At 65.1% G+C, this 56854-nt stretch carries 53 protein-coding genes; 21 read left to right on the plus strand and 32 right to left on the minus strand.

Going from position 1 to position 56854, the window contains the following annotated elements; translation table 11 throughout:
- Both HTS88_RS17550 and HTS88_RS17555 read left to right on the plus strand, forming a co-directional pair.
- On the plus strand, window positions 1–816 hold an 816-nt coding region (locus tag HTS88_RS17550; protein ID WP_281359087.1), incomplete at its 5' end, for a glycoside hydrolase family 26 protein.
- 137 nt (window positions 817–953) lie between these two features.
- Window positions 954–1700: an ANTAR domain-containing protein gene (locus HTS88_RS17555; RefSeq protein WP_343045006.1), complete on the plus strand. Its 747-nt coding sequence runs from the start codon at window positions 954–956 to the stop codon at window positions 1698–1700.
- 1 nt (window position 1701) lies between these two features.
- Here HTS88_RS17555 and HTS88_RS17560 read toward each other — a convergent pair whose 3' ends face one another.
- Entirely contained in the window at window positions 1702–3396 is a 1695-nt protein-coding gene (locus HTS88_RS17560; RefSeq protein WP_174180622.1) for a S8 family peptidase, read from the minus strand.
- A gap of 321 nt (window positions 3397–3717) precedes the next feature.
- Here HTS88_RS17560 and HTS88_RS17565 point away from each other — a divergent pair, with 321 nt between their 5' ends.
- The 3 genes from HTS88_RS17565 (at window position 3718) to HTS88_RS17575 (ending at window position 6942) form a co-directional block, all read left to right on the plus strand.
- Window positions 3718–3894, plus strand: coding sequence for a hypothetical protein (locus HTS88_RS17565; RefSeq protein ID WP_174180624.1), 177 nt, complete (start codon window positions 3718–3720; stop codon window positions 3892–3894).
- Entirely contained in the window at window positions 3894–4784 is an 891-nt protein-coding gene (locus HTS88_RS17570; RefSeq protein ID WP_174180626.1) for a F510_1955 family glycosylhydrolase, read from the plus strand. Before HTS88_RS17565 ends, HTS88_RS17570 begins: the two co-directional genes overlap by 1 nt.
- A 382-nt stretch (window positions 4785–5166) precedes the next feature.
- Complete coding sequence (locus HTS88_RS17575) at window positions 5167–6942, plus strand: EAL domain-containing protein (protein WP_174180628.1); 1776 nt, start codon at window positions 5167–5169, stop codon at window positions 6940–6942.
- On the opposite strand, the gene HTS88_RS17580 is transcribed toward HTS88_RS17575, so the two are convergent.
- The 3 genes from HTS88_RS17580 to HTS88_RS17590 all read right to left on the minus strand — a co-directional run bounded on the left by HTS88_RS17580 (window position 6920) and on the right by HTS88_RS17590 (window position 9462).
- The gene (locus HTS88_RS17580) at window positions 6920–7771 is read right to left on the minus strand and encodes an alpha/beta fold hydrolase (RefSeq protein ID WP_343045007.1); all 852 of its coding nucleotides are present in this window, start codon (window positions 7769–7771) and stop codon (window positions 6920–6922) included. The genes HTS88_RS17575 and HTS88_RS17580 overlap by 23 nt on opposite strands.
- Window positions 7772–7808: 37 nt before the next feature.
- Complete coding sequence (locus HTS88_RS17585; protein WP_246256412.1) at window positions 7809–8999, minus strand: diacylglycerol/lipid kinase family protein; 1191 nt, start codon at window positions 8997–8999, stop codon at window positions 7809–7811.
- Window positions 9000–9186: 187 nt separating this feature from the next.
- Window positions 9187–9462 carry a hypothetical protein gene (locus HTS88_RS17590; protein WP_174180630.1) on the minus strand — a complete coding sequence of 92 codons (276 nt, stop codon included), beginning with the start codon at window positions 9460–9462 and terminating at the stop codon, window positions 9187–9189.
- 175 nt (window positions 9463–9637) lie between these two features.
- Here HTS88_RS17590 and HTS88_RS17595 point away from each other — a divergent pair, with 175 nt between their 5' ends.
- Window positions 9638–10342, plus strand: coding sequence for a TetR/AcrR family transcriptional regulator C-terminal domain-containing protein (locus tag HTS88_RS17595; protein WP_174180632.1), 705 nt, complete (start codon window positions 9638–9640; stop codon window positions 10340–10342).
- Between the two features lie 181 nt (window positions 10343–10523).
- On the opposite strand, the gene HTS88_RS17600 is transcribed toward HTS88_RS17595, so the two are convergent.
- The 3 genes from HTS88_RS17600 to HTS88_RS22360 form a co-directional block, all read right to left on the minus strand.
- Window positions 10524–11756: an acyltransferase family protein gene (locus tag HTS88_RS17600; protein ID WP_174180634.1), complete on the minus strand. Its 1233-nt coding sequence runs from the start codon at window positions 11754–11756 to the stop codon at window positions 10524–10526.
- 428 nt (window positions 11757–12184) lie between these two features.
- Window positions 12185–12784 carry an ANTAR domain-containing protein gene (locus HTS88_RS17605; protein WP_174180636.1) on the minus strand — a complete coding sequence of 200 codons (600 nt, stop codon included), beginning with the start codon at window positions 12782–12784 and terminating at the stop codon, window positions 12185–12187.
- 140 nt (window positions 12785–12924) lie between these two features.
- Entirely contained in the window at window positions 12925–13059 is a 135-nt protein-coding gene (locus tag HTS88_RS22360; RefSeq protein WP_281359088.1) for a hypothetical protein, read from the minus strand.
- Window positions 13060–13286: 227 nt separating this feature from the next.
- On the opposite strand from HTS88_RS22360, the gene HTS88_RS17610 reads away from it, so the two are divergent.
- Window positions 13287–13526: a three-helix bundle dimerization domain-containing protein gene (locus HTS88_RS17610; protein WP_246256414.1), complete on the plus strand. Its 240-nt coding sequence runs from the start codon at window positions 13287–13289 to the stop codon at window positions 13524–13526.
- Window positions 13527–13584: 58 nt separating this feature from the next.
- Window positions 13585–15573: a PLL family lectin gene (locus HTS88_RS17615; protein WP_174180638.1), complete on the plus strand. Its 1989-nt coding sequence runs from the start codon at window positions 13585–13587 to the stop codon at window positions 15571–15573.
- A gap of 85 nt (window positions 15574–15658) precedes the next feature.
- Here the strand turns inward: HTS88_RS17615 and HTS88_RS17620 are convergent, their stop codons facing one another.
- The gene (locus HTS88_RS17620) at window positions 15659–16141 is read right to left on the minus strand and encodes a hypothetical protein (RefSeq protein WP_174180640.1); all 483 of its coding nucleotides are present in this window, start codon (window positions 16139–16141) and stop codon (window positions 15659–15661) included.
- A gap of 388 nt (window positions 16142–16529) precedes the next feature.
- Between HTS88_RS17620 and HTS88_RS17625 the strand changes: the two genes are divergently transcribed.
- Together HTS88_RS17625 and HTS88_RS17630 are read left to right on the plus strand one after the other, a co-directional pair.
- Window positions 16530–16913: a hypothetical protein gene (locus HTS88_RS17625; RefSeq protein WP_174180642.1), complete on the plus strand. Its 384-nt coding sequence runs from the start codon at window positions 16530–16532 to the stop codon at window positions 16911–16913.
- On the plus strand, window positions 16906–18954 hold the full coding sequence (locus HTS88_RS17630) for a DUF8189 domain-containing protein (protein ID WP_174180644.1): 2049 nt from the start codon (window positions 16906–16908) through the stop codon (window positions 18952–18954). The genes HTS88_RS17625 and HTS88_RS17630 overlap by 8 nt, the downstream gene beginning before the upstream one ends.
- Window positions 18955–19017: 63 nt before the next feature.
- Here HTS88_RS17630 and HTS88_RS17635 read toward each other — a convergent pair whose 3' ends face one another.
- The 3 genes from HTS88_RS17635 to HTS88_RS17645 all read right to left on the minus strand — a co-directional run bounded on the left by HTS88_RS17635 (window position 19018) and on the right by HTS88_RS17645 (window position 21453).
- Window positions 19018–19959, minus strand: coding sequence for a lipid kinase (locus HTS88_RS17635; RefSeq protein ID WP_425515567.1), 942 nt, complete (start codon window positions 19957–19959; stop codon window positions 19018–19020).
- 153 nt (window positions 19960–20112) lie between these two features.
- The gene (locus HTS88_RS17640; RefSeq protein WP_343045008.1) at window positions 20113–21057 is read right to left on the minus strand and encodes an alkaline phosphatase family protein; all 945 of its coding nucleotides are present in this window, start codon (window positions 21055–21057) and stop codon (window positions 20113–20115) included.
- Window positions 21058–21315: 258 nt separating this feature from the next.
- A complete protein-coding gene (locus tag HTS88_RS17645) occupies window positions 21316–21453 on the minus strand; it encodes a hypothetical protein (protein ID WP_174180650.1) in 138 nt (45 codons plus the stop codon).
- Between the two features lie 147 nt (window positions 21454–21600).
- Between HTS88_RS17645 and HTS88_RS17650 the strand changes: the two genes are divergently transcribed.
- Window positions 21601–22338, plus strand: a complete 738-nt coding sequence (locus tag HTS88_RS17650; RefSeq protein WP_174180653.1) for an ANTAR domain-containing protein — start codon at window positions 21601–21603, stop codon at window positions 22336–22338.
- A 14-nt stretch (window positions 22339–22352) separates the two neighbouring features.
- Here HTS88_RS17650 and HTS88_RS17655 read toward each other — a convergent pair whose 3' ends face one another.
- From HTS88_RS17655 to HTS88_RS17695, 9 genes are all read right to left on the minus strand, one after another.
- Window positions 22353–23168, minus strand: a complete 816-nt coding sequence (locus tag HTS88_RS17655; RefSeq protein ID WP_174180655.1) for an MBL fold metallo-hydrolase — start codon at window positions 23166–23168, stop codon at window positions 22353–22355.
- A gap of 150 nt (window positions 23169–23318) precedes the next feature.
- A complete protein-coding gene (locus tag HTS88_RS17660; RefSeq protein ID WP_174180657.1) occupies window positions 23319–24362 on the minus strand; it encodes a LacI family DNA-binding transcriptional regulator in 1044 nt (347 codons plus the stop codon).
- Window positions 24363–24428: 66 nt separating this feature from the next.
- Window positions 24429–25769, minus strand: a complete 1341-nt coding sequence (locus HTS88_RS17665; protein WP_174180659.1) for a NosD domain-containing protein — start codon at window positions 25767–25769, stop codon at window positions 24429–24431.
- Between the two features lie 45 nt (window positions 25770–25814).
- Complete coding sequence (locus HTS88_RS17670) at window positions 25815–26765, minus strand: carbohydrate kinase family protein (protein ID WP_174180661.1); 951 nt, start codon at window positions 26763–26765, stop codon at window positions 25815–25817.
- A gap of 27 nt (window positions 26766–26792) precedes the next feature.
- Complete coding sequence (locus HTS88_RS17675; protein ID WP_174180663.1) at window positions 26793–28376, minus strand: glycoside hydrolase family 32 protein; 1584 nt, start codon at window positions 28374–28376, stop codon at window positions 26793–26795.
- A gap of 38 nt (window positions 28377–28414) precedes the next feature.
- Entirely contained in the window at window positions 28415–29467 is a 1053-nt protein-coding gene (locus tag HTS88_RS17680) for a LacI family DNA-binding transcriptional regulator (protein WP_174180665.1), read from the minus strand.
- Between the two features lie 24 nt (window positions 29468–29491).
- Window positions 29492–30442 (minus strand): carbohydrate ABC transporter permease, encoded by a 951-nt coding sequence (locus HTS88_RS17685; protein ID WP_174180667.1) that lies wholly within the window; start codon window positions 30440–30442, stop codon window positions 29492–29494.
- On the minus strand, window positions 30442–31329 hold the full coding sequence (locus tag HTS88_RS17690; protein WP_174180669.1) for an ABC transporter permease subunit: 888 nt from the start codon (window positions 31327–31329) through the stop codon (window positions 30442–30444). The genes HTS88_RS17685 and HTS88_RS17690 overlap by 1 nt, the downstream gene beginning before the upstream one ends.
- A 66-nt stretch (window positions 31330–31395) precedes the next feature.
- Window positions 31396–32679, minus strand: a complete 1284-nt coding sequence (locus HTS88_RS17695) for an ABC transporter substrate-binding protein (protein ID WP_174180671.1) — start codon at window positions 32677–32679, stop codon at window positions 31396–31398.
- 447 nt (window positions 32680–33126) lie between these two features.
- On the opposite strand from HTS88_RS17695, the gene HTS88_RS17700 reads away from it, so the two are divergent.
- Window positions 33127–33396, plus strand: a complete 270-nt coding sequence (locus tag HTS88_RS17700) for a ribbon-helix-helix domain-containing protein (protein WP_174180673.1) — start codon at window positions 33127–33129, stop codon at window positions 33394–33396.
- Window positions 33393–33713 (plus strand): type II toxin-antitoxin system RelE/ParE family toxin, encoded by a 321-nt coding sequence (locus HTS88_RS17705; RefSeq protein ID WP_174180676.1) that lies wholly within the window; start codon window positions 33393–33395, stop codon window positions 33711–33713. The genes HTS88_RS17700 and HTS88_RS17705 overlap by 4 nt, the downstream gene beginning before the upstream one ends.
- Before the next feature lie 399 nt (window positions 33714–34112).
- Here the strand turns inward: HTS88_RS17705 and HTS88_RS17710 are convergent, their stop codons facing one another.
- The 5 genes from HTS88_RS17710 to galU all read right to left on the minus strand — a co-directional run bounded on the left by HTS88_RS17710 (window position 34113) and on the right by galU (window position 40030).
- The gene (locus HTS88_RS17710; protein WP_174180678.1) at window positions 34113–35645 is read right to left on the minus strand and encodes a dihydrolipoamide acetyltransferase family protein; all 1533 of its coding nucleotides are present in this window, start codon (window positions 35643–35645) and stop codon (window positions 34113–34115) included.
- A 2-nt stretch (window positions 35646–35647) separates the two neighbouring features.
- Entirely contained in the window at window positions 35648–36760 is a 1113-nt protein-coding gene (locus HTS88_RS17715; RefSeq protein WP_174180680.1) for a transketolase C-terminal domain-containing protein, read from the minus strand.
- A complete protein-coding gene (pdhA, locus tag HTS88_RS17720; protein WP_174180682.1) occupies window positions 36757–37995 on the minus strand; it encodes a pyruvate dehydrogenase (acetyl-transferring) E1 component subunit alpha in 1239 nt (412 codons plus the stop codon). Before pdhA ends, HTS88_RS17715 begins: the two co-directional genes overlap by 4 nt.
- A gap of 204 nt (window positions 37996–38199) precedes the next feature.
- A complete protein-coding gene (locus tag HTS88_RS17725) occupies window positions 38200–38973 on the minus strand; it encodes a response regulator transcription factor (protein WP_174180684.1) in 774 nt (257 codons plus the stop codon).
- A gap of 169 nt (window positions 38974–39142) precedes the next feature.
- Window positions 39143–40030 (minus strand): UTP--glucose-1-phosphate uridylyltransferase GalU, encoded by an 888-nt coding sequence (gene galU, locus HTS88_RS17730; protein ID WP_174180686.1) that lies wholly within the window; start codon window positions 40028–40030, stop codon window positions 39143–39145.
- Window positions 40031–40800: 770 nt separating this feature from the next.
- Here galU and HTS88_RS17735 point away from each other — a divergent pair.
- The 4 genes from HTS88_RS17735 (at window position 40801) to galE (ending at window position 46095) form a co-directional block, all read left to right on the plus strand.
- Entirely contained in the window at window positions 40801–42216 is a 1416-nt protein-coding gene (locus tag HTS88_RS17735; RefSeq protein ID WP_174180688.1) for a hypothetical protein, read from the plus strand.
- A gap of 66 nt (window positions 42217–42282) precedes the next feature.
- Window positions 42283–43992: a GT4 family glycosyltransferase PelF gene (pelF, locus tag HTS88_RS17740; RefSeq protein ID WP_217432700.1), complete on the plus strand. Its 1710-nt coding sequence runs from the start codon at window positions 42283–42285 to the stop codon at window positions 43990–43992.
- Window positions 43989–45071 carry a putative glycoside hydrolase gene (locus tag HTS88_RS17745; protein ID WP_174180690.1) on the plus strand — a complete coding sequence of 361 codons (1083 nt, stop codon included), beginning with the start codon at window positions 43989–43991 and terminating at the stop codon, window positions 45069–45071. The genes pelF and HTS88_RS17745 overlap by 4 nt, the downstream gene beginning before the upstream one ends.
- Window positions 45067–46095: a UDP-glucose 4-epimerase GalE gene (gene galE / locus HTS88_RS17750; RefSeq protein ID WP_174180716.1), complete on the plus strand. Its 1029-nt coding sequence runs from the start codon at window positions 45067–45069 to the stop codon at window positions 46093–46095. The genes HTS88_RS17745 and galE overlap by 5 nt, the downstream gene beginning before the upstream one ends.
- Before the next feature lie 40 nt (window positions 46096–46135).
- Here the strand turns inward: galE and HTS88_RS17755 are convergent, their stop codons facing one another.
- Window positions 46136–47506 carry a DUF4832 domain-containing protein gene (locus HTS88_RS17755; protein ID WP_343045009.1) on the minus strand — a complete coding sequence of 457 codons (1371 nt, stop codon included), beginning with the start codon at window positions 47504–47506 and terminating at the stop codon, window positions 46136–46138.
- A 303-nt stretch (window positions 47507–47809) separates the two neighbouring features.
- Here HTS88_RS17755 and HTS88_RS17760 point away from each other — a divergent pair, with 303 nt between their 5' ends.
- Both HTS88_RS17760 and HTS88_RS17765 read left to right on the plus strand, forming a co-directional pair.
- On the plus strand, window positions 47810–48280 hold the full coding sequence (locus HTS88_RS17760; protein ID WP_343045010.1) for an Hpt domain-containing protein: 471 nt from the start codon (window positions 47810–47812) through the stop codon (window positions 48278–48280).
- A 175-nt stretch (window positions 48281–48455) separates the two neighbouring features.
- The gene (locus HTS88_RS17765; RefSeq protein WP_174180692.1) at window positions 48456–48686 is read left to right on the plus strand and encodes a hypothetical protein; all 231 of its coding nucleotides are present in this window, start codon (window positions 48456–48458) and stop codon (window positions 48684–48686) included.
- Between the two features lie 83 nt (window positions 48687–48769).
- Here the strand turns inward: HTS88_RS17765 and HTS88_RS17770 are convergent, their stop codons facing one another.
- On the minus strand, window positions 48770–49096 hold the full coding sequence (locus HTS88_RS17770) for a hypothetical protein (RefSeq protein WP_217432706.1): 327 nt from the start codon (window positions 49094–49096) through the stop codon (window positions 48770–48772).
- A 287-nt stretch (window positions 49097–49383) separates the two neighbouring features.
- On the opposite strand from HTS88_RS17770, the gene HTS88_RS17775 reads away from it, so the two are divergent.
- Together HTS88_RS17775 and HTS88_RS17780 are read left to right on the plus strand one after the other, a co-directional pair.
- On the plus strand, window positions 49384–49557 hold the full coding sequence (locus HTS88_RS17775; protein ID WP_246256418.1) for a hypothetical protein: 174 nt from the start codon (window positions 49384–49386) through the stop codon (window positions 49555–49557).
- 132 nt (window positions 49558–49689) lie between these two features.
- The gene (locus tag HTS88_RS17780; protein ID WP_174180722.1) at window positions 49690–50154 is read left to right on the plus strand and encodes an Lrp/AsnC ligand binding domain-containing protein; all 465 of its coding nucleotides are present in this window, start codon (window positions 49690–49692) and stop codon (window positions 50152–50154) included.
- A gap of 444 nt (window positions 50155–50598) precedes the next feature.
- Here the strand turns inward: HTS88_RS17780 and HTS88_RS22505 are convergent, their stop codons facing one another.
- From HTS88_RS22505 to HTS88_RS22510, 5 genes are all read right to left on the minus strand, one after another.
- A complete protein-coding gene (locus tag HTS88_RS22505; RefSeq protein WP_174180696.1) occupies window positions 50599–51912 on the minus strand; it encodes a MinD/ParA family ATP-binding protein in 1314 nt (437 codons plus the stop codon).
- A 115-nt stretch (window positions 51913–52027) separates the two neighbouring features.
- Entirely contained in the window at window positions 52028–54163 is a 2136-nt protein-coding gene (locus HTS88_RS17790) for an acyltransferase family protein (protein ID WP_174180698.1), read from the minus strand.
- A gap of 243 nt (window positions 54164–54406) precedes the next feature.
- Window positions 54407–55591 (minus strand): O-antigen ligase family protein, encoded by a 1185-nt coding sequence (locus tag HTS88_RS17795; RefSeq protein ID WP_343045012.1) that lies wholly within the window; start codon window positions 55589–55591, stop codon window positions 54407–54409.
- Window positions 55592–55802: 211 nt separating this feature from the next.
- Window positions 55803–56435: an acyltransferase family protein gene (locus tag HTS88_RS17800; RefSeq protein WP_174180702.1), complete on the minus strand. Its 633-nt coding sequence runs from the start codon at window positions 56433–56435 to the stop codon at window positions 55803–55805.
- Window positions 56436–56479: 44 nt separating this feature from the next.
- Window positions 56480–56830 (minus strand): acyltransferase family protein, encoded by a 351-nt coding sequence (locus HTS88_RS22510; protein ID WP_425515568.1) that lies wholly within the window; start codon window positions 56828–56830, stop codon window positions 56480–56482.
- Window positions 56831–56854: the final 24 nt, after the last annotated feature.

The raw sequence follows: 56854 nt of genomic DNA on the forward strand, positions 1-56854 counted from the left end.
CCGCTCGCAGCGGCCGAACTGAACGAGGTCACCGCCCTGGCAGGCGAGGCGCCGTCCATCATCCTGTCCTACAAGGACTTCAACCAGGCTCCCCCCATCACCGAACTGGAGGCGGTCCGCACCCGCGGCGCCCTCACCCTGCTGACCTGGGAGCCCTGGGCGTGGGGCGGCGGAACAGCGCAGCCTGCGTACGCCCTGGACCGGATCACCGCCGGGGACTTCGATCCCTACCTGCGCCAGTGGGGCCAGGCGCTGGCCGGCTGGGGCCACCCGGTGATGCTGCGGTTCGGGCACGAAATGAACGGCAACTGGTACCCGTGGTCGGAGCAGGTCAACGGCAACGGTTCCGGGGACTACGTGGCCGCGTGGCAGCACGTGCACGGCGTGGTGACGGCGGCGGGTGCCACCAACATCACCTGGGTATGGAACCCCAACGTGCCGTACTGGGGGTCGGTGCCGCTGGCCGGCCTGTACCCCGGCGCAGGGTACGTGGACGCGGTGGCGCTGGACGGCTACAACTGGGGCACCTCCGCCTCATGGAGCTCGTGGGTGTCCCCGTCCCAGCTCTTCGGCGACGGCCTCTCCCAGCTCCGGGCCCTGGCCCCCGGCAAGCAGATCCTGATCGCCGAAACATCCTCGGCCGAGCAGGGCGGCTCCAAAGCAGACTGGATCACCGCCCTGGTCAGCTACCTTTCCGCCCAGCCGGACATCACCGCCCTGACCTGGTTCCATTACAACAAGGAGACCGACTGGCGGATCAACAGCAGCACGCCGTCCGCCGACGCCTTCAAACAGGCACTGGCTGCCCGCCGGTAACACAAAAGCAAGTGGTCCCCCCGCCGTGCCGGAAAAGTAGAGTACCGGCTACTCGTGCCCTCCGCGGGCTGTACTCGTAGATTCGGGGAAAGCCCGCGCGGGTGCGGGACGGGACCGAAGCTTACGGGGGACGAAGCGTGGCAGTACAACCGGCGGACGGAACCATGCGGACAGAACGCCCGGGGTTCCTGCTGGACCTCATCACGGGTGCGGACACTGACCTGGGTTCGGTGCAGCGGCTGGCGGAGGCCGGCGCACTGGCCCTCGCAGGGTCCGCGGACTGCGCTGCCCTGCTGATCCGGCCCGGCGGCCCGCCCGTCATTGCCGGCAACAGCACTGCCGCCGAGGCCCTGGCCACCTCCGAGGACCGGAACGGCGACGGGCCCCTGACCCACGCCGTCAGCACATCCGAGCTGGTGAAGGTGGACCGCACCACCTCAACCAGGTGGCAGGCATACCGACGGCGGCTCTCGGCTTCCGGATTCGGCGCGGCGCTGGCTCTTCCGCTGGACCTGGAGGACCGCACGTCCTGCGCGCTGCTGTTCCTTGTCCGCGGCACCACCGGGCTGACACCGGACCTGGTGGCCGAGGCCCGGTGGTTCGCGGAAGTGGCGGCCCAGAGCATGAAGCTGGCGCTCGAGGTGCGCAGCGTCCGGTCCGCCGGGGACAACCTGAAGACCGTCCTGGAGAGCCGCACCTCCATCGATGTGGCGTGCGGCGTGATCATGGCCCAGAACAGCTGCACGTATGCCGAGGCGTTCAGCAGGCTGGCGGGCGCCTCACGCCAGCGGAACCTGAAAGTACGCAGCGTTGCCGAGAATGTGGTGAAGTCACTGGCCGCCGGGTCACCGGCAGCCCGGCCCGATCCGCCGGCTCCGGCGTAGCCTACCCCGTAGGCGCGCTGTCCGGTGAGAACGTGTGGGCCCACTGGGTGGTGGCCCCGGCCGCCAGCGAGTACTTGGGCAGGGCACGCGCGGAAACAGTGACGGTGCCGGAGCCCGGATACTCGCCGGCTTTCACGACTGCCCCGTCCCGCACGTATTCCACGCCCTTGGAGGCCGGAACGGTGAAGGTGTCCTTCCTGGTGCCGTCCTTGTCCGTGAACGTCACCGCTTTGGGCAGCACAACGCCGGCCGGCAAATCTTCAGTGGAGAGGTCCAGGGCCTCGGCGGCGTCCACCAGTCCATGGCCGCAGCCTTCGGGGCAGCCACCGGCCAGGGGCCGGGCCGTGGCTTCGAGCCGCTTTTCCACCATCTCGGGCGTGTAGCTGCTGCCCACCTCGGACATCAGCAGGGCGGCGATCCCGGAAACGTGGGGGGCGGCCATGGACGTGCCCTGCATAAAGGCGTAGGCCTCGGGCCCGGGGGTGGTGGCGCCAAAGTTGGAGGTGGAGAGGATGCCTTCAGTGAACTGGCTGGTGATGTCACCGCCCGGAGCCGTCACGTCGACGTCGTCCCCGTAGTTGGAGTAGGACGCGCGGGCGCCGGTGCGTCCGGAGGCAGCCACTGTAATGACCTTCTTGCAGTTCGCCGGACTCATGCCGGAGGCCGGGCGGTTCGAGTTACCGGCGGCCACCACCACGGCTGCGCCGGCCTCATGGGCGAGGTTGATGGCGTTCTGCAGCATGGGTGAGCAGGGGCCGTCGCCGCCCACGCTGAGGTTGATCACGCGGGCGGGGTTGGGGTTGACCGGCAGGCCGGGCACCTGGCCGCCGGCGGCCCAGATGATGGAATCGGCCACGTCCGACTCGTAGCCGCCGCAGGCCCCGAGGGCGCGGACGGGAAGCAGCCGGGCTTCGGGCGCAACCCCTGCGACGCCGTCGTTGTTGTTGGCCACCGCGGCGATCGTCCCCGCCACGTGGGTCCCGTGCCAGGAGGACATGCCGCTCTCCCCGCCAACGCCGCACAGCTCCCCGGCGAACCAGTCGCCCTCGTCCTGCGGGTTGGCGTCACGCCCGTCACCGTCCCGCGCGTTGGGGGCGTCAACGATCATGTCGTAGCCGGGCAGCACCCGGGAATTCAGTTCGGAGTGGCTGGTGATTCCGGTGTCCACGACTGCCACCACCGTCCCCTCGCCGCGGTTCACGTCCCAGGCACCGGGGAGCCGGATGCCGGCGGCCTCGTCCCAGAGGTTCCACTGCACCGGGTACCCGGGATCGTTGGGGGCCTCGGCAGTGGGGTACATGATGATGTCCGGCTCGGCATAGGCCACCCCCGGGGACGACCGCAGTGCCGCCAGGAAGGCCTCGGCCTCAGCGCCAGGGAGGGGGCGGCTGGTTTTCACCACCTGCGCACCGGCGGACATGCCCTTGACGTTTTGGGCGGCGATGCCCATCCGGCCCGCGGCCATCCGCGCGGCCTCTGAGGTTGCCGCGGCCTCGGACCCGATGCCGGGACCGCCCTGGATCCCCACAATGAACTGGTCCGTAGCGGGGGACGCAGCGGGCGCCGCCCGAGTCGGGGTTGGCCGGATGCTGTCCAGTTCGCCGTCGGCCTGGGCAGGGAGTGCCAGGGCGGTGTTGGCCAGGACAGCAGCCACAGCGATGGCGACGGCGGTGCGGGGGCTTGAGCGGTGGGTCATTGGCGGGCATCCTTCAAGGACAGGCGCCTAGCGCTGGGTGCCGGCGCGCGGACAGACTCACCCCCGCCCCGATTCTAGCCACAAGCACGGGACGGAAGAAGGGGCAGCTGCAAATATTCAGGACGCCTGCAGTCGGGCTGTTGATGACCCGGCGGGATGTCCTCCGGCGACGCCGGCGGCGCCCGCCATTTCCACGGGTCCGCACGGGTGCCGTAACCTTGAAGGGATTCCTGCTTCGCTGGCGGACACACACCTGGGAGGGTTCTGTCCGGGCACCAGGGCAGGCATCCGTTTCCCATCGGTCTCACATAAGGCGCAGTCGTGAACACTACTTCTCCCCAGGGGAGCACCCTTGGCCCGCTCGAGGACCTGGGCTGGACCGCTCTTTCCATCAGCGTGGCCCTGGTCCTGCTGCCCGCGATCGGCCTGAAGGCACTGGGCCAGTCCTTCTTCCCGAAGACTCCCAAAGCTGAAGAACGCCACTACCTGATCCAGTAATGCCCCGCCAGCACGCCAGCAGCACCAGACATTTTGCGGCGCTCTCCGCCGCGGCGGCCGCGCTGCTTGCCCTTGCAGGCTGCGCTCCCGCCTCGAGTCCGGCACCGGAGACCGACGGCACTGGCACTGGCAGCGCCCACAGTACGCTGCCCGGTTCCCACGTGCACGGCATCGCCGTCAGCGGCGAAACCAGCCAGGTGCTCCTGGCCACGCACGACGGCCTTTTCGACGTCACCACCGCCCCGGCCGCCAAAATCGGCGGAACCAACGACCTGATGGGCTTCACCCCCGGCCCCTCCGACGGCGTCTTCTACGCCTCCGGCCACCCCGGCCCGGGGTCGGACCTGCCCAACCCGCTGGGCCTGCTGAGATCGTCCGACGGCGGCAGGACCTGGGAGCAGCTCTCACGGCAGGGCGAATCCGACTTCCACGCGCTGACCGCCACCCAGGCGGGAATCGTGGCCTTCGACGGCGCCTTGAGGACCAGCCCGGACGGCAAGGCCTGGAGTACGGTCGCCGCAGATTTCGCCCCGGCCGTCCTCGCCGGCCACCCGGACAGCACCACCGTCCTGGCCACCACCCAGGACGGGATCCAGCGCTCAACGGACTCAGGCAGCACCTGGACGCCGCTGGAGAACGGCCCGGCGATCCAGTTCGCGGCGTTCGCCCACCCCGCGGAAGCCGTGGGTGTAGAACCGGACGGCACTGTCCACTACTCCCCCGACGCCGGCCAAACGTGGACTGAACAGGGCCGCATCGACGCCGAAGTCATGGCAATCGCCGCCCTCAAGGGCGAGGACGGCCGCCCCTGGATCTGGGCCGCCACGGCGGACGGGGTCATGGTGTCCACGGACGGTGGCATGACTTTCCGGCCCGCTGACGCGGACTGAGCAGAGGCGGACTGAGCAGACGCCTGCGGCCTTCCGCTTAGTGGCGCGCCCTGAACCGGATCAGTCCCGCCGCCAGGAGGCCCACTCCGCCAAGAGAGGCCAGCATCCCGCCAAGGGCTGCAACGTATTCGGTGATGGTCATTGTCTCCACTCCCCTTCCCTACTGCCTGGGTGCCAAAACTACGCCCGGAGGCTCAGGATTGGGCGAAGGATCGCCCGCGTGTTTGGTCAAGATCTGTGCAGTTCCCTGCCACGGACACCCGGCGGAATGCACGACGGCGGGGCGCGCCGCCGTCGTACCTCTCACCTGATGTTCACCTGCCGTTGGCTTTCGCTTGATATGCAGGACGCGTGGCCTCCTCCCTTCCGTCCCGTCCCCGCTGTGAAGCCGTCCGCGCCCACGCTGGGTGACCTCGGTTTCGAGGCGGTGGTCCTGAGCGGCAACACGCCGTCGGGAGAGATCGAGGCGCTGTTCCGGGAGGACCGCGGGCTCCGGGCCGTGGTGGTCGAGGTCCGGGGGAACCTCATCCTGCTGACGCGGGACCAGCTTGACCACCAGATGACCGGGCGGCTGGGCTACGGGCGGGCGCTGAGCGCCCGCATGACGGCGGAGGCGCTGGTGCCCTGCACCACGTTCAGCCTGCCGCCGTCCCTGGACCTCCGGGCGGCCGCCGCCGCGCTGCTGGACCGGCCTGAGGAAAGCAGGTACCAGGATGTGCTCGTCGTTCCCGCCTCGGGCACCCCGCGCGTGGTGCCCGTCTCGCAGGTCCTGGAGGGCCTTTCGGATGAGTTCCGGCATGCCGCGCTCCATGATCCGCTGACCGGCCTGGCCAACAGGCTGGGGCTGGAAGAGTCCGGACAGGCCCTGCTGGCCGGCTCCGGCTCTGCCCGGACGGCGGCGCTCTACGTGGACCTGGACGATTTCAAGGTCATCAATAACACGTTCGGGCACAGGGCCGGTGACAGTGTGCTCACCGCCTTCGCGGCCCGGCTTCAGGCGTGCACCCGGCCGGCGGACAGGGTGGCCCGGCTGGGCGGGGACGAGTTCGCCGTGCTGCTGGCCAACGTCGATGAAACCGGCGCCCGTGCCCTCGCGAACCGGATTCTCCGTGTCCTGGATGAGCCGTTCGTCCATGACGGCCACGCACTCCAGGTCTCCGCCACGCTGGGGCTGGCCATGGCCGGCGACGTCGCGGCAGGCGATCCTGGGGCAGGCGATTCTGGGGCTCGCAGCAGCGGGGAAGGTCAGGTGGGGGCCGGCGGCGACCCCGGGGCACAGCTCGAAGACCTGCTGCGCCAGGCGGACGCGGCGATGCTGCAGGCCAAACACGAAGGCAAGCGCAGGCTGGGCCGCATCGACCCCTCCCGGCCGGAAAGCCGCTTCGCCCGCCAGGCCCTCATCCGCCGTCGGCTGCCACACGCCCTCGGCAGTGCAGCGTTCAGCCTCCACTACCAGCCGCTGATGGACATTTCCACCGGAGAATGCCGTGCTGTGGAGGCGCTGCTGCGCTGGCACGACCCTGAACTGGGCGCCGTCTCCCCCACCGAGTTCATCCATGTGGCCGAGCACACCGGCATGATCCACGCGGTGGGCCAGTGGGTCATCGACCAGGCCTGCGCGCAGGCCCGGCTTTGGGCGGACGCCGGAACGCCGCGGGCCATTTCGGTGAATATTTCGCCGCTGCAGCTGGCCGCCGGGAACCTGGCCACGGTCATCCACGGATCCCTGCAACGGCACGGGGTGCCGCCTTCGCTGTTGAACGTCGAGCTCACGGAGAGCGCCGCCATCGTGGATCTTTCGTCCGCGGCGGCCCAGCTGCGCACGCTGATCGGGGCGGGCATTGGAGTGGCCCTGGACGACTACGGAACGGCGTATTCGTCCCTGTCACTGCTCCGGGAGCTTCCCCTCACCGGGCTGAAGCTGGACAAGTCGTTCATCGACACCATCGATACCGATCCCACCTCGGCCGTGCTGGTGGCCAACGTCATGGCGTCCGCCAGGGCCCTGGGCCTCCGCACCACCGCCGAGGGCGTGGAGCGGGAAACGCAGCTGGCAGTCCTGCGCGGGCTGGGCTGCGACACCGCCCAGGGGTACCTCATCGCGCGGCCGCTGCCCCCGGCTGAGCGCGATATGCTCAGCCGGCGGCGAGTGCCATGATGGCCGCGGCCGTGCCCTCCGCTGCGCCGTGCTGGACGATATGCGGCTTTCCGGGAATTTCGAGATAGCGCCCGTCCGGTGCGGTGGCGGCGAGCTTCCCGCACCAGGACCGGGACGCCACGGGATCCTTGGACCCGCGGAGCACCAGGACCGGCTGTGCCACCAGGGCCAGGCTTCCTTCGAGGTCGTAGGACATCATGACCGGAAGCTCGGTGAGGTACCAGCGCATGCCGGAGCGGGCGTAGTCGGTGAACACGATGGCATTGCCCACGGGGCTTTCCCTCAGCGCATCAAGGCCCAGGGCCAGGGTTTGCTGGCGGACGGTCCGGCGTGCCGAGTCCACCACCGGGCCCAGGAGCACCACGTGGGACACCACGTCCGGGTGCCGGACCGCGAGTTCCGTGGCGAACTGGGCGCCCATGGAATGCCCCACCACCACCGCCCGGCCGGCGCCCATTTTCCGCAGGGTTGCTGCGACGACGTCGGCGTAGTCGGCGATGCTGAGCTGACGGTCCGGGCGCGGCGTGGCACCGAATCCGGGCAGGTCGATGGAGTGCGTGTCACCGTGCCCGGCCAGGACAAGCTGGAGCCTGCGGAAGTAGCGGTGGGACATCCCGATGCCGTGGAGCAGCACGTAGACAGGACCGCCTTCCGGCGGCCCTGCCAGGGAGTGCACGTGCGAGGTCAGGGAGCCCGTGGTGACAACCCTCGGCGTCAGGGGCTGGCGCATCCAGGCGAGAGGTCCGCGGGACGTTGCTCCACCGGGCTTCGGGCCGCGGGACAGAGGCGGTTCGGTGGTGTTGTGCTGGTGGTTGGTCTCGGTGTGCACCGATGTTCCCTTCGTTGGGGGCCGTGCCGGCGGGTGGTCAGCCAAGGGTGGCGAGGGCGGCGGGGGCGCACCGGATGGTCACCGCGGTGTCCGCGTCAACGGACTTTACTTCGCCGTCGATCTGGTACGGGATGGGTTTGAGGGTGGTGAACGCGTAGCTGCTGACGCTCGGCTGATCGCCCAGGCCCCGGGTTGCTGCCCGCAGCGCCGTCAGCAGGATCCGCAGCTTTGAGCGGTGCGGGAAGGTCACCACTTCAAACTTGCCGTCCTGGAGCCTGTGGTCAGCTTCGCTGAGGGTGGCGTATTTCGCCATCTGGGCGATGTTGGCGAAGACCAGGCTGTCGAACCTGCGGCGCCTTCCCTCTGCGTGGCGGATCTCGAACGGTTTGAACTTGGAGAACGTGCGCATCACGGAAACCATTTCCTTCAGCGCGCCTTTGCTGCCTTTTTCCAGGTCGATCGCCATGACCGGGGTTAGGCCGAAGCCGATGTAGGAGTGCGCGTACTCAGAGAGCGCGTCAGGCCCGTCGCCTTTGCTGATGCGCAGGAGGTCGATGTGCCGGACGGAGCCGCCGGCAATGGCTTCCTCCAGGGGCTGCGTGCCGGTGGTGCGCCGGTGGTCGTTGGCGTTGCCCGCGGCCATGACGGCACACACGGCGTCCGGGTTGCCGGCCTGCATCACGCCGTTGACAACCTCGTTGTAGCCGCCGTCCCCGCTTACCGAGATGACCAGTACGTCGCCCCCGCCGCTGGCAGCATCACGGGCCAGTTCCACGGCATGGCCAGCATGTCCTGTGGGCTGAAGGCTGATGTTGGCGGCGTAGGGAAGGCGGCCTTCCAGTACCGAGCGCAGCTGCTTGGCGAGCGCAGGAGCGTCGCCGGTGCTGTTGGGGTTGAAGATGATGGCGATTGATTCGAACGTGCGTGCAGTTTTCATGAGGGTCTTTCGTGGTGCCGCCTGCCGGGGAGGGCGGGGCGGTGCACCGGTGTGCGGGGAGAGCCGGGAAGGAAGGGCTGCGACGTGGTCCAGCGTGGTGTCCAGGACCCTGGAGACGCTGCACTGCGAGCAGTGGACGGCGACGGCGAGGGAGCCTGCCTGCCCGCCGGTGATGCCGGGGAACTCAACCATCAGGTGCTGGTCGGTGTCGCAGTTTGCGCACCAGGGGCGCTTGCCGCGTGGCTGGTGGACATCCCTGGGCACGTAACTGGTGGCTGCGTGTGTGGTCATGACGGTCAACGCGGTCGGACCACGGCCTGGTGGGTGGCGTCCCCGGGGACCTGGCAGGCGTGTGCTGGCGCCATGGTGGCTCTTCTCAAACGAGGTGCAACAAAAGGAAGGGGACAATCCTGGCGCGGCACGGATGGGGTGCCGCGCCAGGAATGCTCAGTTCCCGGCTCAGGGCCGGGAGTGTGTATTACGCGTGGGTGTTGTGGACCCGGTTGCCGGCCTTCGCCAGGCCGCGGGCCACCATCAGGCCAACCGTGAGGAAGGTAATGTACTGCATGGCCTGGCTGGCGTTGAAGACGTCGACGCCGTTCTCGCTGCCGTCATCCCCCACCACTGCGGCGGTGATGATGGTGGCAATGACCGCGGCAACGTAGACGGCGAACTCGAGGGTCCGCGTTGAGATCTTGATGTCGTTGGCGTTGCGCACCGGGGCGGCGTGGGTGTTTTGGGTGTGGGTAGACATGTGTTTCTCCTGGGATGGTGTGAGCGGCCATGGCGGCCCCGCAAACACTGATCCCTCTACTGAAACCATGTTGACAAATTCTCTACACTGTAGACTTTATGCGTAGACTAGATAATAAGCAAGCTGAGGAATCGTCCATCCAGGGACCGCCCGGCGCCGATGGAAGGGATTTATCATGGCCGACAGTGCCGGCAGTCAAGCGGGTTCCCGGAAAGCGCCCCTGAGCAGGGAGCTTGTCCTCTCCACCGCCCTTGCACTGGTTGACGCTGAAGGACTCGATGCCCTGACCATGCGGCGCCTGGGTCAGGAGCTGGACCGGGACCCCATGAGCCTGTACCGCTACGCGGCCAACCGCGCAGCCCTGCTGGACGGTGTTTCCGAACTGGTCCTGGACGAGCTGGCGATCTTCCCCGACGATCCCGACTGGCAGTCGCAGCTCCGCAAGATCGCCCATGACCTGCGGCTGCTGGCGCTGCGGCACCCCAACGTGGTGCCGCTGCTGGTCACCCGGCCGCTTTCCACTCCCTTGGGGCTGCGCCCGCTGGGAACCCTCCGCCCGCTGGAGCAGATCCTCGCCCTGCTGATCGAGGCCGGCTTCACTCCGGCTGTGGCCCTGCACGTCTACCGCGCCTACTACGGCTTCCTGTACGGCCATATCCTGAACGAGCTCCAGGAGTACATCGTTGACCCGGACGAGAATGAGGCCATCCTCCGCCTTGGCCTGCACCGCCTGCCGGCGAAAAGCTTTCCGCACCTCCGGGCGCTCGGCCCCGTCCTGGCGGACTACGACGGCGCGGCCGAGCTGGACCAGGGGCTCGCCATCCTGCTCTCCGGACTGGCCGGCCAGCTCTCCGCGGGGCAAAGGGAAAGCCCCTCCTAGGAGGGGCCTTCAACGTAGTGGTCAATTGTCTTTCGGTCTAGGTCAGCGGTGATGCACTCCCCCTTCCCGGACGCCCCCTGGCGCCCATCCGGACTATGACAAGAACTGACTTTAGTAACTGGATTCCGTCACGTAAAGGGGTCCGGGCCAAGTAAATTTTCCAACCCGTCCACCCGTCCTGTCATGCCTGGTCAGCGGCGGGCACGCGGCCGGCGGCCACAAGTTCACGCCCTCGTTCCGCGGTGGGTTCGGCGGTGCGTTCCGCGGAGCGTCCGGGAGAAGAAGGCACGACGGCGGGCTCCAGCCTTGCGTTGGCCCAGCGGCGGACGGGCGTTTCCACCAGGCGGTGGGACGCGATGGCCAGCAGCACGGTCAGGGCCGCGGCCAGCGCCACCCGGAGCCACAGCGAGGGAACGAGAGGCATGAGCAGCAGGTACATCGGCAGGTGCCAGAGGTAGATCGCGTAGGACAGGTCCCGGCCAGGCCCGGCAAGCCAAGGGTGGCTGAGCACCCGGCCTGCAAACCCGGCCGGCTGCAGGACGAGCGATCCGATCAGCACCGCGGACAGCAGGGACAGCACCGTGGGCCCGGCGGTCCAGAAGGCGCTGAACCAGAGGCCGGGGGTGTCCGGCTCCTTCAGCAGGAACACGGCGGCCAGCAGGGCGGTTCCGGCCAGCGGCCCGGCCCAGCGCGCTGCGTTCCGGAGGGATTCGTGGGAGCGGGATCCGTGGGTGACGGTGGTGAAGACGAGGGCGAGGGTGCATCCGATCAGCAGCTCGTCGGCCCGGGTGTCCGGGCCGTTGTAGAGGCGGTTCATCGGAGCCCCGAGCAGCACCAGGACGAACCGTTCCAGCAGGAATGCCGCGGCCAGCCCGGCCGTGATCCGGGCGACCGTCCGCACCTTCCAGAACCGCAGCAGCACCAGCAGGAGCAGCGGCCACACCAGGTAGAACTGCTCCTCCACGGCGAGGGTCCAGGCGGGGCCTAGGGTTTCGCCGGCGATGGACTCGCTGAACAGCCCGATCCGCGCCAGGTTCATCACATAGCCGACGGCCGGGAGGACATAGCTTTCCTGGCCGGCCCACTTGGACGCCGGGAACACCAGTCCCACCGTGACGATCACGCCGCACAGGGCCAGCAGCGCGGGCCACAGCCTGGCCAGCCGCTTGGCGTAGAAGATGCCCAGCCGCAACCGGCCCGTGGCCAGGTACTCCTTCATGATCAGCAGGGTGATCACAAAGCCGCTGAGCGTAAAGAACACGTCCACGCCGATGGATCCGCCCGGGACCAGCTCGGTGACGGTATGGAAGAAGAAGACCCCCGCCACGGCGATGGTCCGGAGCCCGTCCAGGGCGTGCTTCCGCCCGGAGATGAGCCCGCCGCCGGGCGCGGACGGGCGTTCCGGAGCTGACAAATTTCCACTGCTTGACCTAAAAACCACCCGTCCAGCATATATAACGTTTCGGTAACTGCGCTGGGCGGAAGCTGGACGCAGGCTCCATGCACCCACGGCAAACGCGAACGACGGCGGCGCGTGCCGCCGTCGTACGCCTCACCTGTGGCGACTGGCCGGGGCCAGTTACCGGTTGACATACTCCCCGTCGCAGGCGGCCCTTTCGGCGGCACTGCCGAGCACGTAGATGTCATGGTTGTCCCCCGGGACGCCCTGATGGACCAGCACGTGGAGGGGATGGGTGCGGCCGTCCGTTTGCGGGATATCAACGGGAACATCATCGTGGCCGGAACGCCACCTTCAGTCAATGGGCAGCCGCGGCATCATCCGAGGTCAGCGGCCCCGGGCGCCATCAGGAGTGCGCCCCGCCAGATGGCAAGGCCGCCAGCCTAGCGGCGGGTGATGCGTTCCACCATCTCGTGGGCGATGGCGTAGACCTTCCTGTTTGTATCCTGGCTTTGCTGGCTCATCAGTTCGTAGGCCTCGTCGGCGGTGATGCCCAGGCGTCCCATCAGGATTCCCGTGGCCTGTTCGATGACGGCCCGGTTGAGAGCGGACGCAGCCACGGCCTCGGTTGCGAGCTGGTGGCGGTCGGAATGGATGGACTGGGTGAGGTCAACCACCACGCCCCACACGCCCACAGGCGCACCACCCTCGAGGATGTAGTCCGCGGAGAAAAGCAGTTTGTGCTGGCGGTCCTTGCGGTCGCGGACGGACACATAGATGGACGACGGTCCGCCGACCGCTGCAACCCGGTCCCAGTAGGCCTGGACCGCGGGCCGGTCTTCAGGCTCGATGTGGGCGAAAGCCATATCCATGGAAGGGACAACGTCGCCGCGTTCGTATCCATAGATGCGGTACAAGCCGTCCGACCAGTGGAAGATGCCCTCTGCGAAGTAGTACTCGACAAGTCCCGTGGGACAGTCCAGGAAGTCTTCGTGGGGGATTTTTGCTGACGAAAGCGCGGGAGAGTTATTGCTGGATGTCACTGCGGGCCATTCGGTGTGCTCTGTCCTGGCTTCCCCCGGCCCGGATTCTTTACGGATGAGAACATCCTAAACGAGGGAACACTCCGGCCCCGCAGCCGCAGCATCATCCGAGGCCAGCCGCTGGTCCGCGCAGAACCCGCCTACCGCGTCAGGGCGAAGGCGGCCACCGCCAGGACAACCAGGACGAAGACCACGAGGACAGCCAGCCGCCGGCTGCCCTTCGCGGGCCCCGGTCCTCTTCTGCGGCCATGCTTCCGGTCCATTGCATCTGCCATGCGCCGACTCTACGGAGCCCCGTACGCAGGCACCCGCGTATTCCCTACTTGTCCCCTGAGAGTCCACTACTGGCTTTCGCGGGCCGGCACCAAGGCCGCCTGCGGATACCCGCAGACTTCCAATGAGTGGTTTCCCTCGGCGAGCGGCGTTCGTATGATTCATCCATGCACGTCCGGCTCAGGAACGTACAGGTGGTAGCCCAGCTCTCCTTCCAGCAGGAACGGTGATGATGCTCAAGAAGACCGAAACGCAGGCACTCACGGACGTGGTGGACCGGCTCGCCGCACACTTCCCCGGCCAGCCGCGCTCCGTCATCGAGGACGTGGTTGCCCACGAACACAGCCTTTTTGATGAAGGCCGCATCCGGGACTACATCCCCATCCTGGTTGAACGCGCCGCGAAGCTCCGGCTGGCCCGCCAGCACCTTCTGGTCCCCGGCACCGTGGGTGCAGTAACGGCGCAGTAACGCGCAGCGGGGTCCACTGGGTCTGCCGGTACAGCTTTCGAGGGAGCGGAGCGCAGACATGGGATGGAGCGGCTGGTTCAATCTGGGTGGCCCTGCGGGCGGGTTCAACGGGGGCCCTGCCACCATCTCCCGCAACAAGGACGTCTGCAACGTCTACGTCCGCGGGAACGACAACGCCCTGTGGCAGCGTGCCTGGTTTTCCAACAGCTGGCACCCCTGGGGCCGGCACAACGACGGCGGCGTCCTGGCTTCGCGGCCTGCGCTGGGTTCCATGGGCCCGGACCATGAGCACGTCTTCGTGCGCGGCACGGACAACAACGTCTGGCAGAAGTACTGGACGCGGACCGGCGGCTGGAGCGGCTGGTTCAACATCGGCGCCCCGGCCGGCGGCTTCAGCGGCGGCCCGGCCACCATCTCCCGGAACAAGGACGTCTGCAACGTGTACGTCCGCGGGAACGACGGCGCCCTGTGGCAGCGCGCCTGGTTCGCCAACAGCTGGCACCCCTGGGCGCGGCACAACGACGGCGGCGTCCTCGCTTCGGAGCCCGCGCTGGGTTCCATGGGCCCGGACCATGAACACATCTTCGTCCGGGGAACGGACAACAACGTCTGGCAGAAGTACTGGACAGCGGCCGGCGGGTGGAAGGGCTGGTTCAACATCGGTGCCCCGGCCGGCGGCTTCAGCGGAGGGCCTGCCACTATCTCCCGGAACAAGGACGTCTGCAACGTCTACGTCCGCGGGAACGACGGCGCCCTCTGGCAGCGCGCCTGGTACAACAACAGCTGGCACCCCTGGGGCCGGCACAACGACGGCGGTGTCCTGGCTTCGGAGCCCGCGCTGGGTTCCATGGGACCGAACCATGAACACGTCTTCGTGCGCGGGACGGACAGCAACGTCTGGCAGAAGTACTGGGTCCACGAGGTGGAACCGGCCGGCGAGGTGTCCTTCGGGGTGAGCGAATGCGTCTACAGCTGGACGGCGGGCTACCACCAGTCCGGAACCCGGGTCACGGTGCGGATCCAGCTGAACCCGGACGCGGGCATCAGCACCGCCACGATGGACAGCCTGCGGACCACCTGGCGGAACGGCATCATCAACAAATGGTCGGACCGGTTCAGCTGCGTGGCCCCGAACGGCGGCCGCCAGTCCATCACCTTCGACGTCCAGTGGGTGAGTTCAGGAGCCCACCACGTGGTCCGCGTCCAGCCGGGGCCTGCCCGGTCCAACATGCGGCTGTGGGACACCAGCGATACCGGCGATGTTGCCTCCCACGAGTTCGGGCACATGCTGGGGCATCCGGACGAATACGCGGACGCCGCCTGCCCCGCCAGGAGTCCCGTGGACACGGGCACCGTCATGGCGGACAACACCGAGACGGTGGCCCGCCACTACAACCGGATTACCGGTTTCCACGGTTCCGGCCACAACCCCGCTGCCGGTGCATCGGAGCCGCCCGAGGTCCCCGAGGAGGGCGCCATGACGCTGAAGAACATCGACAACCTCAGGCCGGAACCGCGCGCCGCCGTCCTGCAGCGGCTGCGCGGGATGGCCGGGGTGGGTGCGGCGCCGGAACGTGCGGCGGACACCGAAGTCTCATTCGAGGTCAGCGGCGGTGCACCGGGTGAACGCTACGTGTACCGGCTGGCCGTCCATGGGGACGGGGCCGCCCAACGGAGCGTGGTGGACGAGCTGCAGCACGCCGGGGATGACGAAACCTCCCACGCCGTGGACCGGCAGCTGGCGGGCCGGGTGTTCCAGGCCGCCGCGGACGCGGGCCTGCTCAATGACAGCGCCCCGGCGGTGCCCCAGCAGCAGGTGGACGGCGAGGTCCTGCCGGACAGCATGGTTGCTGTCATCACCGTCCGCGACGGCGACGCCGTCCGCCGGGTCGCCGTCCCTGCGGACGAGCCCGCCTACGCCGGGGCAAGCCTCCCCGGCGAGCCCGCGGACATCCCCCTGCGGACCCAGGTCCAGCTGCCGGCCGACTCGGTCACGGCGCTGCGCCCGGTCCTGGAGGCGCTGGGGGCGGTGGAAGCGGCGCTGTAGGGGGTGCGGGCGCGTACAAGGGAATACGGACGACGGCGGCGCGGGGCCGCCGTCGTCCGGCTGGGCTGAAGGATCAGCGCGCTTTTTAGGCGAGCAGGGCGCAGATGTCCGTTACCTCTCCGGTTCCGCTGAACACCCTCTCTTCAGATCCATCTTCTTTGAGGGCAAAGGTGAAGTTGCCTTCGAGCAGGAAGATTCCCGGTTTCTCTGATTTTGCTTCCCGTGCATTGAGCACAACATTCAGTCCGGTCACCTTTACTTCCGTGGTGCCATCAGCCTGCAGTTCGGCATGGGTGCTGCCCGTAATGAGGAAGGTTGCTTCCTCCCCCGTCTTGAGGTTGGTAATGGTTACTTCCTGGCCAGGAGAGGCAATAAACACCCGGTCGCCGGGAAGCTCAATGAGTTTTGATTTACCAGTGACCACAAGCTGTACCGGGTAGCTGCAGAGCTGCTTCGGCTTGAACGTTATATCCAGGAGGACATCCTCGCTGGGTGGAGCAGCAATCGCGGGTGTGGCGCTGGCGAAGAAGGCCAAAAACAGGGCGCACAAGACCATCAGTTTCTTCATCAGAGACTGATGTGGGCGCGCAGGGGCACAAATAGTCAATGGGCCTGCGCGCTGTGGAACTTGCTAAATACTCGGCATTGAATGTTCAGCAGTCGGCATCATTACCGCGTTAGGTAAATCGGCGGACGGACTGCGGGCCGGGCCGTCAAGCGCCCGTTTCTCCCGCATCATTTCTCACTTGGCAGTAAGTTCGGCTTCCGTATCGGCTAGTTTGCGATCACCGGATGGGAGGATACTAGTCCCCCAATTTCGCGCCTGGGAAGCACAAATTGTGAAGTAGGGGGCCCGCACATTAAGTGAGTGTGCTGCCTCCGATAAGCAGTAACGGCGCAGTAACGCGCGTCTGGTCAACTCGATTCTGTGTTCCCTCGCATGTGAGGACGGGGTAATGGAACAGGGGTGGAGTTCCCTCCGGGTGGCGGACCTGGCGCTGGACGTTCCCAGCGCGCTGGCCCCCTCGCCTGAGCACGGCATCGAAGGCAGCGCCGCTGTCCTGGAGGGTGCCGGCATCCGCCTGACCGTTGATGCGAGCCTCTTCGCCGACCCCCTTACCCGCTATGCAGCCAAGCCGGGCTACGAACACTGGCGGGAAGCCGTGGGCAGCCTCATCGCTGACTTCGTCGTGTTCGAGGAGGGCGGCACCCGCACGGTTGCCGCCACCATTCCCGGCCGCGCCACCGCCGTCGTCCATCTGCCCGCCGGCGCCCAACGGGACGTCGCCCTGCAGATCCTGCGAAGCATCAGAACAGATCAAGGAGAATCCAATGCCTGAAGAGCAGTACCGCGGGGCCCCGTACCTCGCCGCCGTCGAAAACACGGCCCCCGGCGAGCGCCATGCCGGCTTCAGCAAGGTGCAGGCCTACCTCGAGCGGTTCGGCTACCTGGGCCCGGCCACGCCCAGGGAACCCGGAGTCCTGGACCACCCCACCGAGGGGGCCCTGCGGAGTTTCCAGGAGTTCTTCCACCTGCCGGTCACGGGCGTTTTCGACGACGCCACCCGCGAAGCCATGATGCGGCCGCGCTGCGGGCTTCCCGATGTGCGGCCGGGCGAACTCGCCTTTTCCACCACGTGTGCGTGGGCGGACCGGACCCTGACGTACGCGTTCGACACCGGCACGGACGACGTCGCCGGGAACGCCGAGTTCGACGCCATCCGGCGCGCCCTCCAGACCTGGCGGGCCGTGGGCGGGCTGACGTTCACCGAGGTGGCCGTGGGCTCCAGCCCGGATATCCGCATCGGGTGGCGGCCGGCTGCGGACCCGGACCACTCCATGGTGGGCGGCGTCCTGGCCCACGCCGACTTCCCGCCGGGCTGCAGCGTCATCACCACCACGCTGCCCAAACCGGTCCACTTCGATGACAGCGAGCATGTGTGGAGCGTCGGCGCCGTGGCCAGCGCTTTCGATATCGAGACGGTGGCACTTCACGAGTTCGGCCACATTGTGGGGCTCGCGCATACCAGCGTGGCGAACGCCGTGATGGCCCCCACCGTCTCCGCCAACTTCACCAAGCGTGCCCTCACCCAGGACGACATTGACGGTTTCCGGGCCCTGTACCCGGCTGCCCCTGCCGCCTGGTCCGGCTGGAACTCCCTGGGCGGCATCATTACCTCGGACGTGACCGTGGCCAACAACAAGGACGGCCGGATGGAGGCCTTCGCCCGGGGAACCGACGGCGCCGTGTGGCACCGCTGGCAGACCACCCCCAGCGGCGACTGGTCCGGCTGGAACTCCCTGGGCGGGGTGATCACCTCCGAGATAGCCGCAGCCAACAACCAGGACGGCCGGCTGGAGATCTTCGCCCGGGGCACGGACAACGCCCTCTGGCACAAATGGCAAACCACCCCCAACGGCAACTGGGCCGGCTGGAACTCCCTGGGCGGCGGCATCACGGGACCCGCGGCGGTGGGGCGCAATGCGGACGGACGGCTTGAAGTCTTCGCCCGCGGCAACGACGGCGCCGTGTGGCACCGCTGGCAGACCGCCCCGAACGGCAACTGGGCCGGCTGGCGCTCCCTGGGCGGGGTGATCACCTCAGAGATTGCGGTGGGCAGGAACGCGGACGGCCGGCTGGAGATCTTCGCCCGGGGCACGGACAACGCCCTCTGGCACAAATGGCAGACAGCACCCAACGGCAACTGGTCAGACTGGCGCTCGCTCGGCGGCATTCTCACCTCCAACATCACCGCCGCCAGCAACGCCGACGGCCGCCTGGAGGTCTTTGTCCGCGGCACGGACAACGCCCTCTGGCACAAATGGCAGACGGCACCGAACAGCGGCTGGTCCGACTGGCGCTCCCGGGGCGGCCTGCTGACGTCGGACATCGCCGCGGGCAGGAACGCGAGCGGCCGCCTGGAGGTCTTTGTCCGCGGAACCGACAACGCGCTCTGGCACAAATGGCAGACGGCACCGAACAGCGGCTGGTCCGACTGGCGCTCCCTGGGCGGCATCCTCACGTCCAACATCGCTGTGGGCACCAACGCCGACGGCCGGCTGGAGGTTTTCGTCCGCGGCACGGACAACGCCCTCTGGCACAAGTGGCAGACCAGGCCGTTCCTAACCGAGGAGTCCACCGGGGCGTCCGGCGCCGCCACCATGACCGGGGAGGGCGGCGGGGACACGGCCGGCGCCCTGGAACAATCGGTGGAGATGCCGGCCGGCACCATGGAGGAGAGCGTCACCACCAACGGCCATCAGCAGCCCGCGGGCATGCCGGGCGGGAGCATGGACGGCGGCACAAAGGAGCCGGCGGGCGGCCGCGGCGGCACCGTCAAGGAGCAGGGGAAGATGCCGGCGGGAAGCATGGGCGCCTGACCTGCTGCTCAACTGAAGCCTACGACGACGGCGCGCCCCCGCCGTCGTACGTCACCAGGGGAACTACCCGTCGAACCGCGCGCTGGTGCTTTCCTGCGGCACCACCACGTGCACGGCGTTGCGCTCGATGGTGAAGTCGGCGGGCGTGGCGGTGGCGATTTCGCCGTCGAGGTTCACCGGCATCAGCGGCTCGGTGACCAGGCGGACGCGCTGGCAGGTCAGGTGGTGCACGCCGTCGCGCTCCACGAAGCTGCCGCTCTTGAGCATCCGGGCAATCCTGATGTGCTCCCGGAGCGGCGCCCCCGGGATGGCGTAGACGTCCAGGAGGTGGTCGTCGATGCCGGCCGTGGGCGAGACCGCGTTGCCGCCGCCGTAGTGCCGGCCGTTGCCAACCGCCACCTGCAGCAGGTTCTCCATCTCCAGCGTTTCATGGTCCCCGTCCGGGAACTCGAGGCGGGCCCGGAACGGCTGGTGCCGGGCGTAGGCGCGGACGGCGGCAACACCGTAGGCCACCGGGCCGAGGTACCGCTTGAGGCGGGGGCTGAGGGTTTCGGTGACACCCACCGAGAGGCCCACGGAGGCAACGTTCAGGAACGGGTGGCCGTTCACCCGCCCCATGTCGATGTCCACCACCTTCCCGCCTGCCAGGGCAGCGCACGCCCCGGGCAGATCGGCCGGGATTTCCAGGGTGCGGGCAAGGTCGTTGGCCGTCCCCAGCGGCAGGACTCCCAGCACAATCCCCGTCCCGGCGAGCCGGCCGGCGGCGAAGGACACCGTCCCGTCACCGCCGCCAACGACCACGAGGTCGTGCCCCTCGGCAACCACCCGGTCCAGGGTTCCGGCCAGCTCGGTGCCGGACAGGACCTGGTGGACAGCTGAGATGGGCAGGCCCGCACTACGGAGCATGTCCACCGCCGGCGCCGGCCCCGCCGATCCCAGGCGCGCCCCGGCGTTGATCACCACGGCAGCGGACTTCGCCTCTTGGGCAAGCATCATGGGGAACATCCTAGGCCGGGCGGGCTGGGAAAGCCCTGAGTGGTCCCCCAGCACGGGCGGGGCGGGAAGGTGCGCCGTGCGGGACGGGAGGCGTACGACGGTGGTGCGCGGCCGCCGTCGTACTGGCCAGGTGGGTGCAGCGCATGCTTGGTGCCGCGGCGGTCAGGAGCGGTTGGTGTAGACGTCGCTGCTGAAGCGGTTCAGGCCCGGGGCGGCGGCGTAGCCGAGGTGGGGCAGGCCGAAGATGTCCTCGATGCTGCCCAGCAGGCTGTAGTGGTTGTAGGCCCGCTGTGACGTTGTGCCGGCTTTGACCTGCGGGGACAGGACCAGCGCACCCACGCGGCCGCCGCCGGCCCCTCCGGGCAGGGAGGAGGCGGCGCTTTCCTTGCCTTTGGCCTCGTCGAAGGTGATGACCAGGACCCCGTCCTTCTGGAACGCGGCGGAGGCCAGGATGTCCGGGACGTGCTTCTTGAGCCACGCGTCGGCCCTGGGCAGGCCGCCCTTGGAGCCGTCGTGGCAGGGGTCGTCGTGGCCGTCGTTGCACAGGTTGGGGCTGATGTAGGACAGGTTGGGCGTGGTGTCCAGGGAGGTGAGGTCAGCGGCCAGGTTGCTGAAATCCACCACGTTCTCCTGGCATTCGGGCGAGGACGTGATGGAGGTGAAGTACACAAACGGATTGTGCCGGGTGGCGTACTGGGTCTCGGCGCTGGCGTTCTGGTTGGGGTCCTTCGCGCCGATCTCCGGGTGGCGGCACGGTGTTCCCATGTCCTCCATGTAGCCCTTCCAGGACTTGCCTGCCTGGCTGAGCTGGCCGGCCAGGGTGGGGACCGAATCGGGGTAGACGCAGCCGCTGCCCTGCACCTGGCCCGGGGCGGCCGTCCCGGCGGCGGTGAAGGCCTCGTAGGTGTGGCAGTCGCTGCTGGTCGCCGGGTTGGGGCCCTGCCCGGAGAGCTGCGCGATGTAGTTGGGCAGCGATGAATGGCCGATCGCATAGTACTCCGTCAGCAGCACGCCCTGTTCCCGCAGGGTCTTGGCGAGGTACGGGGCCGGCGAATCCGGGCCCCACACCTTGTCGTACGACTTGTTCTCGAGGTTGATCACAAACACGTGGCCCAGTTTTCCGTCCGCGCCCCCGGAGGACGGTGGACCAGGCGCCGGGCTTGGCGCGGTTTGGCACCCGGCAAGGACAGCTGCCGCGATGCAGGCCAGCGCGATTGACCCACGCCGGCGTGTGCCGGACGATTTCCGGGGATTGTCAGCCGCCATCAAGTCCTGCCTCCCGGAAGGACGGCCGCAGTACCATCCACCTGGGGTTATCCTGCCACTCCGGCGCGGCCAAAGGATGGGCACAAAGCCCCGCTCCGCCTACCGGGCCAGGGCGAAGGCGGCGATGACGAGGCCGACCGCCAGGACAAGGTTGACGATCACGTACGGCTGGATGCCCCGCTTGGGCTCCTTGGCCATCCTGCGGCGACCGTGCTTGCGATTGATAACTTCTGCCATGCATCGAACCTAGGCAACCGCGGGTGCTGGGGCCCGAGTAATCGCTACTCGTTTTACTAATCCCCACCACTGGGGCGCCGCGTACGCGCCCTATCCAGCGCAGCAGCACTCATTGCTTCCAGGGGGCCAGCTTCCTATGGTGTTCCCATGGCCTTCAATCAAGTTCAGAGCGATTACGATCAGCTCCAGGGCCTCCTGGCCACGTTTGAGGACCTCAGGAGTTTCCTCAACCGTTTGACTGCCCTCGCGTCCGAGGTGATGACGGAAACGGCGGGGGCAAAAGTTGAGTGTGCCGTCACGTTGCGGCGGCAAAAGCGTCCGGTCACGATCGCCGGCAGCAGCGAGGTTGCTGTGCGCCTGGACGAGATTGAGCAGGCTGTTGGCGGCGGGCCGTGTACCGAGGCCCTGAAGACCGGCAGGCCGGTGCTGCTGGCGGACGTCTCTACCGATTCCCGCTGGCCCAAGTACAGCGAGGCGCTGGCCGCGGCCGGATGCGGCAGTTGCCTCGGTGTTCCGCTTGATCCGGGAGAAAACGCGGCAGCGGCGCTGAATCTCTTTGCCTCCCCCGCCGGTCCGCTCACGGAGCCGATGATCGCCAGGGCCACAGCCTTCGCCGAATCGGCGGGCCAGGCGATGGCCCTGGCGGTCAGGATTGCAGCCAAGGATGAACTCACCAAAGACTTGCGGGCTGCCATGGAGAAGCGGACCATCATCGACCTGGCCGCGGGCATCATCATGGGACAAAACCGGTGCACGCAGGATGAGGCCATGAAGATCCTGATGGCGGTTTCCAGCAACCGCAACCAGAAACTGGCTGCGGTTGCCGAAGAAGTGGTGGCGGGCGTCTCAGGGAGCCGGGACGTGCGCACGCACTTCGACGACTGAGTCCGGCTCCCGTACTACTGCTCCCGGCGGGTTTCCTGCAGGCGTTTGATGAACCAGCGGGACTGTTCCGGCCCGTACGGCAGGACGGGGATGGCCTTAGTGGCGTCATCCGGGGTGTCCCGGATGGACTGGCGCGCCTGGCGGACCGCAGTGCTCAGAGTGTTGGCCATGGTCTTGACGAACTGGTCGCTGCAGGGCTTGCCATGCCCGGGAATCAGGAACTCGTAGCGGTGGCGCAGCGCTGAGATGTGCCGCAGGGCATCCGCCCACTCTTCAGGGTAGGAGTCCTCGAAGGACGGGTGGGCACCCTGCTCCACGAGGTCGCCCACGAACAGGGTGGTGGGGGTGCCCACCACCAGGTCGCCGTCGGTGTGGCCGCGGCCCAGGTAGAACAGGGTGGCGGTCAGCCCGCCCAGGTCCACCAGCACCGGCTGGTCCTTGACGATGGCGTTGGGGACCACGAGTTCCACGTTCTGGCCCTCGCCGGTGGACATTTCCGGTTCCAGGGTCCCCACGAAACGGCGCTGCAGGTCCCCGCGCTCCTCGATTTCGGTGGCGCAGTTCTGGTGCGCCCAGAACTCGGTGACCCCGGCTTCGGCGAACACCGCGTTGCCGAAGAAGTGGTCGTAATGGGCGTGGGTGTTCACCACCACGAGCGGCAGTTGGGTCTTTTCCCGAACGGCATCCAGGATCTCCCGTCCCTGCCGGGGGCCACAGCCCGTATCAATCACCATGGCCCGCTCGGACCCCACCACCAGTCCCGTGTTCAGAAGCGATCCTTCGGTGACCAGCACATAGTTGTCCGCGCCGACTTCGAGCCATTCCGACATTGTTTCTCCGTACCTCCGGCAAAGCAGTGTTCGTTTAGTGGTCGATTGTACCCAGCACTGCTTGGAGTTCCCGGGAGGCCCCACGCACGACGGCGGGACGCGGCCGCCGTCGTCTCCCTACGTCCCGCTCCCCCAAGGTGGGTTTTCAGGCTAGGCCCCGGGAGCTGCGATGGAATCGCGGATGACCAACGGGCAGTCCAGCACGGTCGGGCGGAGCGCCATGCTGGCAAGATCGTTCTTGCCCTCGATGGCGTCGATGAGCTGGTCCGTTGCCCAGGCACCCATCTCGTAGTGCGGAAGGGCCACCGTGGTCAGGCCCGGGTGGAGGTTGGCGGCGATGAGTTGCTGGTCATCGAACCCCACGATGGAAAGCTCGGTCGGGATGGCCAGCCCCAGCTCAGCGGCCGCACGGTAGGCACCCATGGCCATCCGGTCGTTGTAGCAGAACAGGGCTGTGGGCCTGTCGCTGCGGCCGAGCATCCGGCGGGCCGCCTCATAGCCGCCGTGCACCTCGGACGGCGCAGACTCCACCGGCGCGTTGCCGCCGTCGAGCCCTGCCCCCTCCAGTGTCCTCCGGAAGCCCTGGAGGCGCAGGCGTGTTGCCGGGACGTCGTCGGTGTTGTTCAGGAAGCCGATCCGCCGGTGGCCTGCGTCCAGCAGGGCAGTTACGGCCGTCCGGGCGCCGCCTTCCTCGTCCGGAATCACCGCACAGATATTTCCGCTGGCAGACACGGAGTCCACCAGGACCGATGGGATGCTGTCCAGGTTTGGGGGCAGCTCCACGTTGCGGTGATACATGGTGGCGTAGAGGATGCCGTCCACCCTGCGCTCCAGCAGCGCCTCCACGTCGGCCGTCCTGGATTCCAGGCTGGCGGAAGCGGACGTGTTAAGGATCATGAGGTTGTAACCGCGCCGCTTGGCGGCCTCATCGGCGCCCAGGATGATTCGGCCGGCATGCGGTGTGGTGGCAATATCCTCGCTCAGCAGCCCCAGCATGCCCGTCCGCTGCGTCCGTAGCGCCTGGGCCAGCCGGTTGGGTTCGTAGCCCAGCTCTTCAGCGACGGCCCTGACCTTTTCCTTGGTCTCGGGGCTGACGCGGGCGTAACTGACGTTGTTGAGGACGTGGGAGACAGTGGTCACGGACACCCCGGCCGCTTGCGCCACGTCCTTGATGCCGATGTTCTTGTTGCTCATCTGTCTCCCACGTCCTCATGGCCGGTGATGGCAGCTTGCTTACCGTGCCACAGGCGCAGCTGCCATTTAGAAACCTACCGTGGGTGTCGGCCTGACGGCATTTACTGCCCTGTCTGCCAGAACCTGGGCATCACTTCCCGAATCAAGGATGGTGTTCCGTGCTGACCCCGGATCGACCATCACAGCGGTAACGGCGAGGCCCTCCGAAGCCTTGGTGGCGAGCAGGGCGTCCACCTGGGCTTCGAAGCAGGAATCACTGGACGTGGAATCCACGTCCAGTGCCACCACGTGGTTGTTGGAGACGAAGTTGCCGGTACCCGCCGTCAACCGGATGATGACAGGCCTCGCACCCGCCGGACGGATGGTCTGCGAGTCGATGATCTGCGAGAAGTGGTTGCCCACCACTGAGTTGTTGTTGCCGCTGACGCTCAGAAGCCCGGCGAGATCGTCCAACCCGTTGTCCACTCCCAGGAAGGGCGTCCACGGCTCGTGGTCCCGCAGGAAGTGGTTCGTGGCCACCAGGTTTTCCGAACTGTTGCCCTCGAGGACCACCATCCCCGGGTAGAACGAATGCAGCCGGTTGTTGGTGACGCTTGACCGCGTGACGCCGTCAAAGTGGACGCTGCTCGCACCTCGCGGAAAGACGTTGTTCGCGGTGATCAGCAGCCCGCCGTGGTTCTGGGCATAGATGGAGCGGCCCTTGAAGCCTGCACCGATCAGGTTGTCGGTGATCTTTGACGCCTGTCCCCAGCCGCGCAGCTCGATGCAGCTTCCGCATTCGGCGATGAAGTTGTCGTGGATGGACAGTGCGTCCGCGTTGTGGATGGTGAGGGCGTTTTCGAGGTAAATGAACCCCATGCCGTTCACGCGGAACGAGTCGTTGGCGCTTGCGACGTAGATGCCGGTTTTGCCGTTGACGTAGGTGTTCTCCGCGGGCATTCCTGAGCCGTCCGGGATGAAGTGCAGCCCGTCGATGCAGAAGTTGGAGAACTCCACGGAGCTGATCCGCGGGCTCCCGCTCCGCTCAACATGGAACGCGGCTCCCGTGGATTCCTCCCCGTCCCCGCCGGCGGGAAGGTCAACAATAATGCGGCTCCCGCCGGGCCACAGCTCATGCAGATCAGGCCATTCGTCTTCGGGAACATTGAAGCGGATGCTCGATGACGTGAAGCCGTGCCCCGAGCCCTGGATCCGAAGGAAGCTGACGTCGATGACCACCTGCGTGCGGAGGTGGTAGTCCCCCGGCGGAAGGTAGATCACAGCGCCGGGCTTCCCGCCGTCGTCCACATCGGTGGCGGCCTGCCGGCCCTTGATGTCGGCGATGATGCTGTTGATGACTTCGCCGATGTCCTTGGACGGGTTGCCGATTGGCCACGCTGTCACGTCGTAGTAGTTGTTGCTTGACATGCTTTCTTCCCTTGATGTTGTGGTTCGTCAGCCTGATAGCAGGGTTTATGGGGCCACCGGCTGGTGCTCCGGGAGGTCCCGTTGGAGTTCCTCTGATGTTGGCGGTTGGGCGCCCGGGCGGCGTACGGTGATTGCCGCCGCTTTCGCTGCCATCCGTCCCAGCGATTCGAGTACTGCCGGCGCCAGACCTTCTGCGCCACGCATGAGGAGCCCGTAGATCAGCGCGGACATATACGAGTCCCCTGCCCCGATGGTATCCGCGACGGCTGACGGAACCGAGGGGACGTCCACGCGTGCGTCCCTGGTTGTGAGCAGGGATCCCTCCGCTCCCCTGGTGACGGCGACCAGCCGTGGCCCGAGTCCGAGGATGCGTTGCGCGGTGTCTTCCAGGGAGAGCCGCGGATACAGCCACCGTGCGTCCTCGTCGCTGAGTTTCACCACCTCCGTAAATTGCACCAGTTCCTCAAAGATGGTTTTTGCCTCGAGGTGGCTGCCAAGCAGTGAAGGACGGATATTGGGATCGTAGGTGACCACGCAGCGCTGGTGTGATTGTTCCAGGAGCTCCCTTACCACCGCTGCCCCCGGTGCCAGGAACGTAGCTATCGAGCCGGTGTGCAGGATTTTGGGCAGGGCAGCCGGAGCGATCCGCGGTAGGTCCCACTGCACGTCGAAGTCGTACTGCGCCGAACCGTCGGTAGCCAGGACCGCAGTTGCCGTGGCTGTTCCGCCCCGGCGGAGGGAACCGGGCAGAAAGCCCACCCCGGCGTTCCCCAGGTGCTGCCTGATGAGGGCCGCATAGTGGTCGTCGCCGATCGAGGTCAACAGTCCTGTGTCCACTCCCAGCCGTCCGAGCCCGTAGGCAACGTTGGCCGGAGATCCGCCGGGGTACTCCCTGGTGCCTTGGGGCGAGACGACGATGTCCACGAGGGCTTCACCGACAACAACCACCTCAAAGGGCGCTGTGGTGTCATGGCGGGTTTGCTGGGCTGCTGGCATGTTGGGCCTTCCTCTGAGTGGGTGCGCTTAGTTGAGTGCCGTGACGGTGAGTGTCCGGATGGTTGCCTGCCCGCCGCTGACCGTCAGCCGGTTCCCGGTATGTCCCTCTTCAGGAAAAACAAGGTCGGTCAGGACCACCTTGCCGTCCTGCGCGAACACCTCCACCGAGCAATGGTCGACGACGATCTGCAGCTTTAGTGCGCCGTCCTCCAGGACCAGCGGGGCGGCTTCCACGGAGGGAAACTTCTCGTGGAAGCCCGTGTTGCCCGACAGCCGGCGGTCCAGGACGAGCTGATTGGCCGCCGCGTGGTAGGTCAGCAGGGTCCCAGCGCTTCCCTCACTGTCCCCGAACAGGTGGAAAGCCACGTGGCTGGCGCTTCCGGTCAGTATCTCCGCCTCGATGATGTGGGCGCTGCCGGGTACCGCATCAGGCAGCCGGAAGGCTGAATCCCTCAGATCAAAGGCGACTGCGTCCATCTGCCCGATGACCGCGTGGACAGCTTCTTCCGCGCGGGCAGGGGGAAGGACCGGTTGCTGGATCAGGCGGGCGGAGCCGTTGATTTCTGTGAGGCGCAGTTCGCGGGCAAGGGTCATTGAGGACCGCCACGGGGCGGTGGGCAGCTGGTTGGCGTAGTCCCAGTTGTTCATCCAGCCGATGATGATGCGCCGGCCGTCGGGGGCGTCGCTGAAGGACACCGAGGCATAACAGTCGCGTCCCCAGTCCAGCCACAGGCATTGCTGCAGCGCCGCAGCGGCTGCGGCAGGATCATCCAGGGCGCTGACCCCCGCCGGCGCCGCCAGTGAGCCGGCGTCCGGGACGAAGCGGACGCCGTCGAACGTCCCTACGAAGTACTGGCCGCCGGAACCGCCGGCCACGGCTCCCGGGTTGACGTTGACGATCAGCACCCATTTGGTGTTGTCCGGGTCCCCGTCCACCATCAGGGGAAAGAGGTCCGGGCACTCCCACTCGCCCTGGTCCGCGTTGGCCGGTCCGAAGTCGCTCAGGAATTCCCAGGATTTGAGGTCATCTGAACGGTAGAGGACCACCTTTTGGTGCTGCGCCTCGACGGCGACCATGATCCAGCCGGCGCCCCGCTCCCCCTGGTACCGGAAGACTTTGGGATCGCGGAAGTGCGCGGAGTTCCTGCTGAGAACGGGGTTCCCGTCGTATTTCCGCCAGGTCATTCCTGCGTCCGTGCTGTAGGCCAGGGACTGGGCCTGCGTGCCGTGGTGTTCGGACGCCGCTTTGTAGGCGCTGGTGTAGATGGCTACCAGTGCGGGGTGGTCCGCAGTGCCGAAACCGGAGGTGTTGCCGTGGTCCACCACCACGCTCCCCGAGAAGATGTCCTCCTCCTCGTCGCAGGCAATGGCAACAGGGTGTTCCGTCCAGTGCAGCAGGTCGCGGGAGGTGGCGTGGCCCCAGGACATGTTGCCCCAGACGCTGCCGTACGGGTTGTTCTGGAAGAAGAGGTGGTACAGGCCGCCGTAGTAAACCAGGCCGTTGGGGTCGTTGAGCCAGGTATCCCTTGCCGTGAAGTGGATGGCTGGCCGGAACCTGGAGGTTGCGTGCCGGGTTGTTTCCGGGATTGCTGCGTCAAGGCAACTGGACATGTCTGGCGTTCCTTTTCGGACGTGGAGGGGCTGGCTGGCTAGTGCCGTGGAGCCGCGATGGAATCGCGGCGCACCAGGGGGCAGCCCAGGATGGTCGGGTGCAGTGCCATGAGGGCAAGATCGGTCTTTCCCTCGACGGCGTCAATCAGGTGCTCGGTGGCCCAGGCACCCATCTCGTAGTGGGGCAGGGCAACGGTGGTGAGGCCCGGGTTCAGGTTGGCGGCAATCAGTTCCTGGTCATCGAAGCCCACCACGGAAAGGTCGCCCGGGATGCTGAGCCCCAGCTCCGCAGCGGCACGGTACGCACCCATGGCCATCCGGTCGTTGTAGCAGAACAATGCCGTCGGCATAGCGGCACGGTCCCTGGGCGACAGGATCCGCAGGGCCGCCGCGTAGCCGCCGTCCACCTCGGAGGCCTCGGACTCGACCGGTGCCGCGTCGCCATCGAGCCCCGCTTCCGTCAGCGCCGCCCGGAAAGCGTGGAGCCGCTGGCGGGTCGCGGGGACGTCATCGGTGTTGTTGAGGAAGCCCACCCGGGTGTGGCCCGCTTCGAGGAGCGCGCCCACGGCTGCCCGCGCGCCGCCTTCCTCGTCCGGGATCACAGCTGTGATCTTTCCTCCAGTGGCCACCGAGTCCACAAGGACCGAGGGCACGCTGCCGAGGTTGGCCGGCAGCTCCACGTTGCGGTGGTACATGGTGGCGTAGAGGATGCCGTCCACCCGTCGTTCCAGGAGGGCCTCGATGTCTGCCTGCCGGGATTCGAGGCTGGCCGAGCCGGAGGTGTTGATGATCATGAGGTTGTAGCCGCGGGCTTTGGCGGCCTCGTCGGCGCCGAGGATGATCCGGCCCGCGTGTGGCGTGGTGGCGATATCCTCGCTCACCAGCCCCAGCATCCCGGTCCGTTGCGTACGCAAGGCCTGGGCCAGGCGGTTGGGGCCATAACCCAGCTCCTCGGCAGCGGACCGGACCTTGTCCCGGGTTTCGGGACTGACCCGGGCGTAGGCAACCTCATTCAGGACGTGGGACACAGTTGTTACTGAGACGCCCGCGGCCACAGCCACGTCCTTGATGCCGATGTTCCTGTTGCTCATCTTCTTCGTTCTGTTGTTGGTGGTTCAGCCCTTGACCGCGCCGAGCGTCATGCCGGCCACGATCTTGCGCTGCAGGAGCAGGGTAAGAAGAATGACCGGGATGGAGTACACGGCTGCCAGAGCCGTCATCGATCCCCAGTCCAGGCCGAACTGGGTCTGGAAGTTGGCGATCACCACGGGCGTTGTCTGGGAGCGGATGGCCGTCATCAGGAGCGCGAAGAGGAATTCGTTCCAGGAGGCCAGGAAGGCGAAGATCGCGGTGACCGCGATGCCGCCGGACACCACCGGGATCACCACCCGCCACAGGGCCCCGAGCCTGCTGCAGCCATCCACGGTGGCAGCCTCCTCCAGGTCTTTGGGCACCGCCTCGAAGAAGCTGGCCATCAGCCAGATGGAGAGCGGCAGCGAGATGGTGGTGTGGGCAATGGACAGCGCGATGGGCGTGTCCGAGAGTCCCATGGATGCCATCATCGAGGCCAGCGGAATGCCGATCGCCACCGGGGGCACCATGCGGGTTACCAGGGCGGCCATGATGAAGATCCTGCCGCTGAGGGTTTTGTACCGGGTGATGCCGTAAGCCGCCGGTACCGCCAGCAACAGCGAAAGCAGGGTGCTGATGATGGCCGTCTGGATGCTGTTGATGAAGGAGGCCAGGACCCCGTTGCGGCCCAGCGCGTTGGTGTAATTCTCCAGCGTCCATTCCCGGGGAAGGATGGTGGGCGGCACGGCGATGGTGTCGATCGGCGTCTTGAAGGACGTGAACAGCAGGTACAGGAACGGGAAACCGTAGAGCACCATCGCCGCGGCGAGGAGGATCCACAGCAGGGTCCGGGTGCCGCGCCGACCTGCTTCCAGGCCTTCCCGGTTCACGCCGCGGCGCCTGCGGGGACGGACGACGGCGGGACGTGCGGAAGGTGCCGCGGCCGCCGTAGCGGAGGTCCCGGCGTCGTGCGTTGTTTTTTCTGCGACGCGCATCAGGTGTCCTTTCCTGGCCGCCAGATGGTGGCCACCGCAAAGAATGCGACGGCGAGCATGGCCAGCAGGTAGATGGTGCCCATGGCGCTTGCCAGGCCGGGATCGCCGAAGCGGATCATGGTGCGGTAGATCAGCAGGCTCATGGTTTCCGAGGCGGACTGCGGGCCGCCGTTGGTTTGGATCAGGATGGTGTCGAAGGCCCGAGCGGCATCAATGCCCCGCACTACCAGGGCCACGGCGATGACGGGGCGGAGCAGCGGCAGGATGATGCGGAACAGCATGGCCGGGGCGCGCGCGCCGTCAAGACGCGCAGCTTCGATCAGGTCCCCCGGGATGTTCTGCAGCCCGGCGAAGAGGACCAGGCACATAAAGGAGGTGGTCAGCCAGATGTCAGGGATGGCGACGGAGTACAGCACGATATTCGGGTCCGAGAGCCACCCGATCTGGTTGGGGTTGGACAGGATGCCTGCCTGGTGCAGGAGGGTCCCGATGAGGCCGAAGTTGTCGATCATCAGGAACTTCCACAACAGGCCTGCCACGATCGGGGCGATCATCAGCGGGTACATGAACACGGTCCGCCAGATCTGGGAACTGCGGCCAAGCATGGTGAACAGCAGGGCCATGCCCAGGCCAAGCGCGAACTCGAGCGTGACCACCACCAGCGTGTAGGCCAGCGTCCGCCATCCTGCGCCGGTGAAGGCTTCGGAGGCGAAGGCCCGGACGTAGTTGTCCAGGCCCACGAAGTCGCGGGGGCCGCCGGCGATCGGGGAGATTTTGAAGAAGCTGTCCGCCACCAGGCGGAACAGCGGGAAGGCCACGAATACTGCCAGGAACAGCGCCGCTGGGGTCATCAGGAACAATGCGAAGCGGCGATCGGAAATGCGCACGGTTTTCTCTTCCGCTGGTTGGGGCCGCGGCCGGCACCGGTGGTTCAGGTACCGGCCGCGGGGGTCTTACTTGAGGAGGTCCTCGATCTGCTTCTTGGCGTCTGCGAGCAGCGTTGCGGAGTCACCGCCGGCCACGGCCTTCTGCAGCATCGGGACCAGGACGGTGTCCACGATCTGCTGCCACTTCTCCGTGGCCGGGCGGGTGGCGGTGGCCTCGCCGTTCAGGGTCTCGATCAGCGGACCGAAGCTTTCGTAGCCTTCCTTGTCCTGGTACTCCTCAAAGGCGGAGATCCGCGAGGCCAGGCCCAGGCTGGATTCGATGCCCATGCTGTTGTGGTCATAGGCGCACTGGACGAACTTCTTGGCGGCCTCCGTGTTCTTGGTGGCCTTGGGAACCGTAAGGTACCAGGGGCCGGGGACGCCGCCGATGCCGGCGGAACCGGCGATCATGGGGGCGGTTCCCACCTTTCCGGCAACGGGTGAATCCTTGGGGATCTGCCGGTAGGCGTGGGCCCAGAAGCGGGTCATGGCGGTCTGGCCCTGGTTGAAAAGATTCTGGGCTGCGGCCCAATCCACCTGCGCCGCGCCGGCGGGTGCGGACTTGGTGAGGCTGACGTAGAAGTCCAGCGCTTCCTTGTGGGCGTCGTTGTCGATGACAACGTTGTTGTTCTCGTCCAGGATCATCGGCCCGCCGGCCTGCAGAACGTGGGCGAGCCATTCGGTTTCCACGCCGCCCTTGACGTCCGTGCCGTACATGCCGTCCCTGGTGAAGAACTCGGAGATGTCCTGGTACTGCTTCCAGGTGGTGGGGGCAGCGAGTTCATAGCCGTACTTGGCCTGGAAATCGGCCTTGTTCTTGGCGTCTTCGAAGAGGTCTTTGCGGTAGAGGATGATCTCGGCGTTGGTCCACGCGGGCAGGCCGATGAAGTGCCCGTCCACGTTCGCTTCCTTGACGAGGGAGGGGAAGATGTCCTTCTTGGCCTCGTCGGTGAAAATTTCGTCGATGGGCTGGAGGGCGTCCTTGAAGCTGGGCAGCCAGACGGAGTCCAGCGCTGCGACATCGAAGGAGACGGCGCCGGAGGAGAATTCGCTGGAGAGCCGGTTGAACATGCCGTCGTAGGGCAGTTCCACGAAGTTGACGTCTACGCCGGCGTCCTTCTTGCACTGTTCGGCAACGCCGGTCAGCTCGGCGTGGCCGCCGGCCTCCACCAGGACGTTGACTGTGTTGGTGCCGGCCGTTCCTGACGTGCTGGCGGCGGGGCCTCCGGCGCCGCACGCGGAGGCGGCCAGTGCGACGGCGGTGCAGATGCCGCCGATGGCGAGCCTGCTGATGTATTTACGAGTGGACATCTCTGTCGACTCACTTTCTCTCGAACGGAAAGGATGAGACTGATCAGGGTGAAAAATCGTTTTGCCAAAACGACTTGGCACATACGTTAGATCCGCCGTCATGCACGTGTCAAGCGTCACTTTGAAGTGTTTTTACTCTTGACGGCTCGCGTATACCGGCATTAGCGTCAGGCTCGGACCAGCTTGAAGAATCGTTTTGGCAAATTTGGCAAATGGCTGGCCTGCTGCGATGGCCGGTCGTCCTCCGCCCTGGGCATCCTCAGGGGATGTGCGAACCATCCAGCGCTGCGGACCCAGGTTCATCTGCCTGCCGAATGTCACGGTCCTACACCCGGTCATGGACGCTTTGAGGGCGGTTGAGGAGGCACTTTAGGGAGCCGGGGGCTCCCTTCTCACACCCGGCAAAGACGAGTAGGATTTAGTCCTACTCACCCAATTGGAGCGATCATGCGAACAACACGGCAACTAAGCATCACCCTTCCCAACGAGATGGCCGACGCCTTGCGTCAGCGCGTTACTTCGGGCGCCTACGCAAGTGAGAGCGAAGTTATCCGTGATGGTTTGCGCACGTTGTTCGCGCGTGACCAGGTGCTTGAGTCGTGGCTTCGCGAGGAGGTTGTCAGTGCTTATGACGCACTTGCGGCCGATCCCTCCGCTGTGGTGAGCGCCGACGAAGTGCGTGCGCGGCTTTCGGCGAAGCATGACAAGCATCAGTGAATCACTACCGGCTTGTATTCCGGCAGGAAGCACTGCTACAGCTTGAGGAGCTTTACGATTTCATCGCCGATGCCGGGTCTCCCGCCACCGCGGCCGGCTTCACTGAATCGGTAGTCGCCTTCTGTGAAGGTCTTGCCGATTTTCCTTACCGTGGTTTGGCGAGGGAAGACCTCCGTCCTGGGCTGAGGACGATCGGCTTCAGGAAGCGCGTCGTGATCGCCTATGCCATTTTGAATGAAACCGTGGCGATCGTCGGCATCTTCTACGGTGGGCGCGACCACGAGCAGCTGCTTAGCGACCCTCACTTGGATCGTTGACGTCAGGCCGTCATCTGGGGGTGATAGACGGGGCGCTGCAGGGCTTTGTGGGCGGACTCCCGGCAGCGAAGGACAGCTTACGACGGCGGCGCGCGGCCGCCGTCGTACTAATCACCTTCCAATTCCCAGCGTGAGTTTTTGTCCAGATATGCCGACTTCTTAAGCCTGCAACCCTGCGTATCTGGACAAAAACTCCAGATGAGGAGCGACGCACATGCTCGCCCTCGACGCGCAAAATGGATGGCGCGGCCCATATGCGGGTAGCGCCACCGTCTCTGCTCGTCGGTAAAACGTATGCGCCTCGAAAACGAATGCTACGGGGTCCCAGCTAAACCGACATCGAGTGAGAGAGGGTTTCGGGAAAACCGACGTTAAGTGAGAGAGCGTCGGATGGGGTGGCTAGAGGTCGGCGAGTAGGGCGGTGGGGTTTTCTATTGCGTCGGCTACGAAGCGGAGGAAGCCTGCTGCGGTGCCGCCGTCGCAGACGCGGTGGTCGAAGGTCAGGGTGAGCTCGGTGACCTTTCGGACGGCCAGCTCTCCGTTGACCACCCAGGGCTTGTCGATGATCCGGCCCACGCCCAGGATGGCCACCTCGGGGTGGTTGATGATCGCCGCGGACCCGTCCACGCCGAACACCCCATAGTTATTGAGCGTGAACGTGCCGCTGCCCAGTTCCGTGGGGGTCGCCTTGCCCTGGCGTGCGACGTCGGTGAGCCGGCGGATCTCGGCGTCCAGTTCGCGGGCGGTCAGCTTTTCGGCGGCGCGGACGGACGGGACCACCAGGCCGCGGTCGGTCTGGGCGGCGATGCCGAGGTTGACCCCATCAAACGAGACGATCTCCTGCGAACCGTCCTCCGCGGTTTCGATGCGCGTGTTCAGTTCCGGGTACTTTTTTAGCCCGGCTGTGACAAAACGCGCGATGAACGCGAGCAGGCCGGGCACCTGGTCACTGCCGGACTTGAGCCCTTCACGCAACTCCATCAGCCCGGTGGCGTCCACATCCACCCAGACTGTCGCCTCGGGGATCTCCGAGCGACTGCGGGCCATGTTGGTGGCAACAACCTTCCGCACGCCCTTGACCGGGGTCCGGGCAGCGATCGCCAGACCGGTGCGGGCATCCACACCCTGGGTTTCGGACTGACGCGGTTCGACGGGGGCAGCCACAGGGGCAGGCTCAGCAACCGGCCGGGGCTCAGCAACGGCGCGTTCCTCCACCGCCGGGGTGCTGATGGCGGCTTCCACGTCGCGCCGCATGATCAGGCCGCCCTCGCCGGAACCGGGGATCCCGCCGAGGTCCACGCCGTGCTCGCGGGCCATGCGCCGGACCAGCGGTGAGATGACAGCGCCGAGCCGGCCGGGGACCCGGGTGCGCAGGAGCGAAAGGTCCACGTCGGCACTCGCCGCCGCGCCGCCGTCGGCCGCCCCGTCCTCCAGCGGGAGGGTGCTGACGGAGCCAGCCGACGAGGCCTTCCGTGCCCGGGTGCGCCGGGCAACACCGTGGCCGCCCGGAGTCCCGTACCCGATGAGCACGTTTCCGGACCCGGCCTTCTCCTCTTCCCGGTACGCCTCCGCCTCGGCCTGGGCAGGGGTGCCGGCGGGCTCGTCCAAGGCTTCACACAGTTCGGTTTCGGCAGGCTCGGTCTCCGGCTCAGCGGGGGCGGCAGCATCCGCGGCAGGCCCGCCAACAGAAACAGGCGTCACCGAAATCAGCGGCTTCCCCACATCCAGCGTCTCGCCCGGCTGCCCGTGCAGCTCCGCCACGATCCCGGCGTAGGGGGACGGCACCTCCACGGTAGACTTGGCGGTCTCCACCTCGGCGATGGGCTGGTCCACGGAGATCGTGTCCCCCACGGCAACGTGCCAGGACACCAGTTCGGCTTCGGTGAGGCCTTCGCCCAGGTCCGGCAACAAAAACACGCGTGTTTCACTCATGGTCAGTTCTCCCACTGAAGGTCGTCAACGGCGTCGAGGATGCGGTCCACGCCGGGCAGGTAGTACTTCTCAAGCTTGGGCGCCGGGTAGGGGATGTCGAACCCGGTGACGCGGCGGATGGGGGCGGCCAGGTGGTGGAAGCAGCGCTCCTGGACCCGGGCCACAATCTCGGAGGACACGGACGCGAAGCCGTGGGCCTCGGCGATCACCACGGCCCGGCCGGTCTTCCGCACGGACTCGCTCACCGTCGCGTCGTCGAACGGCACAAGGGTGCGCACGTCGATGACTTCCAGCGAGCGCCCCTCCAGCGCGGCGGCCTCGGCGGCGGCGAGCGCGGTGGGGACGGACGGGCCGTAGGCGATCAGCGTGGCGTCGGTGCCGGGGCGGGCGACGGCGGCACGCCCCTCGGAGGACTGCCCCGCCGAAGCAGCAGCTGAGTGGGCATTCCGCAACTCGGCAAGGTCCACCTGGTCCTTGGACCAGTAGAGCTTCTTGGGTTCCATGAACATCACGGGATCGTCCGAGTCGATGGCCTCGCGGAGCATCCGGTACCCGTCCGCCACGGTGGCGGGGGTGAACACCTTCAGGCCGGCGGTGTGGGCGTAGTAGGACTCGGAGGAATCGCAGTGGTGCTCCACTCCCCCGATGCCGCCGCCGTAGGGAACCCGGATCACCATGGGCAGCTTCACGGCGCCCTTGGTGCGGTTGTGCATCTTGGCCACGTGGCTGACGATCTGCTCGAACGCCGGGTAGGCGAACGCGTCGAACTGCATCTCGATCACCGGGCGCATGCCGTTGATGGCCATGCCCACGGCCATGCCCACAATGCCGGACTCGGCCAGCGGGGTGTCGAAGCAGCGCTGCTCGCCGAACGTGGCGGTGAGCCCGTCGGTGATGCGGAAGACGCCGCCGAGCTGGCCCACGTCCTCGCCGAACACCAGGACGGAGGGGTCGGCGTGCATGGCGTCGGCCAGCGCGGTGTTCAGGGCTTTGGCCATGGTGACCGGCTGCGGACCGGTGGCTTCCGCGGTGGCTGCGGCGGAGGCGGCTGCCCGGGCGGTGGCGGCAGAAACGTTGCCGTTGGCCTCGGAGGAAGTGGTGATGGTGGGGCTCACTTGGCGGCCTCCTGTGATGCGGGGTTCTGGGATGCTGCTGCGTCGCGGGCGAGTTCGTCGGCGAGCAGGGCGGACTGTTCCTTCAGCTGGGGCGTGGTCTTTTCGAACACGTGGCGGAAGAGTTCCTGCGGCTCCACGGGCACGTCCTCGCTGAGCCCGTCGCGCAGCTGCGTGGCAACCGCCTCCGCCTTCTCGCGGATCCGCGCCTCGCCGTCGTCGTCCAGCAGGCCGCGGTCCGTCAGGTAGGTCCGCATCCTGTTCACGGGGTCCTTGGCCCGCCACTCGGCAACCTCGCTGTTCTGGCGGTAGCGCGTGTCGTCGTCGGCATTGGTGTGGGCCTGCATGCGGTAGGTGTTGGCCTCCACCAGCAGGGGGCCGGAGCCTTCCCTGGCGAGTTTCACGGCCCGGTCCAGGACGGCGAGGAGGGCGACGACGTCGTTGCCGTCCACGCGTTCGCCGGCCATGCCGTAGCCCACCGCCTTGTGCGCGAGCGACGGCGCCACGGACTGGTGCGCCAGCGGCACCGAGATGGCGTACTTGTTGTTCTGGACGAAGAAGATGACGGGCAAATGGAAGACGGCGGCAAAGTTCAGGGCCTCGTGGAAGTCGCCCTCGGACGTGGCACCGTCGCCGCACATGGCCAGCACAACGGTGTCCTCGCCGCGGAGCTTGGCGGCGTGGGCCACGCCCACGGCGTGCAGCAGCTGGGTGGTGAGCGGGGTGCACTGGATGCCCACCTTGTGCTGGAGGGGATCGAACCCGCCGTGCCAGTCGCCGCGGAAGATGGTCATCACCTGCACGGGGTCCACGCCGCGGGTCATCACGGCGACGGCGTCGCGGTAGGTGGGGAACATCCAGTCGCCTTGGGAGAGGCACAGGGCGGCGGCCACCTGGCAGGCCTCCTGGCCGTGGCTGGAGGGGTACACGGCCATGCGGCCCTGCCGGACCAGGGCGGAGTTCTGGTCATTGACGCGGCGTCCGACGACGAGCTGCTCGTACGCTGCCAGCAGTTCCTCATCGCCGGGCAGGGGGTATTCGTGGCCGGGTTCGGTGCCCTGCTCACCTTCAGGCTTAAGCCGGCCGTCCGGGTCCACCATCTCGATCTGGTGCCGGGCGGGGAGCATGTAGTCCTCGGCGGTGATGCCGAACTTCTTGGCGGCCTCGGAGAGGGCGTCCTCGGCGGGAGCCTGGCCGGTTGTGTCCGGGTGCGCGGTGTGGTCTGCGGAGATCGTCATTGTTCCGTCCTTCTGTTGCCACTATTCCTTCCCAGTATCGTCCTGTGGCCGGTTTCGTATCCACCACCTGACGGAATCGTGGAGAAGCTGCTGGATATCCGCATTTATGGGAGACAAATTGTAAGTGTGAGCTGGATTACTGACCGGGCGCGTAGACAAATTGGCGGCCGCGGATGCGGGGAGGGAACCGTTTTGCGTCGACAACTAGGGGGTCATGCGGTAACCGACGCCGTGCACCGTTTCGACCCACCGGGGCCGCCTTGAGCTGTCCCCGAGCCGCTTGCGGAGACTGCTGAGCTGAACCTCCACCGCACGCTCTTCCCCCGCGCTGACAAAGGAGTCAGTGCTGTAGGGCTCATTCCGGAGCCGCCTCACCAGATCAGCCTTGGTCTGGACCGTCCGTCCGTTCTCCATAAGGACCAGGAGGATGTCGAACTGACTGCGGGTCAGGGCGACGGGGGCACCATCAATCACTACGCGGCGGGTACCCTCATGCAGGTTCAGCCCCCGGTGGGCAAAGTCGAAACGGTCCGCCGGCAAAGTCGTCGCGTCGCCCGCCCCCAACGGGGCAGGACCGTAGTGATGCCCAGCGCCGTCATAACGGAGGCTTCTCGGCCGGCGGAACATTGCCCTGGCGCGCGCCCGGAGTTCCCTGGGGCGGACAGGTTTAGTGAGATAGTCATCGGCCCCTGCTTCAAATGCCATGAGCGCATCCGCTTCGTCTACCCGGGCGCTCACGATCATGACGTAGGCGTCGCTAAAGGTCCTGATCCGCCGGGACGCTTCAAAGCCATCGAAATCCCGCAGCCCGCTGTCAATCACCACAATGTCCGGGGTATGCTCCCGCACGCTCTCCAGACCGTCGGAGCCTGATGCGGCTGCGTGAACGGAGAAGCCGGACCGCCGGAGAGCCTCAGCCAGCGCCAAACGGATATCGCCATCGTCCTCGATCACCACCGCCACCCGGCGCTCCACCATCACTTCTCCCTCTGTCGAGAAGCCCCAGGTTAAAGAGCCGGATGGAAGTTGCTGCTGCCGGCGGCCGGGGCCGCCCGCGCATCAAGGTCAGCAGTAATCCGGGGCTGCACTTTGAACTCTTTCGTTGTGCATTCGGCGCAGTGCGTGTCACGGCTGGGTTTCGTCGGCGTCAGCTGTTGACGAAGCCCTTCATCCAGGTCTTCAGGTCCTCGCCGAACTCCACCCGCTCTGACGCGAGGGTGATAACGGCCTTGAGGTAGCTGAGCTTGTCACCGGTATCGAACCGGCGGCCCTTGAACACCACACCGTATACGCCGGAACCTTCACCTTCCCCGGCGGCCAGGGTCTGCAGCGCATCGGTCAGCTGGATCTCATTGCCACGGCCCGGCTCGGTCTCCTCCAGGATCCCGAACACGGCCGGGTGCAGCACGTACCGGCCGATCACGGCCAGGTTGGACGGCGCATCCCCCACCGCGGGCTTCTCCACCAGGCTGTTGACCCGGACATAGTCCTCACCCTCCACCGCTGTGATGTCCGCGCAGCCGTACGCGCTGATCTGCGCCGGATCCACCTCAATCAGGGCGATCACCGAACCGCCGGTCTTCTGCTGCACCTCCATCATGGTGGTCAACAGGTCCTCGGCCTCATCAATGAGGTCATCACCCAACAGCACAGCAAACGGCTCATCCCCCACGTGCTGCGCCGCGCACAGCACCGCATGGCCCAGGCCCTTGGCCTCACCCTGGCGGACATAGTGGATGGGACCCAGCTCCGAGGCGTACTGCACCGACTCCAGCCTGTCCTTGTCCCCCTTGAGCTCCAGCGCACGCTCCAGGCCCGGCTCCCGGTCAAAGTGGTCCTCCAGGGAACGCTTGTTCCGCCCCGTCAGCAGGTCCGTGAGGCCGGACTTGACGGCTTCCTCCACCACGTACTGGATGGCCGGCCGGTCTACCACCGGCAACATTTCCTTCGGCATTGCCTTGGTGGCGGGCAGGAAGCGAGTCCCCAATCCGGCAGCAGGAATGACGGCTTTGGTTATTGCTTTCCCCGTCGTCATAGCTGAACCTTACAAATGGTGGCATCAAAATGGGAAATCGAACGTCGTTTATCAGGAACTGACAACTTTCACATCAGTAACATTCTCCATTCACCTAACTAACGACTTCAGGTGAATTACCTGCTCACTGAGACATCGATCACCCAAGTGGCTGCATAACCACCGCTTCGACTGAACTCATTTCTCGCTTCCAAGCTTTGGAGCTGTGCGGTGACGTCGCTCACAAGCCCCTGAACTGGGGTGATGCTCAGCACGAGGCGCAGCGCGACAAATCTGAGGAAATCTTGAGAAAGTCGCTTAATTTGACGGAGCCTTGCGTATATCGAAGGAAAATTCTGAGAACTCACCTGTTCAATTGGTTGTACCGGGAAGGCAGGTAATGCTGCTGCGAGAAATAGAGTACCCGCTACTCGTGTATTGGCCATGATTTCCCGTTTCTAATTAGGTTGTTAGATTTCGGTCCCTCGCGGGGCCGGCGCCAGCCGGAGTCGACGGCGGAAGCCAGCCCCCTGAGACCAGGCTGGTCCCCCAGTCCGCCGTCGACTCCTTTTACCCGTCCGCCCATCGAGTTCCGCCCTTAATAGCACCGTCCACCGCCTGCCGCGTCCTCATCATCGAAGAGGGACCGGCGGGCTTCTTCATGCCCGCATGCAACCCGCTCAGCGGCTTGGCCGGGCTTCTCAACCCAGCTCCACCGAGCGCACCAGCTTGTCCTAGAGGAAAGAACACATCTTTTGAAGTCCTTGTTGCACGATTCGTACACCCGTCAGATGTCCATGGTCATTGTCGTAGGACTTGTGCTGTCGGCTCTTGTACCCGGTGTCGTTCAGCTCTTTCCCGACGGCGCGGACCTTCCCGTGGTTGCAGCAGCTGCGCTGCCCTTCCTGCTGGCCCTGGCCCTGATCGTCAGGCCCGGCATCGCCGCGCCGAACCGCAGCGGGGATGCCCAGGCACCTGAGCGGCTGGGGGCCGCTCTTCTCCTGTACCTCTCCCCCGTACTCCTGCTGAACATCGTGTACCCACTGGTCAGCCCTTCCATGGCTGCCGTGAACGTGGATGGAGTGCCGCTGACGCTGGTGGTGCTGGCCTCCTCCATCACCGTCCCCTGGATGGCCCAGGCAGCATGCCTGCCGATCTACCGGGTGCTCGGAGACCTCATGGCAGAGCGGAACCTCGAGGACATTACGCGGAGGTTTTGCCAGTTCTGGCCCATGATCTTTGTGCAGACCCTCCCCCTGATCGCGGTGTTCGCGGTGCCCATGTGGTTGGCGTCGGGATGGTCCGCCACGGTGATGCTCGATTATGCAGTCCTCTGTGTCCTGCATCTGCTCTTTGTCCAGTCACTGGTACTGGCCAACGTGGCAAACCGCCGTGGCCTGTGGGCCATCGCCTGGTCAGGCTATGCAGCTGCGCTCTTCATCGCTCCTACCGTGTGGTGGCTTCCGCCCCTGGTCGGAACTGTTACACAGCTCATAGCCATGCGTTCGGGCCTTCGCCATCTGGGCTTTTCCCAGCGCCTCAGCATGCGGGTGTTCAGCCTTGACCTGGTCCGCGGGCTCCTCATGGGAGCAGTCCTGTGGGCTGACAAGTTCGCCCTGTTCCTGGTCACCAAAGGCGACTTCCAAGTGGTCGCAGTGTTCGCTGCCATGCTGCCGGCGGTCATTGCCTACAACTTCTACTTCGTCCATCTTGCGCCGTCCGTGGACAGGGCTCTCAACGGCCTGCATCGGGACATCGCCGAAGCGCCCATCAGCTCGCTCAAGGGAAGTTCCCGGCGGCTGACCCGCGTTGTGGACCGATCGGTAGTGCTCACCGGCGCGATTGCAGCCCTGCTGACACTGTCGGTGTCCCTGGTCATGGCAGGTGTTGATCCCCTGCACACGCTGCTGGCGGTGGCGGCTGCCGCCGCATCGTGGGGATTCATGGTCCTGACCCTGCTGAGTTATGAACTGGATTTCATCGGCGAAAAGGCCACGCCCCAGATCCTCGGAGGAGTTCACCTGGCGGTCTGTGTACTCGCGTTCGCGGCCGGCGGACTGTTTGGCCCCCTCACCGGTGCAGCCGGAAGTTACCTGTTGTTGGGGGCGGTGGACGCCGTCCTGATCGCCGTCGCCTGGATGCTTTACAAGCATCACTGGAGCCAGCCGGAATACACGCTCTTCTGGCGCCACGCCACCACCTGGTAACCCGCCGCCTGCCTATCCCGGCGGAGACTCTCCGCCCCATCAACGCCATACGCCTAAACGTTCAGAATGCCTAAGGGGAAAACTTTGTACTCGATCGCAAGAAGCCGGACCAAGCAGCCAAAGGCCCTGCCGCCATTGGCGGCTGCCCCCACCGAGGCGGCTCCCAAGCCGGTGTACGACGACGTCGATGTAGCCATCGTGATGGAGTCCACCTACCCGTACCTCAAGGGAGGGGTCTCGGCAGTAGTTCACGACATCGTCACCCACAACCCTGACCTGAGCTACGGCATCATCCACATCACCTGGGATTCAGATGCACCGCTGACCGACCTGTACGGGATGCCCTCCAACGTGCGCTGGGTCCGCACGGTATTCCTCAGCATGGAAGAACACCGGGAGGACTTCCTCGCCGTATCGGTCAAAGACCTGGGCATGACGCCACTGCAGCGTGAGGAACTTTCCCACCGGCTCTTTGACGCCCTCTACGCGCTGTCCGAACACGGTGACGTTGACGGCCTGTGGGAACTGATCGACGAAGGCCTGAACGAGCGCACCCGCCGGTACCCCCTGTGGGCCCTGCTCGGGTCAAGGGAATTCATGCAAACCCTGCAGGACCGCATGCCCCAGCTGAACCTCTCCCTGGCGAACTCGTTCTGGACACTGCGCAACTTCTTCTCCCTTGCCTTCGCCGTTCTCGGTGAAACCATGCCCCGCGCCAGCGTCTACCACGCCCACACCACTGGCTATGCTTCGTTGCTCGGGGCAGCAGCAGCACGGGACCATGACACCTCATTCCTGCTGACCGAGCACAACCTCTACGTCCGCGACACCGTCAACACCCTGCTGGACCGCAACATGGCGCTGTCCATCACCGCAGACGATTACCGGACGTTCGACGTGACCGCTGAACAGCGTGCATGGATGGCCTGGTGGACGGAAATGGGCCGGTTCTGCTACCCCAGCGCACGGCTCATCACCTATCTCTACCCGAGTGCCATCACTGAGGCAGCGCGGCTGGGGACCGACATCGACAAGTCAGTTGTGGTGCCCAATGGCATGGTCATTGAAGAGTTCGACGAAAAGTACCGCGCCCGCCAACATGCCCTGGCCACAATGGAGCAGGAAGGCGCGGACTACGTCTGGCACCTTGTGTACATCGCCCGGGTAGTCCCCATCAAGGGTCTCCTGGATCTGCTGTCCAGCATGGACATTTTGCGGGACCGCGGGTACCCCAACCTGCACCTGGACGTCCTGGGCCCCACCGAACACGTCCCCGAATACTTCGAAGCCTGCCTCGCGAAGATCGACGCCCTGGGCCTCCACGACCACGTCACCATCCACGGGACAGTCCACGTCCGCGAGATGCTTGACCAGTTCGACCTCCTGGTCCTTCCCAGCTACAACGAAGGCCAGCCAATCGTCATCCTCGAGGCCATGGCCGCCGGCATCCCCACTGTTGGCTCCGACGTGGGAGGCGTGGCGCAGCAGATTGCCGATGACCTCATCACTACGGACGGACGGACCATAGGTCCGTGCGGTGAAACCGTCACCCCGGGCGACGTTCAACAGATGGCTGACGGCATCCAGGCCGTCATCGGCAACCTGGATTCCTACGCCGCCTATGCTGCCAACGCCCGCAAGCGGGTCCAGGAACTGTTCCAGATGCACGAGGTCATGTCCTCGTACAACCAGATCTACCGTGCCCTGGGCGATCTTCCGATTGTCGGGGACATGGTTCAGTTCCCAGAAGATGAACTGGCTCCGGCAGAGCTGTGAGCGGTGTTGGCGCGTGGATCCGATACGGCGATCCAATCACCCCGGAGCAGACGGCGTTCGCGGCCGAGCATTACCGCGCCGCCATCCTGCAGCCCTGGGAACTGGACGCGGCAGCTGAGCTTAAGCGGCGCCGCCCGGACATGACAGTCCTTTGCTACAAGTGCCTGTCCTCAACCCGGGATTATGAGCCCGGGCCGGTCTTCAGCTCAGGGGTGTCATACAAGGAGGCGGAGGACCAGGGCGGGAACTGGTTCGCCGCCCGGCTGGACGGTTCCCGCATTGAGTGGAACGGCTACGGCGGGCACTGGCAGATGAACGTGCAGGACCCCGGGTACCGTGCACGCTGGGTCCAGAATGTCACTGCGGAACTGGCGGACTCGCCCTTTGACGGTGTGATGGCTGACAACGACGTGTTCGAGGACTACTACCAGCTGAACCTGCCCATCCGGGAAGCCTCCTCGATGGCTGACCTGCGGGGCGGGCTTGACCTCCTGGTGCACGCCGCCGGCCAGTCCCTGAACCACGTTCACAAGATCCTGGTGCCCAACATCGCCGAATCACGGCGGCTCCCCGGCCGCTGGGCCTCCCACGCAGCCTACGGGGGCGGGTTCGAGGAAGTCTGGCTGGGCTACGGGCCGGAGAACCTTTTTGATCCCAACACTGCCGAGGCACAGCTTCCCCAAGCGGAAGGCCCGGGCCTGTCCATCCTGCGCGTACCCACCGACGGGAATGACAACCATCCCAACTTCACGTACGGGCTGGCGGCTTTCTGGATCTTCAGCGGCGGCCGGGGTTCCTTCTCGGCCACCGCGCACGACGACTACAGCCGCACGCAGCACATCCCCGCACTCGATTGGGCGCTGGGCAACCCCAAAGAACAACCGAAGGGCCGCCACCACGTCTGGTCCAGGGAGTTCAGCGACGGATGGGCTGCTGTGAATTTCAACAACGACGGCCGCCGCAGGCGCCGGATCAAGGTGCCGTCCGGCCTGGTGGACGCAGCAGGAAACCCGGCCCCATCATCCCTGGTCCTGCCTGCACAGCGGGGCGTCATCTATCAGCGAGGGCAGAACCATTAAGATACTCATCACCGGCGGCTGCGGGTACATCGGATCGCACACAATCCTCGGTTTGCTCGAGGCCGGACACGACATCACGGTCATTGATAACCTCAGCAACTCCTCCTCCGAGTCACTGCTGCGGGTGGAGAGACTCGCGGGACGGGACGTTACGTTTGTCGAGGGGGACATCGCTGATACCTCTTGCCTGGAGAAGATCTTCAGCCAGGGGGGTATTGAGGCGGTGATCCACTTTGCCGGCTACAAGGCCGTGGGAGAGTCAGTCAGCCAGCCCCTGCGCTACTTCCGCAACAACGTCACCGGAACACTGAACCTCCTGGAGACCATGGACGCCCATGGCGTCCGGAACCTGGTGTTCAGCTCGTCGGCCACTGTCTATGGGGCGAACCCTGACATGCCGTTGAGGGAAGACCTTCCGCTGAGGGCTACGAATCCCTATGGCCGGACCAAACAGCACATCGAAGAGATCCTGACGGATCTGCAGGCCGCTGACGAGCGGTGGCGGATAGCGCTCCTGCGCTACTTCAACCCTGTGGGGGCCCACCCCTCCGGGCTCATCGGGGAAGACCCGCAGGGTCCGCCCAACAATCTCTTCCCTTTCGTCACCCAGGTAGCCGTGGGCCGCCGGGACAAAGTCAGTGTTTTCGGCAACGACTATCCCACTCCTGATGGAACAGGAGTGCGCGACTACATCCATGTCATGGACCTCGCCGCAGGCCACGCCGCGGCGTTGAACTACCTGGCCGACCACCGGGGGCTGCACACGTGGAACCTGGGAACCGGCCAGGGCTACTCGGTCCTGGACATCATCCATGCTTTTGAAACTGCGTCGGGCACCACCATCCCCTACGAGGTCGTGGACCGGCGTCCGGGAGACGCCCCCGTCAGCCTGGCTGACCCGTCCAGGGCGTTCCACCATCTCGGCTGGAAAGCGTCAGAGACCCTGGAGAGCATGTGCGCAGACTCCTGGCGCTGGCAGCACAACAACCCCGACGGGTACCGGACCAGCACACGACCTGCATGAGGGGGCCCGACGGCGGCCGGCGAGTTCCGCCGTCGGGCCTTCAGGGAGCGGGGAGGTACTTGCGCCCCAAGGTCAGCCAGCCCGGTTTGGTCTGGTCCTGGGATGCGTTGGCGAAGCGCAGGGGCATTCCGTTTGCGAGCGGGTTAACGGCGCGCACCACGAGGGTGTAGGTGCCGGGGGCCAGCCCGCTGACGCTCACAGGGGACTTCCACTGGACCGACATCCCGGGCTTCACGGCGGTGAGCTTCCACGACGTTCCCCATGTCCGGACCATGTTTCCTGCACTGTCCAGAGCGGCGATCTGTATAGGCCAGTCGTAATAGAAAGGAGCCACCCCCACGTTGCTGACCATCACACTGACGTCGCTCTGCCCGGCCACGGTTCCGCGGGTGATGGCGAAGGAGGTCGCGTGGAACCGGTAGCCCAGGGACTGGGCGGCCGCGGTGGCGTTGCTGAGCGACTGTCCCGTGTATCCGGGGCTGAAGCCGTGCTGGTTCAGGAGCCAAGAGGCGTGGGTGGCTTGCACGCTGTCCGTGAATTTGTTGTCGGCACCGCTTTCCACCACGGGGCAGAGCATGGGAGTGTCAAAAATGCAGTGCTGGATTTCGGGCCTGAGTTCTCCGCCCACTGGCTGGGTGAGCCATTTCTGGGTGGCGCCGGCCTGCGCCATTTTGTCCATGAAATGCCACCCGGTCCCCGCCAATGTGCTCACGGCGAAGGAGTCGTCGTGGTAGCCCACGTTCAGGTTGCTGTTGGCGGCGTCCGGGTACCTGACCTGGAGCTTGGTTTTGGTGAAGGCCTTCGTGTAGGCCTTCAACACGCGCTGCTGGGAGGCTGGCGATGCGAGCCAGTTCTCGGCGGACGCCCACCCGTCATGAGGGTAGGTATGCCATTCGCCCCAGAAGCCCAGGAGGCCCATCTGGATGAACCCGATCCGCGGATCGCCGTTGTAGCGGGACCCCAGGGCTGCAATGAAACCATCCAGGGCTTCCAGCAGGCGTGGGTCCTCGTAATTTGGGGAGACACTCGCACCACCGTTGCCGTGGTCCGTATAGGTGCGGGTGGCAAGTCCCGAGGCCAGCAGGTACTCGGGAATGCCAGAGGCCTTGCCGGGGTAATCAAGGTAGAACCTGAAAACTGCCTGGTGACCGCGTGCGGAGATGGCGTTCAACTGCGAGTCAAAACTGGCCCAGTCATACGTTCCGGGGCCTACCACAACAGAGTTCACCGGGACGTAGAACCACTCCATGGAGTGCGGCACCTTGGTATAACTGCCTGCGTACGGAACGAAACCCTCCAAGGGATTACTCGCTGGAACGGGACCGGCCGCCAGGGAAACCCACTCCCCCGGTGCGTCCGCCGCTTCGGCTGCGGGAATGGTGGACGCGGACGGGACTATCAGCAACAGCACCGCTGCAAAGCAGGAGACAAATGCGTCAGTAAAAAGCCGTCCGCGTCGCTTGCTCCCCAGCAGGCAATACCTCAATGTATTCAATTGCACTTCCCCCTGAGACACGGTGCCAAGCACCAATGAGACCAAGCAGTGACAAACACCGGTGAGACCAGGACGTACCACGCCACCACCCCTGGCGGCACTGCAACCTCAGCACGTGGGACTGATCATAAGGCTTGAAACAGGAATGTCCTCAAGAAAGCACAAATCTTTTTTCAGAATTTCGGGGCACGGATCAGCCCCGGCCCAAGGGAAGGAAATATGAGCCATCAACAAATCCGGCAGGATGAGCGGGGAGCCCCAATGAAGAGGGCCGTCGCGGCCCGCCCCGCGGACGCCGCCCGGCTCGTTGACCGGTCAGTCCTCGACCGGCTGGGAAAAGAACTGGACGACGACGGCGAGGGGTACACGAAGACCTTTGTCGCCAACTTCATCACGTGCCTGCCTGGCAGGATCGAACGGCTGCGGCTGGCGCTGACAACCGGAGATCTGGAAGCAGCCGTGGACGCAGTGTTAAGCCTGAAAACGTCCAGCCAGATGGTGGGTGCAGAGCGGCTGGCTCTCCTAGTCATGGATCTGGAAGCGGAAATGCGCGGTGGCGCTTCGCGCTCAGACACGATGGCACTGCCCAAGCTGGCAGCGGCATTCTTAAGTCCCATCGCCCGGTGTGGCAGCCAGACGGTGCACATCCTGGATCAATGGTCGCGGGCGGGATCCGTGAACCGGAGGTAGACACCCCTGATCGCGCTACGTGCCGAAAGACCCTAGACCCCTCTTGTGTGCGTGGACCACACTCGGAGGACCCGCAGGGCACGGAGGGGACGCATGCAGTCCTGAGGCTTCCTGGCCGCAGCGGGCACCGGCGATATTCCATACACAGCGAAATTACACAGGTGGGGCGTCTGTAATGAACATTGAGAAGTTGTGGGACCGGCTTGAGCCTGGAACGCGGCAATGGCTGGTGGACAATCCCGGGTGCAGGATCCTTCCCCGGACCGTGGTGGCCGCCATCGCGAAGGCCACGGGGGAAGAGCTGGAGCAGGACCGGCACGGTGAAACTGTCCTCTCCCCCAGCGACTGCGAGTTCATCCGCACCGCCTCCCGTCTTCAGGACGCCAGCAGCCACAAGTCCCCGTAACCACGGCCCAAGTCAGCCTACGCATCAGTGGTAAGGACACGGTGCTGGGCCTGCGTTCTGTTCGCCAGAGTTCCGTCCCGCTGCTAGAGCAGCGTTCCCGCGAGGAAGGCTACGTAGCACGCAGCGGCCGTGATCGCGATGCCGTCACGGGTCCGCTTGGGTGCATCCAGGGCAACCAGGACGCCCACGACGGCCAGGAGCGCCCAGCAGACCGGATGCCCCCAGCGGATGGCAAGTTCCTGCACTCCGGAGGTTTGCGCGGCCTTGTCCGGCACGATGACAGTCCACACGACTGCCATGCCGGCTGCCGCCACAGCCCCCGCCAGGCCGAGCGCCTTTCGGTGGCTCCGCGCCCATTTGGACAGCATCGGCCGCAGAGGACCGCCCTCCCGGCGCTGCCTACCCCTCATGCTCCGGACACCCCCTTCTGGCTGCCCCGCGTCCGCAGCCGCCACGCCCACATAGTATCTCCGCAGCGTTTCTGGCGTGACCTAGGGTGGCACCCGTGCCGAAAGACCCTTGACCCTTTCCTTGCGCGGGGACCACACTCGGAGGACGCGCAGGGCACACATGCAGTCCTGCGCTTCCTGGCCGCAGCGGGCACCGCGGTTTTCCATACAAAACGAAATTTCAAAGGTGGGGACGTCTGTCTGAACGTTGAGAAGTTGTGGGACCGGCTTGAGCCTGGAACGCGGCAATGGCTGGTGGACAATCCCGGGTGCAGGATCCTCCCCGGACCGTGGTGACAGCCATCGCGAAGGCCACGGGAGAGGAACTGGAGCAGGACAGGCACGGCGAAACTGCCCTCTCCCCCAGCGACTGCGAGTTCCTCCGCACCGCCTCTCGGCTTCAGGAGGCCAACAGCCACTAGTCCCTGTAACTACGGCTTCGGCCGGGCTTTCGCATCCGGCATCCTCTAAAACGGCAACGATACTGGGCGGTTCTGCCTACACTGAAGACGAGTTATAAGTGTGGCAGATTACTGACGGGGGCCGTGGGCGCAGTGGCAGCCAAGGATGCCGGGACGGAACCCGTCCCGCTGGATGAGATCGACCGCAGGATCATTGCGGAGCTGACCCGGGACGGCCGGATGTCCGTGACGCAGGTAGCGGAGAACGTCCACATCTCCCGGGCGCATGCCTATACGCGCATTGCGAGGCTGACGGGCGAGGGCGTGCTGTCCAAGTTCACGGCATTGGTGGACCCGATCAAAGCAGGGCTGCGGTCCTCCGCCTACGTGACGTTGAAGCTGAAGCAAGACGCCTGGCGGGAGCTCCGGGACCAGCTGGGCGCCATCCCCGAGGTGCACCACGTGGCCCTGGTGGGCGGCGACTTCGACGTGATCCTGCTGGTCCGCGCCGTGGACAACATCGACCTGCGCCGGGTGATCTTCGACCAGCTGCAGACCATGCCGGGCGTGCTGGATACCCAGACGTTCCTGGTGTTCGAAGACCTGGATACGCGCTAGGTCAGTGGCAGGCTTTTGTCGAATGAGTCCTGCTGCCATTGCCAGCGCAGGAACACCCAAGGTCGAAAGCGGGTACCCCGAATTCGTACAGGACCTAGCGGGCAGTGCGGTGACGAAGGAAGCTGGCAGACCACTTATATATGGCGGCGAAAGGGCTGCCGACAACCATAGCGCGGCTGCGGCTGGGTCCAAAGACAGTAACCTTCACTGCTCTCTCATCTTTGTTGATCAGGGCGATGAGATCTTGAATATCTTCGTCTGTGGGCCGCGAACGCTTGCGCTGTAGCCGTCGGCCATAGTTTCCTCGCTCCATGCCCAGAGCCTAGGAAACATAGTCTCCCGGGCACACGAGTGCTTACTACTCTAATATCTCCCCCGAGACTACTTACTCCTGCCACAGAAGTTGGGATAGAGAGCACCCGGCTACCTACAGCGAAGAACGACTTACCGATACCCGTCCACAATTGCAGCAGCAATCTCCTTGTAGGCGCGGCGAGTCTCAGGCTTTAGTACATCGAGTGTCACTAGGTCGCCGTCGGCCACACCGCGGTCGTGCGGGACAGCGATAAGCTCTCGGCAGATGCCGGCCAGGTGCTCCTCAATAGCGTCCTTGTCAACGCGCGAAGAAACCTCGTCTTTGTCCGTGATCACCACAATTGCGTTTCGGGCCAGATCCTCGTATCCATGGCTGGCGAGCCACTGCAGGGTGCTGCGGGCACGCTTGGCTCCGCTGACTGCGTAGCCAGCGGCGATGACTAGGTTGTCCGCTGACTGCAGGATCCCGCTCATGGCGTTGTGGGTGACGCCGGTGCCGCAGTCGGTGAGCGCTACCGAGTAATAAGCGGAGATAAGCTTGCGGATCCGCAGATATTCCTCCGCGGTCAGCGAGTCGGAAACTTCCGGATCCTGCTCACCCGCGATGAGGTGCAACCGGCCAGCGTGGTGCATGTAGCGGGCCAGAGCGGTGAGGGAGTCAATCGACTCAATGTTCCGGAGCAAGTCCGTGATCGTGCGCGGACTGGACTGCTGGTAGATGCCCTCCCCTAGGGCGCGTTCCACCAGGTCTCCGGAGTCGGGGTTAGCGTCGATGGCGCAGGGCGCATCGCCGCGGTACTCGGCCAGCGTCAGGCCTACGCCCACGGTCGTGGACGTCTTTCCGATACCGCCTTTGAGGCTCAGAACAGCGGTGTTGTAACTCCCCTGCAGCTGCCGAGAGATGCGGCGGCCCAGCTCTTCCTCCTGGCGCTGCTTCGGGCCTGGGCCGAGGTTCCAGACGCCGCCTGTCACCTTGTATACCGCACCCCGGATGCCGCCTCTCGGCCGAGGTTTCTGTTCCTTCACAAACAGTCCAGGTGAACTAACGAAGTCCGGCATAGGATTTTCAGCGATGGTATCTGCAACTGTGGGCCGGGCCCGGCGGAAAGCCGGCATCTCAATACCAGTCGCACCCGTGACGGCGTTGATGGTGTCCGCGCCCGCCTGCTGCGCCGATGCCGGGAGCCGGGTGGGTGCGGGCACTTGAGTCACCGGACTTGCTGCGTCGGCAGCCGCAGCAGCCTCCGCCCAAGATGTCCGTCGCGTCAGGGACGCGCCTGGTTCAGATTGGCCGGAGGAGCTGGGCGTAACTACTGGCATGGTTCCTGTCCGGGCATCCGTCAGCTCATCGTTACCGCGACGAAGGTCACGGCGTCGGCGCCGCTGCGGCTGCCCTGCATCCTCTGCGTGGGCGCGTGCGTTCTGATCCGCCGGATCGGGCATGTCTGTCCCCCAAAACGTTCGGCAAACTTTTTTTGCAGCACTGGTTCAAACAGCAAGTCTAGGGCGTCTCGCCGTACAGTCGGATCAGACGCGAGTCAACGCTGCTGTTGAATTTCTACCCTGAAATGCCAGATTGCCTGAAAGCTTGAGCTAGAACAGGCCCCAGTTCTTCACTAAACGCTCCAGTAAGGTGACCAGCATCAGCGAAGATAGCCCTGTTTCCAGCGAAGGCAGGGCAAACGTCTTGGAAGCAGAACCACGGCTTGGTATCAATGAAGACTGCGTCGTGGTCAGCTGCTGCGGCTGACTCCGCCGCTTTCAGCGTCTCCCAGTCAGCTGGTACTGGCGCCGAGCAATCTGAGGGTTTCGACAACGGCGTAAAGCATTCCTGCAAGTTTTTTGCTCCCGGGGGCGTCATCAGAGAAACAACCTTCGATGACTCGGGCAACGAGCCCAAAGCGCTGGAGTAGGCCGCGGTCCACTCGGCCTGGGCGGCCGGTCCGCTGGCCTTGCTCACGAGGCGCCTTATCGAGAGGGCGGAGTCAGAAATGATAACTAGGTCCGGGCTCAATTCGTTGACCCTCTCTGCAGCCCATTCCTTATGCGCAGTGCAGGCGGCGTATGGAGTGGTGCTGCTCATATTGGCAAAAACTTCGGTTCGCGCAAACGGGCAGCCCTGTTTCGTGATCGCCTGAACTCGATACCCGTTTGGCTCTAGCGCTCCTATAACTGCTGGCAGCCAGCTCGTGGCTATCGAATCCCCAAGGACAACGGCAGTCTTTTGTGAGTCGAGCACCCCGTAAACGCAGCTATCGATGTTCCCGGGGGTGACATCAAGACACCCGTTCTCCGTCCATTGGGGGACCCGCTGGTCCGCCATATTCGCTATCGCAGGTTCAAAATCAGGCCAATCCGTTGCAGCAAGAGCGGCCTGTATACGCACTGCGAGTTGTCCTGTTGGAGTCGTATCTTCCGCGCTTGTGTCCGCTAGCGGTGCCGGAGCGGCTGTTACGGCCGAGGTCGATGGGTTGCTGACAACCGCGGCTGAAGTCGTAGCTAGCGTGAGAACCGCAAGGAAGCTTAGAGCAGTCATTTTGTACTTCTGGTTTATCGGCTGCCTGTTCTGCATTCGCCTGCCCCCGCCGGTCAGCCACTCAGACTTCCTGACGGGATCTTCGATCAAGTGGTATGCGTAAGCCGAAACGGTAAATATGACCACGCTGACGATCGCATAGAACGCGACTCCCCGGTCTAAAGCAAGTGATTCAGCGAAGATGATGACCGGGAAATGCCATAAGTACAGCGAGTAGGAGATGTCTCCGAGGTAGCGGCTGACTGAGTTGGTAAATGGTTGGAGCCCAGGATGCTCGGACGTTCCGGTCCCGGCGAATATAAAGAGTGCGGCGGACAGAACTGGCAGCAGACCTGTGGGCGCGGGGAAGACTGAGCTGCTCGTAATCAGGAACAGCGAGGCAATCATGCCTGCCGTCCCCGCCCAAGCCAGGAAGGGCCGCGCAGCGAATGGTATCCGGCTTGCCCAGGGGGCCAGGAACGCAAGTAGCGCCCCGACCCCCAGTTCCCATGCGCGGGAAACTGTTGAGAAGTAGGCCAGCGTGGGCGAGCTGGTGGATTCGTGCATGGCCCAGGCAAACGATGCGACACATATTATGGCAATGCCCAACGCACCCAGGGTCCGGGCGCTGCCCTGCCGCCCTGTCTTGACGGCCAACATCAAGGTTCCGAGCAGTACCCACGGCCAGACGAAGTAAAACTGCTCTTCCACTGCAAGAGACCAGAAGTGCTGCAATGGCGACACTGGCCCAGCGGACTGGAAGTAGTCCGTTCCGGCTGCCGCAAAGTTCCAGTTCGCTGAAAAGAACAGTGCAGAGATTGCGTCTGTAGTCGTGGACAGGAAGCGCCCTTGGCCGAAGAAGAGGGATGCGGCCGCGACGGTAACCAGGAGGGTCAGCGTGGACGCGGGGAGGATGCGCTTGATGCGTCGGCGGTAGAAGCCGGCAAATGAAATGTGCCCGGTCTTGCCGTGCTCACGCAGAAGGCTTGCGGTGATGACGAAGCCGGAGATCACGAAGAAGATGTCCACGCCTACGAACCCGCCAGACGGCCAGCCCAGCATGTGGTCGAGAATCACCACAACGACGGCGAAAGCGCGGAGACCCTGAATGTCAGGCCGGAGCGATCCCTTACTTCCGGACTTTTTGAGCGCACGCTTGCGCAGGGCGGTGAGCACCATAATTCCCCCATTTAGAGACCGAGACTAGCCTTATCCTATCGGCCCCTGCAGGGCCAATAGGAACGGTTATGTTTCCGGCCGGGACTAGCGAGTCAGAGTGAGGATCTTTCACCAGTGTTGCGAGCACTTCGTGGCGAAATGAGTCGTCCCCGGACGCTGGATCGCCATGCACGCGAACAACTTCGGTCTGCCCAATGCGATGACTTCCTTCGCGTCGCTCGGACGGGGCCCGATACGGTAGATCTACATGCGCCTTCCATAGGTGGTGGCGCGGAGACGGCGCTCCCCGCCCAGAAGACGATGCCGGGAATCGCCGACTGGCTGACTAAGCAGCCCCCACGCTCCCAGGAGAAGAAGCCAGAAATAGCCCTGCTGGAGTGCGGCGGAAGTCATCGAGAAACCGATGAGGACAGCCAGTACTCCAACAGTGGCCGCGTCTCGGCGGCGAACCACGGCAAGGACGATTACAGACGCAATGGCGGCGACGATTAGCATCGCAGCAAGGCCTAGGCCTAGCCCGCCTTGGAACCACGTTCGTAGCAGCAGGTTGTGTGTGAGAGTGATGTGATCGTAAGTAGCGCCCGAGGCGGAGTCCAAGCCGCGCCCGAAGATTGGGTCTGCTCGGATACCCTCCCATGCGTAGGCGTAGGTGTTCTGACGGATGTCCAAGGTGCTCTTGTCACTGGTCTGCCCAGTCACCTGGGCGAATCGTCTCGCTGGGCTCCGGATTAGTCCAGCCCTATCGAGCTGGTCCATGAGCCAAAGTGCGGCGGTGGCGACAATGGCCAAGAGGAGTGGAACGCGGAGAGAAATCCGGGCCGCCAGCATGAAAAGGATTACACCCACTCCGCAGGCGATGAGCGCGCTGACACTGCCGGAAGCAAAAAGTGCCCCGATGTTAAGGACAAGGCCCGTCAGTAGCGGCAAGTTCCGCCTTTCGGTCTTGAACAATAGATAGAGGAAGATCACGACCGCTACGCCGGCAAGTAGACCGAGTATATTCGGGTGGCTGGCTAGTCCGGACGCTCTACCGTTGACCGCCTTGAAGCCCAGGGTGGTCACCCCTGCCGCCTGTGCGAGGCCCGCCGTCGCCGAAACGGACTGACCTATTAGAAAAGCACCCACGGCTTTTCCTGACAGCCCGTCAACTTCAGCCAGCCACCGCGCTACGAACGGGGCAACCGCTATGAAGATCAGGACCTGCACCCCGATAATCAGGTGCCCTCGCATGGAGTCAGCGGCCCCCGACGAGGTGACCACTCCTATGACTGCAAGATAAGCCGCCAAGATCCACAGAATGTAGCCCACAGGTTTGCGTCCCCGTCCAGCAGCCGCGCAGCCGAGGATCATCGCGAAGACAAGACTGGTCCAAGCCGCGGATGCCCATGCAGGCATCGCCTCTGAAAAGGGCAGCAGGAAAAAGATCACTACGACCAAAGCGTGCAGCAGTTTCACCGTGCGAGGGCGCCGTTCTCTAGAAGATGCACGCGGCGCTCATCTAGCACCACGTATTCAGACGAAGCCCACTCTATGCGCAGCATACCTCTCAGTATGGCGGAGCAGATGGAGCCGGTTGCAAGAAGTGATTTCCCCATGCGCCAATGATAATCGGCGGCTGAAGTCGCCGCCTCCGCGACATCTATCGGGAAGGGAAAACGAACAATACATCGATAAATCGCAATCTCCGCAACCTCACAAAGAGTACACCTAAAGCCACAGCCGTTATCGGTAAAATAATGCTGTGCACCAGTGAATTATCAAGACCGATTCGAGCAAGGACGTTGAAGATCACCATCAGGAAGACGTAATGGGTCGTGTAGAAGACTATGGACTGGCGACCAGCTAGTCCGATTATGGCACCTGGCTTAGTCGTGGAAAGTGCCTTGGCAAGTAGTAGGAGGACGAAGACTGCAGCAGCTACACAGGGAGCCCACCAAACGTGATGACGAACCTCAATTCCCAATGCAGACGCTAACGATGCTCCAACTGCCAATGCGGCAGATGCCCAGATGAAGGCTGGCATGGATACCACGTGTTCGAGGGTTTGCCAATTTCGCATTACGAAATCTCCTAAGAAGAAGAATGCGAGCAGGTAAAGCATCTGACTCCAATTGCCGTCCTGTATAAAGAAGGCACCGACTAATGCGACAGGAATCGCCCACTGGCGAACTCTTGGCGGGGCAATTAGCGCAACAATATAGAAAATCAAAAGGTAAGCGAGATACCAGGGATAACTCGGAGGGTCGTAAAAGATCCGGCTAGAATCTCCCAAGGCGGTGGCCTTACCCGTTAGCCCGGCGGTTGCCGCTAAAAGGCTCAGCAAGACAGTCGACCAAGGAGGTAGGGCCACCCAATCACAAACAGCTTCCCTCGAAGGTAGGCCCCTACTGGCTTCCTAAGGGAACGTGGTAACAACATGCCAGACATAAGCATGAGAGTTGGCATCCGGAAAGGCGCCACCGCATCGTTGAATATGGCGAATATAGGCTCGTACCCAGGCAGATTCCCGCTAATCTGACTCTCAGTGTGAAAGAGGATCACCAGCAGTACGGCCGCTCCCCTCATCACGTCCATCCACTGCATTCGCTTCTTTGCGCTGATTTGCGTGGGAGCACTGAGTGTGCTGGCCATGGTTCCCCCAATATTCTTTGACCTGAGACTCGGCATATCTTACATTGCATCGTCGGGGCG

This window comes from Pseudarthrobacter oxydans (genome assembly GCF_013314975.1).
GTDB classification, from domain to species: domain Bacteria; phylum Actinomycetota; class Actinomycetes; order Actinomycetales; family Micrococcaceae; genus Arthrobacter; species Arthrobacter oxydans.

What these genes read in the sequence shown, in the direction of transcription:
- HTS88_RS17560 (WP_174180622.1), bottom strand. Translation starts at nt 3,396, where the DNA reads ATGACCCACCGCTCAAGCCCCCGCACCGCCGTCGCCATCGCTGTGGCT.
- HTS88_RS17570 (WP_174180626.1), top strand. Translation starts at nt 3,894, where the DNA reads ATGCCCCGCCAGCACGCCAGCAGCACCAGACATTTTGCGGCGCTCTCC.
- HTS88_RS17585 (WP_246256412.1), bottom strand. Translation starts at nt 8,999, where the DNA reads ATGACCACACACGCAGCCACCAGTTACGTGCCCAGGGATGTCCACCAG.
- HTS88_RS17590 (WP_174180630.1), bottom strand. Translation starts at nt 9,462, where the DNA reads ATGTCTACCCACACCCAAAACACCCACGCCGCCCCGGTGCGCAACGCC.
- HTS88_RS17595 (WP_174180632.1), top strand. Translation starts at nt 9,638, where the DNA reads ATGGCCGACAGTGCCGGCAGTCAAGCGGGTTCCCGGAAAGCGCCCCTG.
- HTS88_RS22360 (WP_281359088.1), bottom strand. Translation starts at nt 13,059, where the DNA reads ATGGCAGATGCAATGGACCGGAAGCATGGCCGCAGAAGAGGACCGGGG.
- HTS88_RS17610 (WP_246256414.1), top strand. Translation starts at nt 13,287, where the DNA reads ATGATGCTCAAGAAGACCGAAACGCAGGCACTCACGGACGTGGTGGAC.
- HTS88_RS17615 (WP_174180638.1), top strand. Translation starts at nt 13,585, where the DNA reads ATGGGATGGAGCGGCTGGTTCAATCTGGGTGGCCCTGCGGGCGGGTTC.
- HTS88_RS17620 (WP_174180640.1), bottom strand. Translation starts at nt 16,141, where the DNA reads ATGAAGAAACTGATGGTCTTGTGCGCCCTGTTTTTGGCCTTCTTCGCC.
- HTS88_RS17625 (WP_174180642.1), top strand. Translation starts at nt 16,530, where the DNA reads ATGGAACAGGGGTGGAGTTCCCTCCGGGTGGCGGACCTGGCGCTGGAC.
- HTS88_RS17630 (WP_174180644.1), top strand. Translation starts at nt 16,906, where the DNA reads ATGCCTGAAGAGCAGTACCGCGGGGCCCCGTACCTCGCCGCCGTCGAA.
- HTS88_RS17635 (WP_425515567.1), bottom strand. Translation starts at nt 19,959, where the DNA reads ATGTTCCCCATGATGCTTGCCCAAGAGGCGAAGTCCGCTGCCGTGGTG.
- HTS88_RS17645 (WP_174180650.1), bottom strand. Translation starts at nt 21,453, where the DNA reads ATGGCAGAAGTTATCAATCGCAAGCACGGTCGCCGCAGGATGGCCAAG.
- HTS88_RS17650 (WP_174180653.1), top strand. Translation starts at nt 21,601, where the DNA reads ATGGCCTTCAATCAAGTTCAGAGCGATTACGATCAGCTCCAGGGCCTC.
- HTS88_RS17655 (WP_174180655.1), bottom strand. Translation starts at nt 23,168, where the DNA reads ATGTCGGAATGGCTCGAAGTCGGCGCGGACAACTATGTGCTGGTCACC.
- HTS88_RS17660 (WP_174180657.1), bottom strand. Translation starts at nt 24,362, where the DNA reads ATGAGCAACAAGAACATCGGCATCAAGGACGTGGCGCAAGCGGCCGGG.
- HTS88_RS17665 (WP_174180659.1), bottom strand. Translation starts at nt 25,769, where the DNA reads ATGTCAAGCAACAACTACTACGACGTGACAGCGTGGCCAATCGGCAAC.
- HTS88_RS17670 (WP_174180661.1), bottom strand. Translation starts at nt 26,765, where the DNA reads ATGCCAGCAGCCCAGCAAACCCGCCATGACACCACAGCGCCCTTTGAG.
- HTS88_RS17675 (WP_174180663.1), bottom strand. Translation starts at nt 28,376, where the DNA reads ATGTCCAGTTGCCTTGACGCAGCAATCCCGGAAACAACCCGGCACGCA.
- HTS88_RS17680 (WP_174180665.1), bottom strand. Translation starts at nt 29,467, where the DNA reads ATGAGCAACAGGAACATCGGCATCAAGGACGTGGCTGTGGCCGCGGGC.
- HTS88_RS17685 (WP_174180667.1), bottom strand. Translation starts at nt 30,442, where the DNA reads ATGCGCGTCGCAGAAAAAACAACGCACGACGCCGGGACCTCCGCTACG.
- HTS88_RS17695 (WP_174180671.1), bottom strand. Translation starts at nt 32,679, where the DNA reads ATGTCCACTCGTAAATACATCAGCAGGCTCGCCATCGGCGGCATCTGC.
- HTS88_RS17700 (WP_174180673.1), top strand. Translation starts at nt 33,127, where the DNA reads ATGCGAACAACACGGCAACTAAGCATCACCCTTCCCAACGAGATGGCC.
- HTS88_RS17710 (WP_174180678.1), bottom strand. Translation starts at nt 35,645, where the DNA reads ATGAGTGAAACACGCGTGTTTTTGTTGCCGGACCTGGGCGAAGGCCTC.
- pdhA (WP_174180682.1), bottom strand. Translation starts at nt 37,995, where the DNA reads ATGACGATCTCCGCAGACCACACCGCGCACCCGGACACAACCGGCCAG.
- HTS88_RS17725 (WP_174180684.1), bottom strand. Translation starts at nt 38,973, where the DNA reads ATGGTGGAGCGCCGGGTGGCGGTGGTGATCGAGGACGATGGCGATATC.
- galU (WP_174180686.1), bottom strand. Translation starts at nt 40,030, where the DNA reads ATGACGACGGGGAAAGCAATAACCAAAGCCGTCATTCCTGCTGCCGGA.
- HTS88_RS17735 (WP_174180688.1), top strand. Translation starts at nt 40,801, where the DNA reads ATGTCCATGGTCATTGTCGTAGGACTTGTGCTGTCGGCTCTTGTACCC.
- pelF (WP_217432700.1), top strand. Translation starts at nt 42,283, where the DNA reads ATGCCTAAGGGGAAAACTTTGTACTCGATCGCAAGAAGCCGGACCAAG.
- HTS88_RS17760 (WP_343045010.1), top strand. Translation starts at nt 47,810, where the DNA reads ATGAGCCATCAACAAATCCGGCAGGATGAGCGGGGAGCCCCAATGAAG.
- HTS88_RS17765 (WP_174180692.1), top strand. Translation starts at nt 48,456, where the DNA reads ATGAACATTGAGAAGTTGTGGGACCGGCTTGAGCCTGGAACGCGGCAA.
- HTS88_RS17770 (WP_217432706.1), bottom strand. Translation starts at nt 49,096, where the DNA reads ATGAGGGGTAGGCAGCGCCGGGAGGGCGGTCCTCTGCGGCCGATGCTG.
- HTS88_RS17775 (WP_246256418.1), top strand. Translation starts at nt 49,384, where the DNA reads ATGGCTGGTGGACAATCCCGGGTGCAGGATCCTCCCCGGACCGTGGTG.
- HTS88_RS22505 (WP_174180696.1), bottom strand. Translation starts at nt 51,912, where the DNA reads ATGCCCGATCCGGCGGATCAGAACGCACGCGCCCACGCAGAGGATGCA.
- HTS88_RS17790 (WP_174180698.1), bottom strand. Translation starts at nt 54,163, where the DNA reads ATGGTGCTCACCGCCCTGCGCAAGCGTGCGCTCAAAAAGTCCGGAAGT.
- HTS88_RS22510 (WP_425515568.1), bottom strand. Translation starts at nt 56,830, where the DNA reads ATGCCGAGTCTCAGGTCAAAGAATATTGGGGGAACCATGGCCAGCACA.